At 39.2% G+C, this 56,203-nt stretch carries 68 protein-coding genes and 1 tRNA gene (2 of these 69 only partly in view); 61 read left to right on the top strand and 8 right to left on the bottom strand.

The window, feature by feature from the left end; all coding sequences use genetic code 11:
* The 49 genes from IPM62_06425 to IPM62_06185 all read left to right on the top strand — a co-directional run.
* A protein-coding gene (locus IPM62_06425) for a hypothetical protein (protein ID QQS38984.1) crosses the window boundary here: on the top strand, positions 1-1,886 show its 3' portion. The gene continues 337 nt to the left of window position 1, outside the view; only the last 1,886 of its 2,223 coding nucleotides appear in the window; its start codon lies beyond the left edge, outside the window; its stop codon occupies positions 1,884-1,886.
* A 12-nt stretch (positions 1,887-1,898) separates the two neighbouring features.
* Entirely contained in the window at positions 1,899-2,600 is a 702-nt protein-coding gene (locus tag IPM62_06420; protein ID QQS38983.1) for a sortase, read from the top strand.
* A 1-nt stretch (position 2,601) separates the two neighbouring features.
* Positions 2,602-3,000: a Holliday junction resolvase RuvX gene (gene ruvX, locus IPM62_06415; protein QQS38982.1), complete on the top strand. Its 399-nt coding sequence runs from the start codon at positions 2,602-2,604 to the stop codon at positions 2,998-3,000.
* Positions 3,001-3,089: 89 nt separating this feature from the next.
* On the top strand, positions 3,090-3,293 hold the full coding sequence (locus IPM62_06410) for a hypothetical protein (GenBank protein ID QQS38981.1): 204 nt from the start codon (positions 3,090-3,092) through the stop codon (positions 3,291-3,293).
* A gap of 52 nt (positions 3,294-3,345) precedes the next feature.
* Positions 3,346-4,374, top strand: a complete 1,029-nt coding sequence (gene mltG, locus IPM62_06405) for an endolytic transglycosylase MltG (GenBank protein QQS38980.1) — start codon at positions 3,346-3,348, stop codon at positions 4,372-4,374.
* 142 nt (positions 4,375-4,516) lie between these two features.
* Entirely contained in the window at positions 4,517-7,879 is a 3,363-nt protein-coding gene (gene rpoB, locus IPM62_06400) for a DNA-directed RNA polymerase subunit beta (GenBank protein ID QQS38979.1), read from the top strand.
* Positions 7,880-7,883: 4 nt separating this feature from the next.
* Positions 7,884-11,603 carry a DNA-directed RNA polymerase subunit beta' gene (rpoC, locus tag IPM62_06395; GenBank protein ID QQS38978.1) on the top strand — a complete coding sequence of 1,240 codons (3,720 nt, stop codon included), beginning with the start codon at positions 7,884-7,886 and terminating at the stop codon, positions 11,601-11,603.
* Between the two features lie 35 nt (positions 11,604-11,638).
* Positions 11,639-12,088, top strand: coding sequence for a 30S ribosomal protein S12 (rpsL, locus tag IPM62_06390; GenBank protein ID QQS38977.1), 450 nt, complete (start codon positions 11,639-11,641; stop codon positions 12,086-12,088).
* An 8-nt stretch (positions 12,089-12,096) separates the two neighbouring features.
* On the top strand, positions 12,097-12,573 hold the full coding sequence (rpsG, locus tag IPM62_06385; protein ID QQS38976.1) for a 30S ribosomal protein S7: 477 nt from the start codon (positions 12,097-12,099) through the stop codon (positions 12,571-12,573).
* Between the two features lie 26 nt (positions 12,574-12,599).
* Positions 12,600-12,809, top strand: a complete 210-nt coding sequence (locus IPM62_06380) for a hypothetical protein (protein QQS38975.1) — start codon at positions 12,600-12,602, stop codon at positions 12,807-12,809.
* Between the two features lie 116 nt (positions 12,810-12,925).
* Positions 12,926-15,055, top strand: coding sequence for an elongation factor G (fusA, locus tag IPM62_06375; GenBank protein QQS39596.1), 2,130 nt, complete (start codon positions 12,926-12,928; stop codon positions 15,053-15,055).
* A gap of 101 nt (positions 15,056-15,156) precedes the next feature.
* Positions 15,157-16,359 (top strand): elongation factor Tu, encoded by a 1,203-nt coding sequence (gene tuf, locus IPM62_06370; protein QQS38974.1) that lies wholly within the window; start codon positions 15,157-15,159, stop codon positions 16,357-16,359.
* 37 nt (positions 16,360-16,396) lie between these two features.
* Positions 16,397-16,705 carry a 30S ribosomal protein S10 gene (gene rpsJ / locus IPM62_06365; GenBank protein ID QQS38973.1) on the top strand — a complete coding sequence of 103 codons (309 nt, stop codon included), beginning with the start codon at positions 16,397-16,399 and terminating at the stop codon, positions 16,703-16,705.
* Between the two features lie 116 nt (positions 16,706-16,821).
* The gene (locus IPM62_06360; protein QQS38972.1) at positions 16,822-17,382 is read left to right on the top strand and encodes a TlyA family rRNA (cytidine-2'-O)-methyltransferase; all 561 of its coding nucleotides are present in this window, start codon (positions 16,822-16,824) and stop codon (positions 17,380-17,382) included.
* A 312-nt stretch (positions 17,383-17,694) separates the two neighbouring features.
* Complete coding sequence (gene rplC / locus IPM62_06355) at positions 17,695-18,399, top strand: 50S ribosomal protein L3 (protein ID QQS38971.1); 705 nt, start codon at positions 17,695-17,697, stop codon at positions 18,397-18,399.
* A 4-nt stretch (positions 18,400-18,403) separates the two neighbouring features.
* Positions 18,404-19,081: a 50S ribosomal protein L4 gene (gene rplD, locus IPM62_06350; protein ID QQS38970.1), complete on the top strand. Its 678-nt coding sequence runs from the start codon at positions 18,404-18,406 to the stop codon at positions 19,079-19,081.
* 2 nt (positions 19,082-19,083) lie between these two features.
* Entirely contained in the window at positions 19,084-19,362 is a 279-nt protein-coding gene (gene rplW / locus IPM62_06345; protein ID QQS38969.1) for a 50S ribosomal protein L23, read from the top strand.
* Positions 19,346-20,113, top strand: coding sequence for a 50S ribosomal protein L2 (rplB, locus tag IPM62_06340; GenBank protein QQS38968.1), 768 nt, complete (start codon positions 19,346-19,348; stop codon positions 20,111-20,113). Before rplW ends, rplB begins: the two co-directional genes overlap by 17 nt.
* 1 nt (position 20,114) lies before the next feature.
* Positions 20,115-20,399: a 30S ribosomal protein S19 gene (gene rpsS, locus IPM62_06335; GenBank protein QQS38967.1), complete on the top strand. Its 285-nt coding sequence runs from the start codon at positions 20,115-20,117 to the stop codon at positions 20,397-20,399.
* Positions 20,400-20,405: 6 nt separating this feature from the next.
* On the top strand, positions 20,406-20,861 hold the full coding sequence (gene rplV / locus IPM62_06330; protein QQS38966.1) for a 50S ribosomal protein L22: 456 nt from the start codon (positions 20,406-20,408) through the stop codon (positions 20,859-20,861).
* A gap of 1 nt (position 20,862) precedes the next feature.
* On the top strand, positions 20,863-21,516 hold the full coding sequence (rpsC, locus tag IPM62_06325) for a 30S ribosomal protein S3 (GenBank protein QQS38965.1): 654 nt from the start codon (positions 20,863-20,865) through the stop codon (positions 21,514-21,516).
* Position 21,517: 1 nt separating this feature from the next.
* On the top strand, positions 21,518-21,931 hold the full coding sequence (gene rplP / locus IPM62_06320) for a 50S ribosomal protein L16 (protein ID QQS38964.1): 414 nt from the start codon (positions 21,518-21,520) through the stop codon (positions 21,929-21,931).
* A 3-nt stretch (positions 21,932-21,934) separates the two neighbouring features.
* Positions 21,935-22,180, top strand: a complete 246-nt coding sequence (gene rpmC / locus IPM62_06315) for a 50S ribosomal protein L29 (GenBank protein ID QQS38963.1) — start codon at positions 21,935-21,937, stop codon at positions 22,178-22,180.
* A 1-nt stretch (position 22,181) separates the two neighbouring features.
* Entirely contained in the window at positions 22,182-22,445 is a 264-nt protein-coding gene (rpsQ, locus tag IPM62_06310; protein QQS38962.1) for a 30S ribosomal protein S17, read from the top strand.
* The gene (gene rplN, locus IPM62_06305) at positions 22,442-22,807 is read left to right on the top strand and encodes a 50S ribosomal protein L14 (protein ID QQS38961.1); all 366 of its coding nucleotides are present in this window, start codon (positions 22,442-22,444) and stop codon (positions 22,805-22,807) included. The genes rpsQ and rplN overlap by 4 nt, the downstream gene beginning before the upstream one ends.
* A 4-nt stretch (positions 22,808-22,811) precedes the next feature.
* On the top strand, positions 22,812-23,147 hold the full coding sequence (gene rplX, locus IPM62_06300) for a 50S ribosomal protein L24 (GenBank protein ID QQS38960.1): 336 nt from the start codon (positions 22,812-22,814) through the stop codon (positions 23,145-23,147).
* Positions 23,148-23,149: 2 nt separating this feature from the next.
* Complete coding sequence (gene rplE, locus IPM62_06295) at positions 23,150-23,692, top strand: 50S ribosomal protein L5 (GenBank protein ID QQS38959.1); 543 nt, start codon at positions 23,150-23,152, stop codon at positions 23,690-23,692.
* Between the two features lie 11 nt (positions 23,693-23,703).
* Entirely contained in the window at positions 23,704-23,889 is a 186-nt protein-coding gene (locus IPM62_06290; GenBank protein ID QQS38958.1) for a type Z 30S ribosomal protein S14, read from the top strand.
* Positions 23,890-23,898: 9 nt separating this feature from the next.
* Positions 23,899-24,321: a 30S ribosomal protein S8 gene (locus tag IPM62_06285; protein QQS38957.1), complete on the top strand. Its 423-nt coding sequence runs from the start codon at positions 23,899-23,901 to the stop codon at positions 24,319-24,321.
* 7 nt (positions 24,322-24,328) lie between these two features.
* On the top strand, positions 24,329-24,877 hold the full coding sequence (gene rplF, locus IPM62_06280) for a 50S ribosomal protein L6 (protein QQS38956.1): 549 nt from the start codon (positions 24,329-24,331) through the stop codon (positions 24,875-24,877).
* A gap of 7 nt (positions 24,878-24,884) precedes the next feature.
* Positions 24,885-25,238: a 50S ribosomal protein L18 gene (locus tag IPM62_06275; protein ID QQS38955.1), complete on the top strand. Its 354-nt coding sequence runs from the start codon at positions 24,885-24,887 to the stop codon at positions 25,236-25,238.
* A 6-nt stretch (positions 25,239-25,244) separates the two neighbouring features.
* Positions 25,245-25,727: a 30S ribosomal protein S5 gene (gene rpsE / locus IPM62_06270; GenBank protein QQS38954.1), complete on the top strand. Its 483-nt coding sequence runs from the start codon at positions 25,245-25,247 to the stop codon at positions 25,725-25,727.
* A gap of 1 nt (position 25,728) precedes the next feature.
* Positions 25,729-26,169 (top strand): 50S ribosomal protein L15, encoded by a 441-nt coding sequence (gene rplO, locus IPM62_06265; protein QQS38953.1) that lies wholly within the window; start codon positions 25,729-25,731, stop codon positions 26,167-26,169.
* Positions 26,170-26,205: 36 nt separating this feature from the next.
* A complete protein-coding gene (gene secY / locus IPM62_06260) occupies positions 26,206-27,486 on the top strand; it encodes a preprotein translocase subunit SecY (GenBank protein QQS38952.1) in 1,281 nt (426 codons plus the stop codon).
* Positions 27,486-28,118, top strand: a complete 633-nt coding sequence (locus IPM62_06255) for a nucleoside monophosphate kinase (protein ID QQS38951.1) — start codon at positions 27,486-27,488, stop codon at positions 28,116-28,118. The genes secY and IPM62_06255 overlap by 1 nt, the downstream gene beginning before the upstream one ends.
* Complete coding sequence (map, locus tag IPM62_06250) at positions 28,118-28,867, top strand: type I methionyl aminopeptidase (GenBank protein QQS38950.1); 750 nt, start codon at positions 28,118-28,120, stop codon at positions 28,865-28,867. The genes IPM62_06255 and map overlap by 1 nt, the downstream gene beginning before the upstream one ends.
* A gap of 52 nt (positions 28,868-28,919) precedes the next feature.
* Positions 28,920-29,138, top strand: a complete 219-nt coding sequence (gene infA / locus IPM62_06245; GenBank protein ID QQS38949.1) for a translation initiation factor IF-1 — start codon at positions 28,920-28,922, stop codon at positions 29,136-29,138.
* A gap of 6 nt (positions 29,139-29,144) precedes the next feature.
* Positions 29,145-29,261, top strand: coding sequence for a 50S ribosomal protein L36 (gene rpmJ / locus IPM62_06240; protein ID QQS38948.1), 117 nt, complete (start codon positions 29,145-29,147; stop codon positions 29,259-29,261).
* 8 nt (positions 29,262-29,269) lie between these two features.
* Entirely contained in the window at positions 29,270-29,671 is a 402-nt protein-coding gene (rpsM, locus tag IPM62_06235; GenBank protein ID QQS38947.1) for a 30S ribosomal protein S13, read from the top strand.
* 3 nt (positions 29,672-29,674) lie between these two features.
* Positions 29,675-30,043, top strand: coding sequence for a 30S ribosomal protein S11 (gene rpsK, locus IPM62_06230; protein ID QQS38946.1), 369 nt, complete (start codon positions 29,675-29,677; stop codon positions 30,041-30,043).
* 9 nt (positions 30,044-30,052) lie between these two features.
* Entirely contained in the window at positions 30,053-30,652 is a 600-nt protein-coding gene (gene rpsD, locus IPM62_06225; GenBank protein QQS38945.1) for a 30S ribosomal protein S4, read from the top strand.
* A gap of 54 nt (positions 30,653-30,706) precedes the next feature.
* Positions 30,707-31,618, top strand: coding sequence for a DNA-directed RNA polymerase subunit alpha (locus tag IPM62_06220; protein QQS38944.1), 912 nt, complete (start codon positions 30,707-30,709; stop codon positions 31,616-31,618).
* Between the two features lie 62 nt (positions 31,619-31,680).
* Entirely contained in the window at positions 31,681-32,166 is a 486-nt protein-coding gene (gene rplQ, locus IPM62_06215) for a 50S ribosomal protein L17 (protein QQS38943.1), read from the top strand.
* Positions 32,163-32,585, top strand: coding sequence for a 50S ribosomal protein L13 (gene rplM, locus IPM62_06210; GenBank protein QQS38942.1), 423 nt, complete (start codon positions 32,163-32,165; stop codon positions 32,583-32,585). Before rplQ ends, rplM begins: the two co-directional genes overlap by 4 nt.
* Positions 32,586-32,596: 11 nt before the next feature.
* Complete coding sequence (rpsI, locus tag IPM62_06205) at positions 32,597-33,001, top strand: 30S ribosomal protein S9 (GenBank protein QQS38941.1); 405 nt, start codon at positions 32,597-32,599, stop codon at positions 32,999-33,001.
* 93 nt (positions 33,002-33,094) lie between these two features.
* Complete coding sequence (gene mvaD / locus IPM62_06200; protein ID QQS38940.1) at positions 33,095-34,108, top strand: diphosphomevalonate decarboxylase; 1,014 nt, start codon at positions 33,095-33,097, stop codon at positions 34,106-34,108.
* A gap of 1 nt (position 34,109) precedes the next feature.
* The gene (locus IPM62_06195) at positions 34,110-34,910 is read left to right on the top strand and encodes an isopentenyl phosphate kinase family protein (GenBank protein QQS38939.1); all 801 of its coding nucleotides are present in this window, start codon (positions 34,110-34,112) and stop codon (positions 34,908-34,910) included.
* Positions 34,911-35,948 carry a type 2 isopentenyl-diphosphate Delta-isomerase gene (locus IPM62_06190; protein QQS38938.1) on the top strand — a complete coding sequence of 346 codons (1,038 nt, stop codon included), beginning with the start codon at positions 34,911-34,913 and terminating at the stop codon, positions 35,946-35,948.
* Positions 35,948-36,403 (top strand): NUDIX hydrolase, encoded by a 456-nt coding sequence (locus tag IPM62_06185; GenBank protein ID QQS38937.1) that lies wholly within the window; start codon positions 35,948-35,950, stop codon positions 36,401-36,403. The genes IPM62_06190 and IPM62_06185 overlap by 1 nt, the downstream gene beginning before the upstream one ends.
* 1 nt (position 36,404) lies before the next feature.
* On the opposite strand, the gene IPM62_06180 is transcribed toward IPM62_06185, so the two are convergent.
* Positions 36,405-37,541, bottom strand: coding sequence for a polyprenyl synthetase family protein (locus IPM62_06180; protein QQS38936.1), 1,137 nt, complete (start codon positions 37,539-37,541; stop codon positions 36,405-36,407).
* Positions 37,542-37,600: 59 nt separating this feature from the next.
* Here IPM62_06180 and uppS point away from each other — a divergent pair, with 59 nt between their 5' ends.
* Entirely contained in the window at positions 37,601-38,881 is a 1,281-nt protein-coding gene (gene uppS, locus IPM62_06175) for a di-trans,poly-cis-decaprenylcistransferase (GenBank protein ID QQS38935.1), read from the top strand.
* On the opposite strand, the gene IPM62_06170 is transcribed toward uppS, so the two are convergent.
* Positions 38,878-40,683: a M3 family oligoendopeptidase gene (locus IPM62_06170; protein QQS38934.1), complete on the bottom strand. Its 1,806-nt coding sequence runs from the start codon at positions 40,681-40,683 to the stop codon at positions 38,878-38,880. The two genes, uppS and IPM62_06170, sit on opposite strands and share 4 nt — an antisense overlap.
* A 233-nt stretch (positions 40,684-40,916) precedes the next feature.
* Here IPM62_06170 and IPM62_06165 point away from each other — a divergent pair, with 233 nt between their 5' ends.
* Positions 40,917-41,591 (top strand): hypothetical protein, encoded by a 675-nt coding sequence (locus IPM62_06165; protein ID QQS38933.1) that lies wholly within the window; start codon positions 40,917-40,919, stop codon positions 41,589-41,591.
* On the opposite strand, the gene IPM62_06160 is transcribed toward IPM62_06165, so the two are convergent.
* Complete coding sequence (locus tag IPM62_06160; GenBank protein QQS38932.1) at positions 41,588-42,064, bottom strand: tryptophan-rich sensory protein; 477 nt, start codon at positions 42,062-42,064, stop codon at positions 41,588-41,590. The two genes, IPM62_06165 and IPM62_06160, sit on opposite strands and share 4 nt — an antisense overlap.
* 120 nt (positions 42,065-42,184) lie before the next feature.
* Here IPM62_06160 and IPM62_06155 point away from each other — a divergent pair.
* Positions 42,185-42,258, top strand: a tRNA-Pro gene (locus IPM62_06155).
* Between the two features lie 11 nt (positions 42,259-42,269).
* On the opposite strand, the gene IPM62_06150 is transcribed toward IPM62_06155, so the two are convergent.
* Both IPM62_06150 and IPM62_06145 read right to left on the bottom strand, forming a co-directional pair.
* Positions 42,270-43,034 carry a slipin family protein gene (locus tag IPM62_06150; protein ID QQS38931.1) on the bottom strand — a complete coding sequence of 255 codons (765 nt, stop codon included), beginning with the start codon at positions 43,032-43,034 and terminating at the stop codon, positions 42,270-42,272.
* Between the two features lie 20 nt (positions 43,035-43,054).
* A complete protein-coding gene (locus tag IPM62_06145; protein ID QQS38930.1) occupies positions 43,055-43,558 on the bottom strand; it encodes an NUDIX hydrolase in 504 nt (167 codons plus the stop codon).
* A 104-nt stretch (positions 43,559-43,662) separates the two neighbouring features.
* Between IPM62_06145 and recA the strand changes: the two genes are divergently transcribed.
* The 4 genes from recA to IPM62_06125 all read left to right on the top strand — a co-directional run bounded on the left by recA (position 43,663) and on the right by IPM62_06125 (position 47,291).
* Positions 43,663-44,769: a recombinase RecA gene (gene recA, locus IPM62_06140; protein QQS38929.1), complete on the top strand. Its 1,107-nt coding sequence runs from the start codon at positions 43,663-43,665 to the stop codon at positions 44,767-44,769.
* Between the two features lie 178 nt (positions 44,770-44,947).
* Positions 44,948-45,550 carry a RecX family transcriptional regulator gene (locus IPM62_06135; GenBank protein QQS38928.1) on the top strand — a complete coding sequence of 201 codons (603 nt, stop codon included), beginning with the start codon at positions 44,948-44,950 and terminating at the stop codon, positions 45,548-45,550.
* A gap of 144 nt (positions 45,551-45,694) precedes the next feature.
* Positions 45,695-46,948, top strand: coding sequence for a ribonuclease Y (gene rny / locus IPM62_06130; GenBank protein QQS38927.1), 1,254 nt, complete (start codon positions 45,695-45,697; stop codon positions 46,946-46,948).
* 52 nt (positions 46,949-47,000) lie between these two features.
* Positions 47,001-47,291, top strand: a complete 291-nt coding sequence (locus IPM62_06125) for an HU family DNA-binding protein (GenBank protein QQS38926.1) — start codon at positions 47,001-47,003, stop codon at positions 47,289-47,291.
* Between the two features lie 19 nt (positions 47,292-47,310).
* On the opposite strand, the gene IPM62_06120 is transcribed toward IPM62_06125, so the two are convergent.
* Positions 47,311-48,021, bottom strand: a complete 711-nt coding sequence (locus IPM62_06120) for a hypothetical protein (protein QQS38925.1) — start codon at positions 48,019-48,021, stop codon at positions 47,311-47,313.
* Between the two features lie 178 nt (positions 48,022-48,199).
* Here IPM62_06120 and IPM62_06115 point away from each other — a divergent pair, with 178 nt between their 5' ends.
* From IPM62_06115 to IPM62_06095, 5 genes are all read left to right on the top strand, one after another.
* Entirely contained in the window at positions 48,200-49,180 is a 981-nt protein-coding gene (locus IPM62_06115) for a tRNA dimethylallyltransferase (protein QQS38924.1), read from the top strand.
* Positions 49,168-50,157 carry an AI-2E family transporter gene (locus IPM62_06110; GenBank protein ID QQS38923.1) on the top strand — a complete coding sequence of 330 codons (990 nt, stop codon included), beginning with the start codon at positions 49,168-49,170 and terminating at the stop codon, positions 50,155-50,157. Before IPM62_06115 ends, IPM62_06110 begins: the two co-directional genes overlap by 13 nt.
* A 563-nt stretch (positions 50,158-50,720) precedes the next feature.
* Positions 50,721-52,400, top strand: coding sequence for a type II/IV secretion system protein (locus IPM62_06105; protein QQS38922.1), 1,680 nt, complete (start codon positions 50,721-50,723; stop codon positions 52,398-52,400).
* A 13-nt stretch (positions 52,401-52,413) separates the two neighbouring features.
* Complete coding sequence (locus tag IPM62_06100) at positions 52,414-53,622, top strand: type II secretion system F family protein (protein QQS38921.1); 1,209 nt, start codon at positions 52,414-52,416, stop codon at positions 53,620-53,622.
* Positions 53,622-54,305 carry a hypothetical protein gene (locus tag IPM62_06095; protein ID QQS38920.1) on the top strand — a complete coding sequence of 228 codons (684 nt, stop codon included), beginning with the start codon at positions 53,622-53,624 and terminating at the stop codon, positions 54,303-54,305. Before IPM62_06100 ends, IPM62_06095 begins: the two co-directional genes overlap by 1 nt.
* A 306-nt stretch (positions 54,306-54,611) precedes the next feature.
* Here the strand turns inward: IPM62_06095 and IPM62_06090 are convergent, their stop codons facing one another.
* Positions 54,612-55,985, bottom strand: coding sequence for a hypothetical protein (locus IPM62_06090; GenBank protein ID QQS38919.1), 1,374 nt, complete (start codon positions 55,983-55,985; stop codon positions 54,612-54,614).
* 3 nt (positions 55,986-55,988) lie between these two features.
* On the bottom strand, positions 55,989-56,203 hold the end of the coding sequence (locus IPM62_06085; protein ID QQS38918.1) for a prepilin-type N-terminal cleavage/methylation domain-containing protein. Its footprint extends 403 nt past the window's final position; 215 of the gene's 618 nt are visible here — the last part of the coding sequence; the start codon falls outside the window, past its right edge; the stop codon is at positions 55,989-55,991.

The raw sequence follows: 56,203 nt of genomic DNA, 5'->3' as shown, positions 1-56,203 counted from the left end.
CGTTAAAGCCGGCAGGTTTTGTCGTTTTACCGGAAGCGGTTGCGCATTTATGTAAGTCCGAGGAGGGTGTGCCTTTAACCGGTATCGTGATTGGATTGGCAAAAGAAACGGTTGAAGTTTCAATATTCAACGAAGGTAATTTAAAGGGAAGCGTTGAAGTAGCCAGAAGCATCTCGGTTGTAGAAGATGTAGTGGAAGGCCTGACACGGTTTGCAGGTAGCGCTTTGCCGCCACGCTTTTTGCTTTATAATTGCAAAGGCGATGAATTGGAAGAGGTGCGCCAGTCACTCCTTGAAGCAAATTGGGAAGATTTTGAAAACATTAAATTTCTCCATACTCCCAAGGTGGAAATAATAAATCCCGAAAGAAAAATCGACGCCGTTTCTCTGGCTGGAGCGGTAGATATAGCTAACGTCACTGCGTTGGTGAAAGAAACAGTTTTTGAGGATAATTTGTCGGGTGACAACTTTGAAATTAACAATCAGGATTCCGATGAAAATTTAAGCGTTCAGGAATTGGGTTTTGCTCTCGAGCAAGATGTAAATGAAGATATTGGAAGCAAACCGCAAGCTCTAAAAGAAGAAGTTGAAGTTGAACCCAAGCTTAAAGATGCTATACTCCCAGACGATATGCAAAAAGAGTCTAAAAAGGGAAGGAGAATGAGAATTACAGTTCCCTCCTTTCTTGCAAAAATACTTAAACGCGAGCAGAAAAACTTCCCAAACAAAAATATTTCTACGGGAAAAAAGATAATTATAATCGGACTCGCCTTGTTTGTCGTTTTGGCCGTTAGCCTGTTTTGCTTATGGTGGTATTATCCGTCCGCTACTGTTTCTATTTATTTATCGACAACTCAGTTATCAGAAAAGATTGATGTTCGAATAGACCCAAATGCGACCAATGCTGATTTTAACTCGGCTCTTTTGCCCGGCAGGATATATAGCGTTGAAGTAAGTGGGGATAAAACTACACAGGCTACAGGTATAAAAACCGTTGGTGACAAAGCAAAGGGAGAAGTGATGCTGTACCGCGTGGGTACACAAATAAGTTTATCGGCAGGAGATCAAATAAAAGGATCTAACGACTTAGTGTTTACGATCGATTCACCCGTTAATGTAGCAAGTGGAAGTGCCAGTACTCCCGGCACGGCTAGTGTATCGGTTACCGCAGCTCAAATAGGATCAGAATACAACTTGGCTCAGGGGGCATCGTTTGTAGTTGAAAATTACTCACTTAGCGACATTGAAGCAAAAAATGACAAAGATTTCTCGGGTGGATCGAGTCGAGAAATAAATGCGGTTAGTGAAAACGATCTTAAGAAATTAGACGACGAATTGGAAGCAGAACTTAAAGAAAAGGCCCTTGGTGAATTAAGAAACAAAGTTTCCCGAGATACCGAATGTTCAGAATGTGTAATCGTTGAAGAATCATACATACCAAAAGTCCTTGATAGTGAGTATAGTGCCAAAGTGGGTGATGAAGCCGATACAATTCAATTAACACTGGAAAAAGAGGCGCAGGTTTTGGCGGTAAATGAAGCGGATCTACTCTCGTTTGCTGAGATACTACTAAAGGATCGCATCCCCGAAGGATTTGTTTTAAGGAAGGACCAACTGGATGTCGATTTTTCTTTTAAAGAAGAAGATGATGGAGTTTATGTGTTATCTGCCAATATTAAAGTTAACTTATTTCCTCAAGTAGACTCGGATGAAATAGCTCGTAAGATTGTGGGTAAATATCCTCAACTTGCCGAAAACTATTTTATTAACGAGATTCCGGGCTTTGTACGAGCCGAAATTGTATTGAAACCCAAACTTCGCGGTCGTCTTCGCACCCTGCCTCATGTCGAAGAAAGAATCGAAATAGATGTTGGTGCAGAAAAATAATTTCTTTATTACATGAATAGAAAACGGATACAAAAGACTATTTCGTTGTTGACGGGAATGACTGGTTTGGTGCTTATTGGGGCAATTGCGATACCTATCCTGCGAAACGAGGTACGAGCAAGACAAGAGTATCCGCATTTAATCAGCCCAATTCCCGGCGGCGGAAGGTATGGGCACTCAGAAATCCAACAAGAGGGGCAAGTATTAGGTGAGGGTTCGGCTGTTGACTACACACTGGCTGCCAATTGGTTTCCTGAAAGCTTGACCGGAAGGCAGTTTGCTCAAAAAGGAGAAATCTCATTTTATACAATTTCGATACCCAAACTAAAAATAGAAAGTGCGGCAGTTGCGGTTGGTGGTGAGGATCTAACAAGTAACCTGATTCAATATCCGGGGACCGCATTACCGGGCAACAATGGAAATTCCGTAATTTTTGGTCATTCTGTTTTACCCGTGTTTTTTAATCCATCCGACTATATGTCGATATTTTCAACGATTGATTTACTAAAAAGAGGTGACGAAATAATTGTTAATTTTGATGGTATTACTTACAGGTACGAGGTTAAAGAAACATTTAAGGTTAAGCCGACTGACGTCTACATTTTAGATCAGAACATGAACGACTCATATTTAAGTTTAGTTACGTGTTTTCCCATGGGACATCCCGCTAAACCGGAGAGGTTGGTCATTCGTGCAAAAATTGTTTCCAGCTGATATGAATTATCTTGGTATAGATTATGGAAGAAGAAAAATCGGTGTATCTGTCGGTGACGACGTTTCCCGGTTAGCCGAGCCGTTTATGGTAATTTTTTACAAAGATGTAGATGAAGCGCTAATAAAGATATGTGACCTTGTTAGTAAGGAAGACATTGAAAAAGTAGTCATCGGTTTGTCTAAAGAAGAAATTGGAGAGGAATCAAAAATATTCGGTAAAAAATTAGAACAGCTAACACATGTGAGCACTATATTTGTTGAAGAATTTCTTTCAACGAAAATGGCGCAGAAACTTTCAATCGAAGCAAACATCAAACGAGAAAAACGAAAAAGATTGGAAGATGCCTACTCGGCAACGTTGATCCTGCAATCATACTTGGATGAGAATGAATTTACCTAACTGCCGTTAATTACTTTGCTCGACACACTATTTTGTTTCAGCAATAAAATGTGGTTTACAAAATCGATAATGTGTTATACTTTCTTATTATGTTTAAAAACGTAATCGCACCAATGCAAGCTTGGTTAATAAGTCAAGGGAGATGTGTCGGTTGTGGAACCCCGATTGATCTTGGAACAAAAAAGAAGCATGAAAAGGGAACTCAGGTTGCATGTAAAAAATGTGGCAGGATATTTATCCAGGACTCAAAAAGCAAAAAGTATCGAAGGGCACTTATCAAGGAAGTAAAATAATTACCCGGATGCTCCATAAATCCTGCTATAAGCCAAATTAGCCAAGGAGAAAATGAAGAAAAAATCCATTTTTAACACTAAAGCACCCCTTTTTTTGTCGGCGTCATTGTTGCTAGTTGCGACTGTCTCAATATCGCTTCATATGTGGTGGTCAACCAATACTGCGAGAGTGTCAACTCAAGGTGAAGTCCAAAGATTTGTTGTTCCCAGAGGATCAAGTGCTATCGAAGTCGGTAATTCGCTTTACAAGGATGGTTTAATAAAAAGTCCACTGGCATTTAAAATATGGGTGCAACTTTTCGGTAAACAAAGTTCCATTAACGCAGGTGAATTTAATCTTTCACCTACCATGACAATGGAAGAAATAATCAAGGCGCTCGGAAAAGGTCCACTTGAGGTTTGGGTTACTATCCCCGAGGGTTTGCGAAAAGAAGAAGTAGCTTTACGTATTACAGATGAGCTAAATTTGAATGCCAAAGACGCGACAGCCTTCCGAGAGGAGTTTCTTACTTTAGCTAAAGACCAGGAAGGATACCTGTTCCCCGATACGTATTTATTTGCCCCCAGTCATAGCGCTGGTCAAATTTATAAAGTCTTAAGAGATACTTTTGACAAAAAAGTGACTTCAACTATGCTCCAAGACATTTCGGATACGGGTTTGTCTTTACACGAGGTTGTTATACTTTCCTCCATTATTGAAAAGGAAACAAAAACAGACGCAGAACGACCAGTGGTTGCCGGAATTTTTTTCAATCGACTTGAGATCGGGATGGCTTTGCAAGCCGATGCAACTGTACAGTATCCACTGGGAACAAAGAGGTGTTCGGGCGTAACAAGTGATTGCACCTGGTGGAGACCGCCAACGAAGGATGACTTACAAATAGATTCGCCCTATAACACATACAAATACCCCGGTTTACCTTCCGGTCCAATCGCGAATCCCGGTTTGTCTTCACTTAAGGCAGTAATATATAGTGAAGATAATCCGTATTTTTATTATATTCACGACACGAACGGAAATATTCATTATGCAGAAAATCTTGCGGAACATAATCTAAATGTGCAAAAATACCTACGGTAGTTCATGGCTATCCTAGGTTTAACTGTTGACATGGGTAATAAAATATGATAAAAACCCATGTTAGGCGTACGTAAATGTATGCTTTTATTCAGTCCCAAGAAACCTTGGGATTTTCAGTGTTTACTTTTTAATTAGAAAACAAATGGTTACAACTGGCAAAAGACGCAACTTAGGAAAAGATGAAAGAAATCTTCCGGAATTGAATTTAAGTTATGTGCAACTTGAGTCTTGGAAACGTTTTTTGGAATTAGGTATCAAAGATGAGTTGGCTGAAATTTCTCCAATTGACGACTTTACCGGCAAAAACTGGCAGATTGTTCTCGAGAATCCAATTCTTTCTGAACCAAAAATTTCTCCAAGAGAATGTAGCAGCAAAGGTCTCACTTATTCTTCACCACTAAAAGTATCAGTAACCCTCACAAACAAAAGAACCGGCAAAATGGTAACCCAAGAAGTATTTTTGGGCGATTTACCTCAAATGACAACCAGGGGAACATTTATCGTTAACGGTGTAGAGCGTGCAGTTATTAATCAGTTTGTGCGTAGCCCTGGTGTGTATTTCTCCGGTGAATTGGAAACCTCAACGGGTCGTATGGTGTTTGGAAGTGAAGTTAGACCATTAAGAGGTAGCTGGTTAGAATTTGAAATTTCCAAAAATGACGTTATTGCGGCGAGAATTGACAGACGAAGAAAAGTCGTGGGAACGGTCTTGCTTCGTGCAATGGGAATTGAATCCGATAAAGAAATTAAAGATTTATTCACCGAAGTTGATACCAACAGTCATCATAAATATATAATTTCTACACTTGAAAAAGATTCCACACATACGAGAGAAGAAGCATTACTGGAAATTTATCGTAAAATGCGACCGGGTGAACCCGCAGTTCTAGATAACGCAGAAAATCTTTTTAAGGGTATGTTTTTTGATCCAAGAAGATACGACCTTGGAACCGTAGGAAGATTCAAAATTAACAAAAGATTAAATCTTGATATTCCCAACGAAAAAACGAATTGGATTTTAAACCGTCAAGATGTCGTTGGTGCACTGAAATATTTAATTGGTTTACAAAACGGTGTTGGCAGAATTGATGATATTGATCACTTGTCAAATCGAAGACTACGTCGAGTCGGAGAGCTTGTATCGACCAATGCTTTTAGAATTGGATTATTAAGACTTGAAAGATCAGTCAAAGAAAAAATGAGCTTGATCTCTCCGGACGATAAGCCGCTTCCGGTTAATCTTATTAACGCCAGACCGCTCATTGCATCTTTAAATGAATTTTTCAGATCGAATCAGTTATCGACTATTCTGGATGATACTAATCCCCTTAGTGAAATTGACAATTTAAGACGCGTCTCAGTGCTTGGCCCGGGTGGTATTAATCGTGAGAGAGCTTCATTTTCTATTCGTGACGTAAATTCTTCACAATATGGAAGAATTGATCCTGTTAGGACTCCTGAGGGACCAAATATTGGTTTGGTTACTTATCTTGCTTTGTATGCAAAAGTCAATCAATATGGGTTTATTGAATCACCATATCGACGAATTGAAAAAGTGGTTAAAGACGGGGTTACGAAAGCAAAAATTTCTGATGAGATCGTGTATCTAACTGCCGATGACGAAGAAGAGAAATATATCACCCACGCCGGAGTAAATATAGATAGCAAGGGATTTATTGTGGATGAGCGTGTACCCTTTAGACACAAAGGAAGTGTTTTGGAAGGAGTATCCGGCTTGGCCGATTATATCGATATAAGCCCAAGACAAGTAATTGGTGCATCATCGTCTTTGATTCCATTTCTTGCAAACGACGAAGGAAATAGAGCTTTGATGGGAAGTAACATGCAATGTCAGGCAGTTCCACTGGTTTCCCCTGAAGCCCCAGTTGTTGGTACCGGAATGGAAGCAAATATTGCCGAAGGCATGAGCCGCTTGGTCAAAGCAAGGCATAAGGGTGTTGTGGAATACGTTGATGCGGATAAGGTCGTAGTTAAATTGGAAACTAAAATTGATGTAACTAGTGACTTAGACAGCGAAGACGTAGAAATTCACGACTCCGGCACAAAAGAAGTGTACTTGTTAACTAAGTTTAAAAGAACTTCTCACTCTACTTGCTACAATCAACGTGCCGTTGTTGTTCCGGGAATGAAGGTTGAAAAGGGTGATCTTTTGGCAGATGGACCGGCGATTGACGGTGGAGAACTGGCTTTGGGTAAAAACTTAGTTATTGGTTATACATCATTTAAAGGATTCGGATTCGAAGATTCGATTCTCATTTCCGATAGATTGGTAAAAGAGGATTTACTGACAAGTATTCATATCGAGGAATATGAAGCCGATTTAGTGGATACCAAGCTTGGACCAGAGGAATTAACTCGCGATATTCCCAATGTTGCCGAAAGCGATTTGGCGAATTTGGCTGAGGATGGAATAATTGTCATTGGAGCAGAGGTGGGTCCTAATGATATCCTGGTTGGAAAAATTGCTCCCAAGGGGGAGACAGAGTTAACTTCCGAAGAGCGGTTACTTAGAGCAATTTTCGGAGAAAAGGCGCGCGAAGTTCGCGATACCTCTCTTCGTGTTCCGCACGGTGAGCGTGGAATTGTCGTCGATATTGCAGTACTTGATAAAGATAAAGGTGACGAACTTGGGCCGGGTGTGATCAAAAGAATTATTGTACGGGTAGCGCAAATAAGAAAAATTACAGTTGGCGACAAGATTGCCGGCCGACATGGTAATAAGGGTGTAGTTGCAAAAATACTACCCGCCAGTGACATGCCTTATATGGAAGGCGGTACACCGATTGATATAATCATTTCTCCCCTTTCCGTACTATCAAGGATGAATTTGGGTCAACTTATGGAAACCCATGTGGGTTGGGCTCTTTCGAAAATGGGAGAAAAGGGAGCATTTCCTGTTTTTGATCAGATAGAAGAAAATGCAATTTCAGATGAACTCAAAAAAGCGGGACTACCGGTAAACGGAAAAACTCGTTTGGTTGATGCTCGAACAGGTGAAAAATTCAAAGAAGATACTGTTGTGGGAATAACATATATCATGAAGCTTACTCACATGGTGGAAGACAAAACCCATGCGAGATCAACCGGACCATACTCACTTGTTACTCAACAACCTCTTGGAGGAAAAGCACAGATGGGAGGACAAAGACTTGGAGAAATGGAAGTCTGGGGTCTTGAAGCTCACAGGGCAGCCCATACTTTACAAGAAATGTTGACGATAAAAAGCGATGATATTCTCGGGAGGGCAAGAGCCTTTGAGGCAATTGTTAAAGGAACTGATATTCCAGATGCCACTGTACCTGAAAGCTTCAAAGTGTTAGTATGCGAGCTTAATTCATTGTGTCTTTCGATATCGGCAAAAGGTGATATGGGTCAGGATGACGAAGACGAAGAGATACTTGATGTAAAACAACCGATTAGCGATTTTAAAGAGGAGTTGGTTTTGGAAAGTGTTACCAAAGAGTCTGACGATACTGTTATTTAATAATATGGAACCATTAGCAGGATTTAAAAAATTAGCCGGATTAAAAAGCTTGATTGTTAAATTGGCATCACCTGATGAGATCAGGAAATGGTCGCGTGGCGAGGTCACCAAGCCGGAAACCATTAATTATCGAACTCTCAAACCCGAAAAAGATGGCCTTTTTGACGAAAGAATATTTGGCCCTACAAAAGATTGGGAGTGTTACTGTGGAAAATATAAAAGGATTAGATATAAGGGCGTTGTTTGCGATAAATGCGGAGTGGAAGTAACACAAAGCAGAGTCAGAAGAGAAAGGATGGGTCATATTAGTCTTGCTTCTCCGGTTGCACATGTGTGGTATTTCAAAGGAGCGCCGTCTAAAATTTCACTTCTTTTGGATGTTGCCCCAAGAGCCATTGAGCAAGTAATTTATTTTGCCAGATATTTGGTATTGAGTGTTGACGAGAAAGGAAAAACTCAGTCACTTAAGCACTTGGAAAATTCGTTATCCGAAAGACTAAAAGACTTGCAGTCTTCTTTCCAAGTAAGACATCAAGAATTGGAAGCCAAAGCTCAAGAAGCAAAAGACAAGATAAAAAATAAAATCAAAGATCAAGAACAGTTGTCGCTTGCGATAAGTGAAGTCGATCTCGATTTGAGAAAGAAAAAGACCGCTTTGTCCGAGGAAGAGAAAATGACAACCGAAAAAACGGAACAGTTGTTTGGTAATTTGACCAGTTTGGTAAAAGAACTAAAACCGCTTTCGATTCTTTCGGAAGAAGAATACGATCAGCTTGGAAACCATGAATCGACTGGATTCTTCGAAGCCAGGATGGGTGCAGAAGCAGTGTTGGAAGCAATCAAACTTGTGAAGTTGGAAGAAGAAGCGGCAAAACTGAGAGTCGAAGTAGAAGAACTCAAGGGCTCTAGCCCAAGATATGTCAAAGTTGCCAAGAGATTGAAAGTCGTCGACGGTCTAAGAAGAGCCAAAATTGACCCAACTTGGGTTGTTCTTAGAGTACTTCCTGTATTACCCCCTGATCTTAGGCCGATGGTCCAATTATCAGGTGGAAGATTTGCAACAAGCGATTTGAATGATCTTTATCGAAGAGTGATCAATAGAAACAATAGGTTGAAACATTTGATTGACTTGGGAGCGCCAGAAATTATTCTTCGTAACGAAAAAAGAATGTTGCAAGAAAGTGTCGACTCATTAATTGACGCTTCCCAAAGAAAAGCTACCAGGCGTGGTAGAGGTCACCAACCTCTTCGATCACTTTCCGACATGCTCAAAGGAAAACAGGGAAGATTTAGACAAAACTTACTGGGTAAGCGTGTAGATTATTCGGGAAGAAGTGTAATCGTTGTGGGCCCAGAACTCAATTTGAATCAGTGCGGTTTGCCGAAAGAAATGGCTTTGGAGATGTTTAAGCCGTTTGTTCTTAAAGAAATGATAACCCGAGGAATTGCTCCGAATGTTAAATCGGCTAAAAACATGTTGGAGAGAAGGCCGCCGGAGGTGTTTGATATCTTGGAAGAAATCACCAAAGACCATCCGGTTTTGCTAAATCGTGCGCCAACGCTGCACAAACTAAGCATTCAGGCTTTTTATCCGATACTAATTGAAGGATCGGCTATTAGATTGCATCCTGCTGTATGTTCCGGTTTCAATGCCGATTTTGATGGTGACCAAATGGCTGTTCATGTACCGTTGTCTAAAAAAGCAATAAACGAAGCCAAAACTTTAATGCTTCCTGAAAACAATATGCTGCGTCCGTCCGATGGGTCACCGATCTCGACACCGGCATCAAAGGAAATGGCGCTCGGGGTGTATTATTTCACCAGTGTTGATTCAAGACTGAAACCGATCGAGACAATATTTTCAGAAACAAAAGAAGTAATTCTTGCTTATCAGCTTGGGAAAATTGACTTAAGACAAAGAATCACAGTGCGGATCAAGGGTAAAATATACGAAACCACAGCCGGTCAGGTAATGTTTAATGAGGTGTTGCCTGAAGAATTCGACTATGTAAGTGAAGCGGCAAATTCGAGTCTGGTCAAAAGTCTTTTCAACAAAGCTTATTTTGCAGTTGATAGAGGAAGAGTTGTAAGAATGATTGACGATGTTAAGAATATTGGATTTTTGGGCGGCACAATTTCCGGATTATCCTTTGGTATTTTTGATGCCAAAGTTCATCCCGACAAAAACAAGATTTTAGCGGAAGCCAATTTGAAAGTAGCGGAGATCGATAATAATTTCGAGCAAGGTTTAATAACTGTAGAAGAAAAGAAAAGATTAAGCCAAGAGATTTGGATTGAAACAACCGAAGATCTGGCGGATAAAACATGGGATCTTTTGGATGAAAACAGCCCGATAAAAGTTGTCATCGACGCCAAAGTTGGTCGTGCATCACGTGACCAGGTAAAACAGCTTGCTGCTATCCGCGGACTCGTTGTTGACCCGCTTGGAAAAATCGTTGAATTGCCAATCAAATCAAACTTTAGAGAGGGACTGCTTGCTTTTGAATATGTCATTTCAAGCCGAGGTTCGAGAAAGGGATTGACCGATACAGCTCTAAAGACCGCCGATGCAGGATATTTGACAAGACGTTTGGTTGATGTAGCACATGATGTTATCGTAAGAGCTGATGATTGCGGAACAAATGAACATTTAGTAATTAGTTCGAAAGTTCGCCCCGATTCGTTTACCAGAAGGATCTTTGGAAGAGTTGTGGCCGAAGATGTTGTTGATAAAGCGGGTAAGGTAATTATTGCACAAGGCGACGTAATTGATGTTGAGATTGCAAAAGACATTGAAAAAGCAGGCGTCGAAGAAGTGGCTATCCGATCACCGTTAACATGCGGCGCCAGATATGGGGTGTGTGCCAAATGTTACGGATGGGATATTTCAACCAAAAAGATCGTAGAATCGGGTACACCGGTTGGTGTAGTTGCGGCACAGTCGATCGGAGAACCGGGAACTCAACTTACACTTAGAACCAAACACTCAGCCGGTATGATCGGTGTTGATGTGACACAGGGACTTCCGCGTGTCGAAGAATTGGTTGAGTCCAGAATGCCGAAAGTTATGGCACCGCTTGCAGAGATTTCCGGAAAAGCAAGAGTAACCGAGACCGAAGATGGTTGGAAAGTTACAATCACATCTACTCAAACTAAACCAAAAGAAGAAAGAGAATATCTGATTCCTAAAACTATCGAACTTTCGGTTGCCGATAAGCAATTGGTTGAAGCCGGTGCACCCCTTGCCCATGCTTCACTTGATATTAAACAAGTGCTGATGATTAAGGGATTAAGAGCAGCTCAAAAATATCTGATAAATGAAATTCAAGCCGTGTATGAAGGCCAAGGAATTCCCATTGACGATAGACATTTTGAGGTGATTGCAAGAAAAATGAGCGACGAAGTTAGAATTCTAACTTCCGGAGATACACCTTTATTGCCGGGTGAATTAGTCGATAAGGCTAAATTTGAAGAAGAAAACGAAAAAGTTTTGGCAGCAGGTGGAGAACCCGCATCGGCTCAACAAGTAATTCTCGGTATTTCACGACGTGCTTTGTTTACAGAAAGCTGGCTTTCCGCTGCGAGCTTCCAGCAAACAACGGATGTTCTTACAACTGCAAGTTTACAAGCTAAAGAAGATAAGCTTGTTGGTTTGAAAGAAAACGTAATCATTGGAAGACTTATTCCCGTAACTCCTGAACAGGCTGCCTTGCCCAAAGACTAGGATTATTGTAAAATTACGTCGTTTCTAAAAATATTATGCCTACAACATCGCAATTAGTTAGAAAAGGGAGAAAAACGCCTGTTAAGAAGGTTAAAAAGGCGGCGTTGAGACGGTGGTTTAATGCAAAGGATTTGAAGTATGGAGAATACGCATCTCCTTTTAAACGTGGTGTGGTCGTTCAAGTGAGAACAATGACACCGAGAAAACCAAACTCTGCTTTAAGGAAAGTAGCGCGTGTACGATTGTCCAACAAACAGGAAGTAACAGCTTACATTCCGGGTGAAGGACACGAACTTGCTGAACATTCGATTGTTATGGTTCGAGGAGGTAGGGTTAAGGATTTGCCGGGTGTACAGTATACGATTGTCAGAGGTAGATATGATACCGCCGGAGTTGTGGGTAGAAAAACTTCAAGAAGCAGGTATGGAACTAAACGCAGTAGTATAGATTCGGCTGGTGGTGCAAGTGCAGCTGAGGCTAAATAACAACTAATATGTCAAGAAGAGGAAAAATAAGATTAAATAAAATTTTACCTGATTCTGTTTACAACAATAGACTGGTAACAAAATTAATAAACCGGACTATGAAAGACGGTAAAAAATCTGTGGCGCAAAAACAAGTTTACCGAGCAATGGATTTATTGAAGGAGAAAGAGGGCGATCCGATCAAAACTTTTTCCAAAGCGATGGAGAATATTAAGCCCGTAATGGAAGTTAGAGCAAGAAGAGTTGGAGGAGCAGCATATCAAGTGCCAATGCCGGTTCGCGGATCACGGAAAGAAACTTTGGCGGTTAGATGGCTAGTGGCAGCAGCACGCGCGAGAAGTAATTCCGATTACCATACTTTTACCGAGAAATTGGCAGCAGAAATATTGGATGCAAGTAATGGTGAGGGTGGAGCTGTCAAGAAAAACCAAGACACGCAAAGAATGGCTGATGCAAATAGAGCATTCGCTCATTTTAGGTGGTAAATTATTAAATAAATATTATTAAACATATGGTGGAAGTTGGTGGACCACAAACTCCCGAAGGAAAAAGACTGGCAGAAGAGTATGCAAGACAAATAGAGAAGGAAGAGAAAGCTGCGAGGAAGGCAGAGGAAGCGGCGAGGAAGGCAGAGGAAGCGGCTAAAAGACTGGAGAGAGAACAATTGGAGAAAAGGGGTGATGAGTGGGCAGAAGAACAACGGGGAAAAAGGACGAAATAAATATTAAGTTGTTATTTAGATTGGTATTAAGAATGTAAACTCACAATATTTCACTTTGACAAATTACATCATTAAATATTTTTATGGCAGCACAACAAACAAAGAAAAAATCAGCAATGACATCGGCGGTCACCAAAGACCGCAATGTCCCGATGGAAAAAATTAGAAACATCGGAATTATTGCTCACATTGATGCCGGTAAAACGACAACTACCGAGCGGATACTTTTTGAAACAGGGAAAACCTACAAACACGGATCCGTAGATGATGGAACTACCGTAACCGACTGGATGGAGCAAGAAAGGGAACGTGGAATAACTATTGTCTCAGCGGCTATCACGACATTCTGGGATTTGCAAACCGGATCTTCTGTGGAAAACGGACATTACAGGATTAATATCATAGATACTCCAGGGCACATTGACTTTACTGCGGAAGTTGAACGATCCCTTCGGGTACTGGATGGTGCGGTTATGGTTTTTGATGGCAGAACCGGTGTAGAAAGCCAATCGGAAACTGTCTGGCGACAAGCCGATAGCTATCATGTGCCAAGAATTTGTATATTAAATAAACTAAATCTTATTGGTGCTGACTTTGAAGGAAGCATTAAGTCAATTCATGATCGTCTAGGTGCAAATGCATATCCTGTACAAATTCCCATCGGATCCGAACACCAGTTGCGTGGTGTGGTCGACCTTATCAAAATGAAGGCGTATACCTACAAAGGCATCGAAGACAACAAACTAACCGAAGAAGAAATACCTGCTGATCTGGTTGAAACGGCAAAGATACACAGAGCAAACTTAATCGACAAAGTATCAGAGTTTGATGACGAAGCTTTAGAAATGTACCTGGAAGGTAAAGAACCAAATGAGATTATTCTAAAAAGAGCCATAAGAAAAGGTGTAATTTCAGTTAGATTTTTCCCGATATTAGGTGGCGACAACAGAACTGCAACAACAAGACTGCTTCTTGATGCGGTGGTGGAATATCTTCCTTCACCTTACGATGTTCCTCCGGTGGAAGGAAAAAATCCTAGAACCGATACTCTGGAAAAAAGATTGCCCGATAAAAACGACCCCATGTCGGCACTTGCTTTTAAAGTCGTTACCGATCCGCACGTTGGGAGACTAGTTTATTTGAGGGTATATTCGGGAACACTCAAGGCAGGTCAGCCGATTTATAACACAACAAATCAAAAACAGGAAAGAATTGGCAAACTGGTTCTCATGCATGCGGATCAGCGTGAACTTATTGACGAAGCTTATGCAGGAGAAATTGTAGCAGTTGTTGGTATAAGGGACACAACAACCGGTAATACGGTTTGCGATCCTTCTAAGCCGATAATTCTTGAATCAATTGATTTTCCGGAACCGGTTATTTCCCTTGCAATTGAACCGGCAACAAAGTCCGATCAAGAGAAAATGGGCATGGCACTAAATAAACTTTCAGACGAAGATCCGACATTTAGAATTCGTACAAATCACGAAACGGGTCAGACAATAATTTCCGGTATGGGCGAGTTGCAGCTTGAAATATTGGTAGACAGGATGAAGAGAGAATTCAATGTAATAGCGTCAACTGGTGCTCCGCAAGTTGCTTACAAAGAAACGATAAAAGGTAATGCAAAAGCAGAAGGAAAATACATCAAACAAACAGGAGGTCGTGGACAATACGGGCACTGTTTTGTGGAAATTGAACCAAAAGGCAGAGGGGAAGGTTATGAATTTGTAAATAAAATCAAAGGTGGTGCCATTCCTTCCGAATATATACCTGCGGTTGAAAAAGGTATCGTTGAAAAGTTGGAAAAAGGAATACTTGCCGGTTATCCCGTTACCGATATAAAAATTACCCTTTATGACGGTACATATCACGATGTTGATTCCTCAGAGTTAGCATTCAAGATAGCGGGATCACTTGCTGTCGAGCAAGCCGCCAGAAAAGCATCCCTTGTGCTTCTTGAACCCATAATGAAGATCGAGGTGTCGACCCCTGAGGAATATATGGGAGACATCATTGGTGATTTGTCATCCAGACGAGCGCAAATTCAAGGAACCGAAGACAAAGGAATAGTTACTATTATAAATGCAGTTGGACCATTGTCTGAACTTAGAGGTTATGCAACAACTTTGAGATCTATATCAAAAGGTCGTGCAACCCCTTACATTGAACCAAGCCACTACGACGAAGTTCCGGCAAATATTGCAGAAAATATTGTTAACACAAGTCAAAACGCGTTGAGGTAAAAAAATACTACTTGACAGCATGGAGTGTGCCTGTAATAATACCATCGTTGCCGCACAAAGTGTGGTTTGATTTAGGCAACAAAAACATATAGAATAATAACATGGCAGCAGACGTAGCAAGAAAAAAATTTGAAAGATCGAAACCTCATTTGAATATCGGTACCATAGGTCATGTGGATCACGGAAAAACTACTCTAACCGCAGCAATAACTGCAGTTTTGGCAAAGCAACCGGGAAATAATACTCAAACTCTTAAATTTGATCAAATCGACAATGCTCCAGAAGAGAAAGAAAGAGGCGTAACTATTAACATAACTCACGTCGAATACGAGACTGACAAGAGGCATTATGCACATATTGATGCTCCTGGACATGCCGACTACATAAAGAACATGATTACCGGTGCCGCTCAAATGGATGGAGCAATTCTTGTAATATCCGCGGCTGATGGTCCTATGCCACAAACTAGAGAACACGTTATTCTTGCTCGTCAAGTTAATGTTCCTTCACTTGTTGTCTTTCTTAATAAAATCGATATGGTTGATGATCCTGAGATTATTGATCTCGTCGAAGCTGATGTGCGTGAGCTTTTGACTAAATATGAATATGATGGTGAAAAGACTCCTATCATTCGCGGAAGTGCACTAAAAGCTATGGAAGGTGACGCTGATGCCGAAAAGTCGATTCTTGAACTTATGAAATCGGTTGATGAGTATTTTGAAGAACCAAAAAGAGATACTGAAAGACCATTTTTGATGCCGGTCGAAGATGTCTTTTCAAAGACAGGACGCGGAACAGTTGTTACCGGTAGGGTTGAAAGAGGAAAACTTGGAGTAAACGAAGAAATTGAAATTTTAGGAATTAGAGCAACTGTAAAAACAGTTGTAACCGGTCTGGAAATGTTTAGAAAGACTTTGGATGAAACGGTTGCCGGGGACAATGTCGGTGTTCTTTTGAGAGGGATAAAGAAAGATGATGTTGAAAGAGGACAAGTACTTGTTAAACCGGGTAGTGTAACCGCTCACACAGAGTTTGAAGCCGAAGTTTATATATTATCTAAAGAAGAAGGTGGAAGACATACACCCTTCTTTACAGGCTATAAACCCCAGTTTTTCATAAGGACAGCTGATGTTACAGGTGAAGTAACTTTACCTGAAGGTGTAGAAATGGTTATGCCGGGAGATAACGCAAAAATGGTTGGAAAACTAATTGTCCCCGTAGCAATGGAAGAAGGATTAAGATTTGCTATTAGAGAAGGCGGCAGCACCGTAGGTGCTGGTGTTATTACCAAGATTCTCAAATAAAGCGTAAAATTTCTATTCGCACATTTACTATTTGCATATGACAGCTGGAAGACTTCGTGTCAAACTAAAAGCTTACGACCACCGCGTCATTGACGAGGCGGCGGTAAAGATATTGGATAGTGCCATTTCCACTGGTGCAAAAGTAATTGGTCCTGTACCACTTCCGACAAAAAGAACTCTCATTCCTATTCTTAAGTCACCATTTGTTAACAAGGATGCCCAAGAACATTTCGAAACACTTGTGCACAAAAGGTTAATTGATATTCTCGATCCTTCTCCACGTACAATCGACTCGCTTTCTAATTTAGATCTTCCTGCAGGTGTGAGTATTGAGATTAAAATGTAACCCGCAAAACCTTTGCGCTCCCCACTTGGAAATTATTGACTAAGGAATTGATTTCTATTTTTCTACAGTCATCGACTTAATAACTGTAATAAAGCGCGTAATTTTGTTACACTTCCATGATGAATAGCCAATTCGTTTCTCGTGCAGGGGAAAAATTATACCATGCAATTACGAACTTTGAGGTTGATGTTACCGAACTTATGTGTGCGGATTTCGGATCATCAACCGGTGGTTTTGTGGATTGTTTACTGCAACAAGGCGCCTCGAAAGTGTATTCTGTCGATACTTCTTATGGTGAATTGGCATGGAAGTTAAGAAATGACGGACGTGTTGTGGTCATGGAGCGTAAAAACGCCATGCATATTAAGTTACCGGAAAAAGTCGATTTAATTACGATTGATGTTGGATGGACCAAACAGGAATTGATCATTCCAAATGCGTCTTGGAATTTGAAAGATGATGGAAAGATAATAACGCTTATCAAACCACATTATGAAGCATCCCAATTGGTTCGGGGTGGTAAACTGGATGAAAAATTTGAAGATGAAATTCTTGACAAAGTAACTAAAAAAATCGAAAGTTTAGGATTAAAAGTAATTGCAACCACGGTTTCGCCTATTGTAGGTAAACGGGGAGGTAACACCGAGTATCTATCTCTTGTGGAAAAACAGCATTAACTTCTGCCGAAATAATTTTAGAGATTAATCAGTTCAATATAAGATAATAAGGCTCTACAGGTGCATGTGACGTAATTTCTTCCAGTCTTAGTTAAGTTCGCTTGTTCCTACTCTTCTTATTCGGAAAATCTTCATCCACGAGCCAATGCTTAAGCTTTTGTGATTTATTGTTATAAACTGCGGCGCTTGCCTAGTGCAATGCGATTTGATATACTTACGAGCGTGGAAGTGGTTCGTCACATATAGCCACGTTGAAAGCCGGGTTGTACCAATTTTTACAGGTGCCTCTGGCACCTTTTTTTATGACAAAAAATGATTAATTCTTTATTAGGACAAAAGCACAAGATGAGTCAAAAATTCGTTGGAGATAAACGAGTGCCTGTTACGTGGGTCAAAGTAGGACCGTGTGTCATTACGCAAATAAAAACAAAGGACAAAGATGGATATAATGCAGTTCAATTCGGATTTGGAACTAAAAATCTCAAAAATATTAAAAAACCCGTTTCAGGACACTTAAAAGGCGCTATCAAAGACAAGAAAGCGCCTCGTTTTTTGTCGGAAGTAAAAGTTGACGATCCGGAAAAATACAAAGTCGGTGACGAGATAAATGTTACTGACATATTTATGGAAGGTGATAAAGTGTCGGTTGTTGGAACATCCAGAGGTAAGGGGTTTGCAGGAGTAGTCAAAAGGTGGAGTTTCTCAGGTTATCCCCGTTCTCATGGTCATAGTGGTCATGAGAGAAGACCCGGATCAATAGGCCAAGGAACGACTCCTGGTCGCGTTAGAAAAGGTAAAAAAATGCCAGGAAGAATGGGTAACAACACTGTTGACGTCAAAAATTTGAAAGTACTTGAAATCAACAAAGATCTTGGTGAGATAGCGATATCGGGTACGATTCCGGGAAATACACTTGGTTTTTTGGTTATTACAAAGATTTCAGGCGGTGTCGACACATCGGACAAAGAAAATCAAGTAGCACCTGGTGACGATCAAAATGCCAATAACGAACAATAATCATATGACAAAAATTGAAACATATTCATTAAATGGGACAAAAGGCACACCGGTGGAATTGCCAAAAAGTCTTGGTGGCAAAGTGAATAAGAATCTGTTAGCTCAAGCCATTTATGTATTTGAAAACCGTTTGCACTCCAACAAACCGGTAGCCAAAACCCGTGCCGAAGTTGATATTACGAAGAAAAAAATCTATCGCCAAAAAGGTACGGGAAGAGCCCGTCATGGTGCCGCCTCGGCGCCGATTTTTGTAGGTGGAGGCAAAGCTCATGGTCCGACGGGTGAAAAGCGAAAACTATCGTTGTCCAAAAATATGAGACTTACCGCATTATCAAGTGCTATAAATTTAAAACTTTCGGATAAAAAACTTGCAGTCATCGATGGAGTGTCAAAAATCGAAAAGACAAAGATTGCCTCAAAACTTATGAACAAAATCTGTAAAGAAGGTGTGAAAATAACCGTCTTTTTGGCCAACTCAAACAAAGAAAAGGCTAAGATGTTTAGAAACATTAGCAACGTAAGAGTTTATCCTTACGATACAATGAATGCGCATAAGGTATTTCTGGGAGGATTTATTATCTTTGATAAGGATGCCTTGGTGACCAAAAAAGATCCGATTAAAAAATCCACGAGCAAGAAAACAGCAAGCACCTTGAAGCCCAAAAAAACAGTTAAAAAATAAATATGAAGTTAATTCCAATACTTACAGAAAAAAGCCTGGCAGATGCCAAGGAAGGTAAATATTCTTTTTGGGTTGATGTTAATGCGACTAAATTCAAAATTAAACAGCTGGTAAAAGAAGTTTTTGCCGTTGAAGTGGTAAAAATAAGAACCGCCAATTTCAAAGGTGAATCAAAAAAGACATATACAGGTAGAAAAAAAAGTATTAAACCCAGAAAAAAAGCGATAGTTACTTTAAGGGGTAAGGGGAAGATTGATGTTTTTGATGAAAGTAAAAAATAATATGAGCAAGTTACAAAGAATATTACCCAAAAAATCAGGCAGATCGTTTGGTACAATAACGACCAGACATCAGGGTGGCAGACAGAAGAGATTTTTGAGAGTTATTGATTTTAAAAGAGATAAAATTGATATTTGGGGCAAAGTAGAAGAAATACAGTACGATCCCAACAGAACTGCCAATGTCGCACAAGTGTGTTACGAAGACGGTGAAAGAAGATATATTCTTGCTCCGTTGGGCTTGACTGTAGGGCAAAAAGTAATATCATCAGCTAATGCCCCATTTAAACCGGGAAACTGCTTGCCTTTGTCAAAAATTATTGTTGGTACTCAGGTGCATAATTTAGAGATACGACCGGGAAAGGGAGGACAAATCGTCAGAGGTGCCGGTTCAGCAGCTATTGTACACGGAAAAGAAGAGTTGTATGTACTAGTGAAACTTCCATCGGGTGAAATAAGAAGGTTTGTTCCGGATGCCAAGGCAACAGTTGGCCAAGTAGGGATAGTAAAACCAAGATCAGCGCGTATCGGGAAAGCAGGAACCAAACGCAAAATGGGCATAAGACCTACCGTCAGAGGAGTAGCGCAAAATCCTCATTCACATCCTCACGGAGGAGGAGAAGGAAGAAGCGGAATCGGTATGAAATTCCCTAAAACCTATAAAGGTCGTAAAGCGGTCGGTAAAACACGTCAAAAGAGAAAATATTCCAATAGATTAATAATAAAACCAAGAAAGAAAGGAAGTCACAGTTAATATGTCAAGAAGTTCAAAAAAAGGTCCGTTTGTAGACCTAAACTTAATAAAAAAGATAGGTAATGGTGAAGGTTCTGACAAAAAGAGCCCGGTGAAAACATGGGCACGAAGGAGTCAAATTCCACCTGAATTTGTTGGAAAATATTTCAAAGTTCACAACGGAAGGACATTTCTAGATGTGTTTGTTACCGAAGATATGGTTGGGCACAGAATCGGCGAGTTTGCACCAACACGCACTTTCAGGGGACACGGTCAAGTTGTTAAAAGAATTATTGAAAAGACGTAATATTTTATGCAAGTTTTTCATACACAGAAGTTTGTTAGAACATCGCCTCGTAAATTGAGGTTGGTTGCCGATGTTGTCAGAAACTTAGAACCCAATAGAGCTGTTGAATTACTGCCGTTTGTCGGTAAAAGAGCTTCTATTATTTTGCAAAAAAGTATCAAAACTGCGATTGCAAACGCCAAAGATCAGGGTGTAACTGGTGAATTGGTCATCAAAGAATTGCAGATAAATGAGGCAACGAGATTAAAAAGAGGAAGAGCGGTATCAAGGGGTCGATGGCATCCTTATCAAAGAAAAATGAGTCACATAAGGATTGTATTAGAACAAGTAGAAAAGAAAACTATCGACAAGGTCAAAGCGGTTGACAATAAAATAGCCGAGAAAATTGATAAAAAAAGTAGCAAACAGGTGGTTCAAAAAGTGAAACCAGAAGAAGCTCAAAAGAAATCAAAAAATAAATAATATGGGACAAAAAGTTAATCCAACAGGTTTTAGAATCGGAAAGTTTTTTCCTTGGCAATCGCGGTGGTTTGCTTCGGACTCTAAATATAAAACTTATTTGATTGAAGATATTAAAATAAGGAGAGCTTTGATGGAGAAGTTGCAACTTGCGGGCATAACCAGGGTTGAAATTGAAAGACTTCCCAAAAGCATGGTGGTTACGGCGATGGTTTCTCGACCCGGAGTGGTAATTGGCCGAGGTGGAACCGGAATAACGGACACAAAGAAATTTATATTAAGCATTATCACAAAGCACAGAGGGGCACTTGCAAAGGATTTGAAGATTGACCTTCGGGTTCAGGAGATCAAAGATCCCGAATTGTCCGCGCAATTAGTTGCGATGCGTATTGCCGGTGAACTGGAACGAAGGATTCCGCACCGCCGAGTGGTTACCAAAGCGATGGAAAGAGTTATGCAATCCAGGGCAAAAGGTGTAAAAGTGGTTTTGTCCGGAAGAATTGGGGGAGCTGATATTTCGAGAACGGAAAAGTTTCATCTAGGATCAATTCCCGCCCAGACTTTAAGAGAAAATATAGAATACGCTCAAGTACCGGCTTCACTGAAAAGAGGATATGTTGGAGTAAAGGTGTATATACACAAAGAAAGGGAAAATTAAAATGTTGGAACCAAAAAGAAGAAAATATAGAAAGGATTTTAGAGGTAAAATGAGAGGTAACGCAAACCGTGGCAATACCTTGGCATTTGGTGAATATGGTATAAAAGCACTGGATCGTGGATGGATGTCAGCCAGACAGTTGGAAGCGGCAAGACGTGCAATAACACATAATTTGAAAAGAGGCGGACGAGTTTGGATTCGTGTATTTCCGGATAAACCAGTAAGTTCACGTCCCGCCGGACAAAGAATGGGAAGTGGAAAAGGAGACATTGATAGATATGTCGCGGTTATAAAACCGGGCAGAGTTATTTTTGAAGTAGCAGGTGTAGAAATTGGACTAGTAACCACGGCTTTGAAAAGAGCTGCTGCTAAGTTACCGTTCAAAACTAAGATTGTAAAAAGAGATGCGAATTAACATATGAATAAAGCAGAGAAAAAATCATTTCGTAGCAAAAGTCTTTCGGAGATGAAGGCTGAGCTTGTGAAATTAAAAATAAATATCTCGAAAGAAATTGTCGAGTTGAAATCCGGAAAAAATACCAATCCGAAGAAAAAAAGAGAACTAAGGCGTGACATTTCCCAGATTTCGACTATAATTCGCGAGAAAGAGTTGGTTGAAAGTTTAAAACATGTTAAAGAGGAACTATCTGTAAAAAGTAAGTAAGATGAAAATATTTAAAGGAAAAGTAATATCGACAAAAATGGCTAAAACAGCGACGGTTGCTGTTGATCGTATAGTGGTCCATCCCATTTACAAGAAAAGAATCAAAAGAACGAAAAAATATCATGTTCATGATGAAATGGGAGCTATCGTTGGACAAAATGTACTTTTTGTAGCAAGTAAACCTTTCAGTAAACTTAAAAAATGGAAGCTTATAGAAATCGTTAATAATAACAAGTCAAAAAATACCAAGGAGGATAAAAAATGATACAACTGAGGTCGGTTCTAAATGTTGCCGATAATTCTGGAGCAAAAAAATTATCGGTTATCGGTTTTTCAACAAAAATAGGTAAAAGCGCAACTGTAGCGGATGTTATAAATTGTGTCGTTCATGGAGCCGATCCGAATGGAAGTGTCGCAAATAGAGAAAAAGTAAAAGTTCTTGTCGTAAGGACAAGAAAAGAAATAAAAAGAAGTGACGGAACTTACGTCCGATTTGATGATAATGCCGGTGTTATTGTTGACAAACAGAACATGCCCAAGGGAACACGAATTTTGGGTCCTGTCGCACGCGAAGTCAAAGATGCCGGTTTTACAAAAATTGCATCACTTGCCCGCGAAGTAGTATAAAAATATGTTTAAATTTAAAGTTGGTGACAAAGTAAAAATATTATCGGGAAAAGATAAAGGTAAAGAAGGGAAAATAGAAAAAGTATTCCCTAAAAAATTCAGTGTTTTAATTGCCGGAGTGAATATTTATAAAAAACACGTAAAAGGACAAAGTGCGTCTTCGGGGCAAAAAGCCGGAATATACGAGATTCCAAGACCGCTTCCGGTTTCGAAGATCATGCTTATTTGTCCGAAAACTAAAAAATTGACAAAAATCGGGTTCAAAACAATAAACGGGAAAAAAGTACGCTACTCTAAAAAAGGTGGACAAGCGTTGGTTGCAGGATCAGATAAAAAATAACTATGAAATTACAAGAAAAATATATCAAAGAAATTGTTCCAATTTTGCAGAAGGAATTTGGAATTAAAAACTGTATGGCAACACCCAAACTTGAGAAGATAGTTGTCAATATGGGTGTAGGCGATGCATCGAAAAACAAGGAATTATTGGCTCAAGTTCAAAAAGATATAGCGGAAATAACCGGACAAGCGCCGTCTGTGAGACTTGCGAAACTGTCGGTTGCCAGTTTCAGTTTGCGGGAAGGTTCACCTGTGGGATTGAAAGTGACTTTGCGAAAAGAAAGAATGTATGATTTTTTCCAGAAATTGGTAGCAGTTGTTTTGCCGAGACTTCGAGATTTTCGTGGTGTATCGGTAACCAGTTTTGATCAACACGGTAATTACAATTTGGGGATAAGAGATTATTCGGTTTTTCCCGAGATTGATATTGCTAAATCCGGCGGAAGAGGTCTTGAGATTACTGTTGTTACAAACGGCAAAGACGAAGCTCAGTCGAAAAGGCTCCTTGATCTTTTGGGAATGCCCTTTGAAAAAGTGAGTGAGTGAGATAATATACTATGGCTAAAACATCGAAAATAATTAGAGAAACCAAAAACCTTAAATTTAAGGTGCGGTATCGGAATAGGTGTCAGCTTTGCGGGAGGCCAAGGTCGTACATGAGGAGATATGGACTTTGTAGAATTTGTTTTAGGGAACATGCCCATAAAGGTGAGCTTCCTGGAGTTAAAAAGGCAAGTTGGTAGAAAAGTAACATGAAAAAAAGTTTAAATCAAACATCAGTTAAAAGAATATTTAGAAATGTAAATTATCCGATTGGAGATTTCTTGATTCAAATAAAAAATGCTTCACTTGCCGGTAATGAAAAAGTAAGTGTTGCAAAGACAAAATACATTAAGTCAGTTGCCGAAGCCTTGAAGAAGGAAAGGTATTTAACTGAAGTCGTTGACGACGATGGTGTAATAACGGTAACGTTGGCATTTCACAAAAAAGAACCACTGCTTTTTGGATTGAAACTAGTTTCAAGACCGGGCTTAAGGAGATACATGAGTGTTGATGATTTGGAGAAACATCGTGGACCCGAGACGTTGATACTCTCAACGGCACACGGTGTTTTATCATCTAAAGATGCAATCAAATTAAGAGTTGGTGGCGAAGTGATCGCTAAAATTTGGTAATAAATATATGAGTAAAATTGGAAAATTGCCGATAGACATACCCGAAGGTGTTACGGTAGAAATTAACAACAGAAAAATAACCGTCAAGGGTATTAGGGGTACTATGGAACGTATTATTCCCGATAAAATGGATGTCAAATTGGAGAATAATCAAATTATAGTAAGCATTCAAAGCGAAGCGAAAGCAATAAGGGCTATGTACGGGACATTGAGAGCTTTGATTTTTAATATGGTGCACGGTGTTTCGCAAGGTTGGGAAAAAAGACTTGAATTAGTCGGCACGGGTTACAGGGCGGAGTTGTCTGGAAAAAACTTGGTACTCAACGTCGGATTTTCTCATCCCGTTATAATTGAACCGCCGGAAGGAATATCTTTCAAAGTAGAGAAAACCGAGATAAATGTAGAAGGTGTAGATAAGGAAATAGTAGGACTAATAAGTGCAAATATTAGAATGGTTAGACCGCCCGAACCGTACAAAGGCAAGGGGATCAGATATAAGGGTGAGCAAGTAAGAAGAAAAGCAGGTAAAACCGCAAAAGCGGCAGGATCAGCGTAAAAAATATATGAAACACGATAAAAAACTAAAACTGATAAATAGGCGTAAGCAGAGTCACAAAGGTATGATTAGTAAACTACCTAGAGTTGTGGTGCATAGAACGAATAAACATATTTATGTTCAGGTTGTTGATAGTGTGAACGGAAAGACCTTGCTGTCCTCTGGTGATGTTGAAATTGCCAACACCTTAAAAGTTAAGAAAACAAAAACGCAAATCTCAACTCTCGTTGGTGAGGATTTAGCCAAAAAAGCTAAAACGAAAAAAATAGTTGCTGTAACATTTGACCGAGGGAGATTCAGATATCATGGACGAGTAAAAGCGCTTGCGGAAGCACTTAGAGAAGGCGGAATGAAGCTTTAATTTAATATGTCAAACTATAATTACAATGAAAACAAAGAATTCGAGGAGACTGTTGTGCAGATTAAACGTGTTTCCAAAAAGACCAAAGGTGGTAATACTATGCGGTTTACGGCTTTGGTTGTGGTTGGTGATAAAAAGGGTCGAGTGGGTGTTGCATTGTCGAAATCCGGTGATGTAAGAAGTGTCATTAAGAAATCGGTTGAATTGGCAAAACGCAATATGTTTGACGTGCCGATTCTTGGAACGACACTCCCCTGTTCTGTAGAAGAAAAATATTCGGCGGCAAGGGTTTTACTTAAACCGGCACCTGCGGGAAGCGGAATAATTGCCGGAGGTCCGATGCGAGTTGTACTTGAAGCTGCGGGTGTAAGAGATGCGGTAGGAAAAATATTGGGTACGAATAACCAAGCAAGCAATGTTTATGCTACTGTTGCTGCACTGAAAAAGATCAGAAAAATAAACGATAGAAAAATGTTGAATAAAAAATAATATGCAATTACCTAAAGTAAAAGTAAAAGTCGGAAAAAGATTGGGTCGTGGATATGGGAGCGGACGCGGTGGTCATACATCGGGTAGAGGGACCAAGGGACAAAAAGCCAGACGCAAGATTCACATTCTTTTTGAAGGAACGAAGATGAAAAAGTCGTTTATCAAAAGGTTGCCATTAAGAAGAGGTAAGGGTAAATTTAAATCTAAAAATAATCCAATAATTATTAATGTTGCATATCTTGAAATGTTGCCGACGGGGACGATTGTCGATATTGCTACACTCGTTAAAAATAGTATTGTGTCCGAAAAAGATGCTGTAAAATACGGTGTCAAGATTTTGGGAAATGCCGGATTAACGAAAAAACTCTCGGTGAAACTTCCGATTTCCAAAAAAGCAGCTAAGCTAATAGAGAAAAACGGTGGCAAAGTTGAATTGGAGTAAGATTAACGTAAAGAAGAATTCTTCTTATATATAGCAATGAGGAACATATCTCAATTTTTTATAAAGGCGGTCAAATCGCCCGACATTAAACGGAAATTAACGATTACGGCTGTTATTCTCGCGGTTTATAGATTAATTGCCCACATACCGGCGGCGGGAATAGACAGAACTTCTCTGCAATCATTGTTTCAAGGAAGCCCTCTCCTTTCATTGCTCGATGTTTTTTCGGGTGGTACGCTTGCAAATTTTTCAATTCTTGCTCTTGGACTTACCCCTTATATAAACGCATCGATTATTCTTCAATTAATGACATATGTCATTCCAAGCTTGGAAGTGCTTTCCAAAGAAGGTGAATTTGGTCGAGAAAAAATAGGTCAATATACTAGATTTTTAACCGTGCCACTGGCTGCATTGCAGGCATTTGGGATGTATACACTCTTGAGAAGTCAAGGCATTATTACGACATTGTCAGTATTGTCGGTTCTTGCATTGGTAGCAACGATGATGGCTGGAGCTATGCTTGCAGTTTGGTTGGGAGAATTGATTACCGAGTATGGTATAAGTAACGGTATATCACTTTTGATTTTTGCTGGTATTGTGGCTCGACTACCGGTTTCGGTTGCTCAGCAATTTAGCTTAATTGATACAAAGGATATGCTTGCGACATCTATTTTTGTCGTTATGGCGGCACTTATTATTGCATTAATTGTATTTATGAGTGAGGCGGTTCGCCAAATTCCGATAAATTACGCAAGGCAAATCGGAAGGCGTGCAATTAACGCTTCCTACTTGCCACTTAGGCTAAACCAAGCTGGTGTTATTCCAATAATCTTTGCTGTTTCTTTGGTTCTTTTACCGTCGCTTCTTAGTCAGTTTTTGGCAGGTGTACCGAATGTAAAAGTAGCCTTGATGGCTGCAAAAGTTGGTGAAGTATTTAATCCACAATCATTTTCTTATAATGCCATCTATTTTCTTTTGGTTTTTGGATTTACGTATTTTTACACATCGATTGTTTTCAATCCGGAACAAATAGCCGAGAATTTACAAAAAAACGGAGGATTTATACCGGGAATTAGGCCGGGAAAACAGACCGAAAATTACTTAAGAAGTGTACTAAATAGGACGACTTTAATTGGCGCTAGTTTTCTTGGTTTTATTGCAATCCTTCCGTCGTTTTTTCAAAACAGCCTTGGGGGAGCAAATAATTTAGCGATTGGTGGTACTGGCATATTAATTGTGGTTTCGGTTGTTCTTGAATTGACTCGCGAAATTGAAGCGCAGCTGGTAATGAAAAAATACGATAGTTTTATCCGTTAATGAATATTTTAATTCTCGGACCGCAGGGTTCCGGCAAGGGTACGCAAGCAAGGAGAGTGGCAAGTGCATTTGAGATGTTTTATTTTGACATGGGTAAGTATTTACGTAAACTTGCGGAGGAAGATCCCGAGATAGATAAAATTGTAAATGAAAGAGGTGCATTTCTTCCCGAAAACATAAGTATTCCGCTTGCTTTGAATTACCTAAGTCAAAAAGCAAAAAATAGGGACGGAATCTTTTTTGACGGTTTTCCTAGAACCATCGGTCAACTTAATGCATTAGATGTATGGCTGGCTGAAAAAAACAAGAAACTTGATAAGGTAATATTTCTAAAGGTGTCGGAAGACGAATCAATAAGACGCTTATCGGCAAGAAGAATTTGCAAATCCTGCGGCAGAATTTACAATTTGGTGACAAATCCACCGTTAGAGAATAATTGCGCATGTGGTGGCGAACTAGACCAGAGAGAAGACGATACTCCTGAGGCGATTAGAGAGCGTCTGGCGTGGTCAAATACCTTAAACAAAGAAATACTGGATGAATTTAAAAAACGTCAAATTCTAAGTGAAGTTGATGGTGAAAGACCGATAAAACAAATTACGATCGAGATAATGGATTTATTTAAAGAATAATGCACATAAAATCAGATCAAGAAATAAAGTTAATGCAGGAAGGAGGGAAACTTCTTGCTGGAGTTAAAAACACACTTGCCGAATGTGTCAGCGTCGGTGTTTCTGCGTGGGAAATTGAAGAAAAAGCTCGAGAATTGATAAAGAAAACCGGAGGAGAACCGTCTTTTATGAGAGTCCCCGGATATCATTGGGCTACTTGCATTAATGTTAACGAAGGAATCGTACACGGAATTCCCAAAAAAGAAGTAATTTTCAAAAAAGGTGACGTGGTGAGTGTCGATGTCGGACTATACTATAAAGGTTTTCATACAGATACGTCTGTAAGTAAAGGGCTTGGTGTTGACAATACAACAAAAGAATTCTTACTTGCCGGCGAAAAAGCTTTGGATAAAGCAATCGGAATGGCTATTCCAGGTAATCACGTTTCCGATATTTCGAGGGCGCTGCAAAGTACCATTGAAGGTGCCGGCTATAGTCCCGTAAGATCGCTTGTGGGTCATGGTGTGGGTCGGGAATTACATGAGGATCCACAGATACCTTGTTATGTAGTTGGAAGAAGCTATCGGGACGAAGAATTGCTGGAGGGATTGGTAATTGCAATAGAAATCATGTATGCTTTTGGATCTTATGAGATTAAGCTTATGCCTGACAAGTGGACAATTTCAACTCAGGATGGTACAATATCAGCGCTTTATGAAGAGACTGTTGCGGTAACCAAAAACGGTCCTCTGGTTTTAACTAGAGTATAAAAGTAAGGCTAATTTAAGTCTAAATTAGCCTTTTTCTTGTATAAAACGCCCAATGAATGAGTCAACTGAAATTGAAGGAGATGTGCTCGAAGCACTTCCTAACACGATGTTCAAAGTCGAACTAAAAGACGGCAGGATAATTTTGGCGACATTGAAGGGGAAAATGCGAAGAAGGTATGTAAGGATTTTCCCAGGTGATAAAGTAATTGTCGAAATGACAAAGTATGACAAAGAAAGAGGAAGAATTGTTTATAAATTAGGAAAAAGATAATACAAAATGAAAGTTCAAGCATCAGTAAAAAAACAAAACAAAGACGATATTTTAGTGAGACGTCGTGGTAGACTGTATCGGATTAACAAAAAAAGCCCCCGCCGCAAAAGACGACAGGGGTAAATAAATTTATGACAAGAATTACGGGTATAGAATTAAAAGATAATTGGAAGGTTGATTATGCGTTAACCAAAATTAAAGGTATTGGTTGGGCTATGTCCAGAAAGATACTTGAAGCGGTGAAGGTTGATGGTTCAAAAAGAGTTTCCGAAATTTCGGCCGATGTGGTGGCAAAAATTGCATCGGAGATAGAAAAATATCCCAACGAAGGTGAACTGGCACGACAGGTAAGAAGCAATATAAATAGGCTTCAAGTTATTGGTAGTTATCGGGGAATGAGGCATTCAAGGGGTTTACCGGTTCGAGGACAACGAACAAAAAGCAATGCTCGTACAAAAAGAGGAAAAAGAAAGACTGTTGGAGCATTCAGGAAAGAAGCTTTGGCAAAGATTCAGCAAACACAGAATAAATAAAATATGGCAAAACAGAAAAAACAAGTTGAAACAGGGAGAATTTATATATCGGCGTCTTTTAATAACACGCTTATTTCGATAACCGACGAAAAAGGGGAAGTTTTTGTCTGGGGATCTTCGGGGGCATCGGGATTTAAAGGAACCAGAAAGTCCACACCTTTTGCCGCTACGTCTGCTGTTGAAAAAGCGGTAAAAAGCGCGATGGAAGAATATAATTTAAGACAAGTGGAGGTTTTTATTAAAGGGCCTGGTCCCGGACGAGATGCCGCATTGAGAGCGATTCGAGCTGCAGGTTTGAAAATATCATCAATTTCCGATGTAACACCGATTCCGCACAATGGTCCAAGACCACGCAAACGGAGGAGAGTGTAATAAAAATATATGGCAAAATATAACGGACCAAAAGATAGATTATCAAGAAGAGAAGTGTATGACATTTTTGCTAAGGGTGCAAAACTAACGCGACTTGCGGTTTTGCCTGGAGTTCATGGACCAAAAGGAGCTAGAAAGTCATCTCAATATGGTAAACAATTGAGAGAAAAACAAAAGGTAAAAAGAATTTATGGAGTATTGGAAAAACAATTTAAGGGTTATTATCAAACAGCAATTAAATCAAAAGGAAATACTGGGGAAAGGTTACTTTCCATACTGGAAAAAAGACTCGACAATGTGGTTTACAGGCTTGGTTTCGCGCCAACTCGTCCTGCAGCCAGACAATTAGTTTCTCACCGGCACGTGTTGGTGAATGGGAAAAAAGTAAACATTCCATCATACCAAGTAAGGATTGGTGAAACCGTCAGCATAACAACTAAAGCGGCTGCAATCCCATCTATAAAAATCTATTTGGACAAAAAAGATGTTACGATACCTAATTGGTTAAAAAGAAAAGCGATTGTCGGGAAAATTGAAAAAGAGCCGGTTCGTGAAGATGTGATTGAGCCAATTTCTGAACAAGATATAATTGAGTTTTATTCTAGGTAAACTAGTGTTTACCAATACCTTAAACGGATTGGTAAACGAAGGGAGGTGAATTATATGAACGATCCATTTTTTGAAATTAAAGAAGAAGAGACAAAAGTTGATTACTCGAAGTTTGTCATTTCTCCTTTGGCGCAAGGTTTTGGAACTACTCTTGGTAATTCGTTAAGAAGAGTCCTTCTTAGCAGTATGGCAGGAGCAGTCGTTACTTCCGTAAGAATTTCCGGAGTTAAACATCAGTTTTCAACACTTAAAGGAATGAAAGAGGATGTTGTCGAGTTTGTTTTGAATTTGAAGAAAGTAAGATTTCAGTATGAAGGTGACAAACCTGCGAAGGCAAAAATTTCAGTATCAGGACCTGGTGAAGTGAAAGCAAAAGACATTCAATGTGATTCATCTGTAAAGATTGCTAATCCGGACTTGGTACTTGCAGTTTTGAATAAAGATGCAAAGCTTGAGGCTGATCTAATAATTGAAAAAGGAGTTGGTTATTCTCCTGCTGAAGAAAGAAAGACGGGAGAAATCGGACTTATTCCTATGGACGCTTCTTTTTCACCAGTAAACAGAGTTGACTATAGAGTCGAGGAAACTCGTGTCGGAAGATTGACAGACTATGATAAATTAATAATCGAAGTCTGGACTGACGGTACGGTATCTCCGAAAGACGCTGTAGTATCGGCATCAAAAATTTTGATTGATTATTTCAATCAAATTGTATTGCCTAAAAAGGTTGAGAAGAAAGAAGAGAAAAAGGAATCCGGTCTTGGACCGATTGGAAATCTTTCGGTTGAGGAAGTAGGTCTTCCCACACGCGTAGCAAATGCTTTAATCAAAGCGGGCTATGACACAATTGAAGATTTGGTTAACGCAAAGAGAGCCGATCTTGTAAAAGTGAGGAATCTTGGCGAGAAATCCGTAAAGATTGTTGAAGTAGCGTTGGGAGAAAGAGATCTCGAGATATTAAACTAACCAAATTCCTTTAATCGGAATTTGGTTAGTTTTTCATCGAACCTGCCTTTAGTTTAAATAACATGAAAAAAAGAAAACTTGGATATAAACTGTCAAGAAATCGCGGTTCACGAACAGCGTTGTTTAGGTCGTTGATTAAATCATTGATTATTCACGGTACAATAACAACAACTGTCGTTAAAGCGAAAGCAGTAACCGGTGATATTGACAAATTGGTTAATTTAGCCAAAAAAGACGATTTGGCATCACGCAGACGCTTGTATGCGTACTTGGGTAATGACAGAAAAACGACAGACGCGTTGGTAAAAAACATTGCCCTGTCACTAAAGGACAGAATCGGTGGTTATACCAAAGTTGTGGGAGCAGGTATTAGAAGAGGAGATGCGGCTAAATTGGTTAAGCTCTCATGGAGTAATGACATAATAATAGCCCCAAAAGCATCGCTCAAAAAAACAAAAAAGTCAAAAGAAAAAGCATCTCTGAAAAAAGAAAAGAAAGTTGGCAATAAAGGTAAGTTAAAGAAAATACTTGAGAGAAAGAAAAAATGAAAAAAACATATCAACCTAAAGAAAAAGAAATTGTCAGGAATTGGCACGTAGTTGACGCCAAAGGAGAAGTTCTTGGAAGAATGTCAACAAAAATTGCCAAATTTTTGATGGGTAAACACAAGGTTAAGTATGCTCCGCATTTGGATATGGGTGATTATGTTGTTGTAATAAATGCGGCGGAATTGGTCGTTACCGGAGGAAAAACCGACAAAAAGGTGTATTATAAACATTCGGGGTTCCCCGGTGGTTTCAAGGAAATTGCTTTCAAGAAATTATTTTCCGATAGCCCAGCCAAAGTTGTCGAACATGCAGTTTCAGGAATGTTACCCAAAAATCGTTTGCACAAAGCGCGCTTAAGGCGCATGAAAGTGTATTCGGGTGAAAAACATCCATATGAAGATAAAATAAAAGCATCATAAATACAAACACTATGCAATTAAAACAAAAATATACATTTGCCGTCGGAAGAAGAAAAACAGCTTCTGCTAGAGTACGGTTATTTAAAGGGAAAGACCAAAGTATGGTTAACGATCAACCGATAGGTAAGTACTTTCCCGGCAAGGTAATGTCTGAGAAATGGAACAAACCGTTCGAGTTGACCCAAACTGCTGGAAAATATTATGTGACGGTTAGAGTAATTGGCGGAGGCAAAAATGGTCAATTAGATGCAGTTGTCAATGGGATTGCTAAAGCTTTTTCAAAAGAAGATGAAGAAAAATTCCGAACTCCTTTAAAATTAGCAGGACTTCTGACAAGAGATGCCCGCCAAAGAGAGAGAAGAAAACCGGGTACGGGTGGTAGAGCAAGAAAGCAAAAACAGTCTCCAAAGAGGTAAGTTTGTTTTGCTAACTTAACAAATCTTTATTAGCCATGGATGAATTGAGGTGATTTTTAGTATTAAATTGTCTATAATGCTAATCCTATTCTTATGAAAATAAGCGTTGTTTCTCCTGCAAATATTGCCTTCATTAAATATTGGGGAAGGAAAAACGAAAAACTTTTTATTCCAAGAAATAACAATATTTCTATGACAATGGATGGCTGTCTCACGACAGCGACTGTGCAAACAAACCCTGATTTAAAAGAAGATGTTATTGAAGTTAAATACTATGGCGAAGAATATAAAAAACTTGAAAGTAATTCGATCAAGCAGAAAAATCTTTTTGATCAGGTAGCAAGAATACGCAAAGATGCCGGAAAAAAGGAAAAAGTATTTATCAGATCGGAGAACAATTTTCCATCTGATGCCGGAATTGCAGCATCAGCATCCAGTTTTTCTGCACTAACGGCAGCTTTATTAATTGCATATGGTTTAGAGGAAAAGTTTCTTGACAAAAAAGAATTATCTCGACAAATTAGGTTCTGCGGTTCGGGTTCTGCGGTTCGGTCGGCATATGGAGGATTTGTCGAATTTAAAACCGGAAAGTCACACAAGGAAAGTTACGCCGAACAAATTGCCGACGAAAACCACTGGAAGCTTGTCGATATAGTGGCAGTTGTAGATCCTGAGAAAAAACACACTTCTTCGTCAAGAGGACATTTGCTGACAAAAACTTGTCCTTACTATGAAACAAGAATCAAAGAAATGCAGAGACGCATAAAGTGGACGAAAGATGCGATTATAAAAAAAGATTTTGAAAAATTGGGTTATTGCATCGAACAAGATAGTACTTCAATGCATGCTGTCATGATGACATCCGATCCGCCAATTTACTATTGGAATGGCGGGACAATGAAAATAATGCAGGAGATCCTTTTTGCAAGACAAAATGGTTTACAGTGTTATTTTACAATTGACGCAGGGCCTAATGTTCATGTTATTTGTGAAGAAAAAAATATTAAAAGAGTGCAAAAACTATTACATGATATTTCCGAAGTGCAATTTACAATTGTTAATAGACCGTGTCTGGGAGTAAGAACATCAAATAAACATTTATTCTAGGATGGAAAAGTTAACTTTAATTAAACTTGGTGGAAGTCTTATAACCGACAAGACACAACCTTTTACCGAGCGCAAGGGTACCATTGCGCGACTTGCAAGAGAACTCTCAAATATTCAAAACGACAAAAGCCGCAAGTTTATAATCGGCCATGGTGGGGGATCCTATCCTCATTTTCCGGCAAAAAAATATCAGACTAATCTGGGGGTAATTAATGACAACAGTTATATGGGAATTGCCAAGGTTCAAGATGCGGCATCGAAATTAAACCGTATTTTGACAGAGCAGCTTATCAAAGCCAACATTCAAGCCGTTTCCTTTTCACCCTCAAGTTTTATGATTTCAAACAAAGGCAAAATTGTTAGCAGTTATATCAAACCGATAATTGTTGCTCTTAACAATAAAATTGTTCCTGTTGTTTATGGTGACGTAATATTTGACCAAACCGTTGGTTGTACAATCGCTTCGACTGAAATGGTGTTGAATCACTTAGCCAGGTCGTTTAGACATACTTACGAAATAGAAAAAATCATATATTGCGGTATAACACATGGTGTGTACGATCGACATGGAAAGACGATTGAAAAAATTGATGCAAAAATATATTCCAAAATTCAAAACGAAATCGGTTCTTCGGCTGGAATTGATGTTACTGGTGGAATGAATACAAAAGTCAAAGAAGCACTTGAATTGTCTAAACGGGAAAACATCTCGTCATATATCATAAATGGAAATTTGAAAAATAATCTAATTAACGCTTATCACAACAAACCGTTTGTTGGTACGATAATAGCGTATAAGTAAATGAGAAATAAAAAAGGTGATGTTGCAAAAAGAAAAATTGACCATTTGAAAATTGCCCTGTCAGAAGGCGCACAAATAGGTAATAGTGGCTTTGATAATTATCGATTTATCCACAACGCACTCCCTGAAATCGATTTTGACAAAATTGACACATCAACTTCGTTTCTGGGTAAAAAAGTTAATTATCCATTCTTCATTTCCTGTATGACAGGTGGCGTTAAGGAAGGACTTAGAATCAATAGAAACCTAGCCAAAGCCGCTCAAAAGAAAGGAATTGCTATGGGGGTGGGAAGTCAAAGAGTTGCGATAGAACATAAAGAACTGGAATCGTTGTTTAAGGCGCGTAGTGTGGCACCTAGTGTCCCTTTGATGGCCAATGTGGGGATAGTTCAATTAAATTATGGTTTTACTCACAAGGAGTATTTGAGGTGTGTGGATATGATTGAAGCAGATGCATTGGTTATCCACATAAATCCGATTCAGGAAATTATCCAACCGGAGGGAGACAGAAATTGGGAAAATTTACTTCCCAAACTGGAAAAAGTTGTTAAGGTTGTTAAGGTCCCGGTTATTGCAAAAGAAGTCGGATTTGGTTTGTCCGATGGTGTAATTCGCAGGTTATATAACATTGGTATACGAATATTTGATACTGCAGGTTGGGGCGGGACAAATTGGTCATATGTCGAAGCAATGCGAGGAAAGGCGGATAGGAATCTAGGAACACTATTTAGTAACTGGGGAATACCAACAACCGAGTCAATTAATATGGCTAAAAAAGTGAAAGTTGAGAAAAGAGGAAAGATGACCATTTTAGGAAGTGGCGGAGTAAGAAATGGGATTGATATTGCAAAAGCAATTTCACTTGGTAGTGACATGGTTGGATTAGCTACGCCATTTGCACAAGCGGCACTTCAATCGACTAAAGAGGTGGAAGATATGATTGATCGATTGGGATTGGAGTTGAAAACAACGATGTTTGGATTGGGAGTAAATAGTTTGTCGCACCTCAGCAAAGCACAACTTATAAAATATAATTAATGAACAATGTAATAACTGGTGTCGGGGTAGTTTTATACAATAAATCGGATATGTCACGAATTGTAATTGTAGAAGAAAAGCGTGCACGAGCAAATCTTGGCAAAGAAAGTGGGATGTATGGATTGCCCTCCGGTCATGTTGAGGAGAATGAATCTCTAATAGAGGCTATAAAGCGGGAAGTGGCAGAAGAAACGGGAATTAAGGAAATTGTTGTTAAGAATGTAATCGGACTCTACTTAATAAAAGGTGCACTTGGAGTAGCGTTTTCGGCTGAAACGAATGATGAAATTGATTTACAACATATCGATGGAAGTGATATTGGAAATGCCAAGTTTGAAACAGTAGACAATTTAATTAAAGGAAGTTGTAAATTACGACCAGGGATTTTACAAGTTGTAAACGATTTTAATAATGGAATTAACTTTCCGCTGGAATTGATTAAAGACTGTAGATAATTCAAAGATCTCTTTCAATCATGTACTGTGCTATTCCGTCTAAATAATTAATCGCCTGATAATTCCATCCCTTTTTTTTCATTTTTGGAATGACACGTTGCGCTTTTTTGGCGTATTTTATTGAAATTTGTTTCGAGTGTTCCAAGGCACCTGTGTCAATTATTATCTTTCTTGCTATTTCGGCATCCGATTCGGTGATGTCCTTATTTCCCCATATTTTTTTGAGCATTTTTATTTGTTTTGCCGTACCGTTGTTGAAAGAGTAAATAGTCAGAAGTGTTACCTTTCCTTCTTTGAGATCTGCATGTGCTGATTTTCCTGTTTTATTTGAATCACCAAACAACCCTAAAACATCGTCTTGTATTTGAAATGCAATTCCTCCAAATGTTGCATATTCATTAATAATCGAAAGATCATCTTCATTGGCACCTGCTAAAATTGCACCCGTTTGCAGAGGATTGATATATGTATATATGGCTGTTTTTGCATGGTGCAGGTCTAAGACGTCTTGTTCATCCATACTACCTCGCGCTTCCAGTGTAATATCGTATGCCTGACCAAGAGCTGTATTTCCTATTCCTCTTAAATAGCTAGACATTGCTTTTGTTTTTAGACTCGAGTCAAATTTACTGTTACTTAATATTTCGAAACCAAGCATGAGAGCCACGTCTCCAGCGTCTACTGCCATGCTATCGCCATAATGAATTGGATCTCCGTATTTGTAGTTATTATTATGGATACTTTGATAATATTTGTGGGTGGTTGGTTTGTAACGTCTTACGTCGTCCTGATCCATAAAATCATCATGAATGAGGAGTGCAGTTTGAATAAGTTCTGCACACATTGAAGTTTTCAATATTTCTTTAGTATTTTTGCCTCCCAGAAGTTTATATCCGTAGTAAACAAAAGACCCCCTGAGTCTTTTACAGGGGCGCATATTGTGTTCTTTTATATGTTCCAAAATGTGTTTCGAAAGTTTCCTTTGCTTGTTGCTGACACCGAATACATTGGATATTTCTTTGTCAAAATATGCCTCTAATTGCAAATTGATTTTGTCTACAAATTCAATCAAAGTAATCTTGGCATCTTTAGCAATTTTGCTTTCAGTTTTCGTGACGATGTCCTGGATTGAACTCATTTTTATGGATTATACAATATAAATATATCAATGTATTTATTCGTGTTATAATTTCTGACATGGAAACAAAAGAAACGATTCGTTTACCAAAGGGGACAATTATTCCCAATCATATTGCCGTTGTGCTAGATGGAAATGGTAGATGGGCAAGGTCGCGCGGGTTACCGGAAAACAAGGGACACGAAGCGGGCGGGAGGGCAATTCGCGAAGTGATTGATAGTGCCAGAAAAATTGGTGTGCACACAATCACATTGTGGGGTTTTTCAACTGAGAATTGGAAACGACCACCTCAGGAAGTAAGAAAGATTATGGCGATTGTTAAAAAAAATATCCAAGTCGAATTGAAGAATGCGCACGAGGAGGAAGTAAGGTTTGTTCATATTGGTAGAAAAGACCGCCTCCCCAGAGATTTAGTGAAATGGATTAAAAAAGCCGAAAGCGAAACCAGACATTACAATAAACATGTATTGAATTTAGCTTTTGATTATGGCGGAAGAGACGAAATAATTCGTGCAGTTCAAAAGATGCTTAAAGATGGCGTCGACCCCGCAAGCCTTGACGAAGATCTTTTTAGTTCATATTTGGATACTTCCGGACAACCATATCCTTACCCCGATCTTTTTATTAGAACTTCAGGTGAGCAGCGAACAAGTGGTCTAATGCCTTGGCAAATGACTTATGCTGAGTTTTACTTCGAACCGGACCATCTTCCCGACATGAATACTGAAAAACTAAAGAATGCAATAATTGATTACAGCAGAAGGAGAAGAAGATTTGGCGGTAAAGACAAGGTTGCTCATTTTAAATTTAAACCTGAGGTGATTGCGGATTTGGAACTTAAATGGTGGCGTTTACAAAATATTCCCGAAGGAACTAAATTAAGAGAATATGCAATTCAACACCTCAAAGAACAGTTTGGTATGTCTTATGCCTTGTCAACCAAAGCTGCAAAATACATGATGCAAGCTGTCTTGATGGGGAGAAAAAGCAAATGGGTAGAAGCAAGAAAAAATATTTTAGAATTTTACATATTGATCAAAGACGAAGTAAAGCTTGCTTTTGAACCTAAGCTTGCTGCTAGTTTACAGGTAAAATTTTGGAAAGAAATTAGTGAAACCAAAGACGCCCATGCCGCTGGCAATGTAGAAGATACGGGTAGAAAACTGTATTCCGAAGTTTACAGAATGAGTAACTATCAAGCAACGAAAGTGGCACACCTTAGGGTATTGGCAAATCTTGAAATGAACATGGCCGAAAGTGGATTAGGGGAAAAGCACTGGCAGAAAGCAGGAGATTATCTGGAACTTTATTATCAAGCTCTCAAAGAAAGAGTCGCCTAGATCCTTCCTATTTTTTTGGCAAGTATGTTACTTTCATTCAATGAATTTTGAATCTCATCCATTCCTTGATCCCAGAACTTTTTACTAGTTATATCAAGTCCAATATTATTAAATATTTCCACCGGGGATTGTTCCATTCCTGCCGACAAAAAGTATTTAACTTTCTCCAAATTGTTTTTGTCTTCTTTCACAATTTTTAGTAAGTACTTCGCGATCAACAAGCCAAAGGCATATTGATAATTGTAAAATGGGCTTCGGATATGGTGCCAATAGATCCACCAGTTTTCACTTCCTGGCGATTGTTCAACAAATTGCCCCATATATGAAGCCATATGTTTTTGGAATATTTTGCCGATTTCGTCCTTTGACAAATAACCCTTTTTTCTAAACGAAGCATGTAATTCACGTTGGAAAAGATCTGCGGCGATTTGTCTAATAATTGTGTTTATACTATCTGAAAGTGTTTTAATTTTGAGAGCCAATTTTGTTTCGTCGTCGACATCGTTCACGACTTTTTCCAGAACATAATTTTCAAAAAAGGTACTTGCAATCTCAGCTGTTGCGTGCGGAGTTCCAAAATTTAGCGAGTTTTGCTTTTCTCTCATTAATTCGCCGTTTATTCCATGACCCGTTTCGTGAGTCATAGTTAATACATCTTCCAATTTGCCTGAGAAATTTAAAAGAATATATGTCGGCTGGGTTGGTAGATTATATAGACAAAAAGCTCCACCCGTTTTACCTTTTTTAGGAAAAGCGTCAATCTGCCCGTTTTGTAAGTAGTGTGAGAAAATTTGTGAAAATTTCGGATCAAGTGAGCTAAATGCATCAGTAATCAAAGACGTTGCCTTATTGAAGGAATAGATTGTGTTTGTTTTTCCATAGTCGATGTTGCGTTCGTGATAGGCAAGTCTATTCACTCCATGGAGTTTGGACTTTAGTTTGTAAAAGTCTTTAGATATAGAAAACCTTTTTTTGACCGAATCGACAAGATTGTCTACTATTTCACTTGTAAGATCATCTGCTAAGTGTTTCTGGAGGTCCGGCCTAATCCTGCCCCGTAATTCATCTTCGATTTTAACATCCTGCAAAAACGAATTAATTTCATGTTCTGCTACATCGATATATTTGGAAAATATTTCGTTAATTGCCAGAGCGCTTTCATCTCGCACCTTTTTGCTGGTACTCTGCAGCAAGGGCAGTAATTCGGTAAGAGTAAGTTTTGTACGTTTACCGTCTTCACCCGCAACAACTTTTTCTTCTTTTGACAAAAGACTGGAAGTCATTTTTGTCCAGTTTTCTCGCGCTACCGAAGATTTGAGATTAATTATTCTCTCTTCTTTTTCGGATAGCTGATATTTAGCGTCTCTAAATATTTTTTCTAAAAAATGTTTGTAGGGTCGTAATATTTCCGCTTCCAAAAATTCAATCTGCTTTTTATTGTTGATTTTTGCCAAATTCAATTCGAAAAATTGAAGTTTATTTTGATTACATCTGGCAAACTCGATTGCTTTATTCAAGCGCGCTTTTGTTTTTACATCAAGTTGATTTTGTGAATATTTCAAATTCCAGTAATACCATTCCTTACCGCCTAAACCATAATGTCTGAAAATATTTTCGTAATCATCCAATGCTTGTTTAAGTGACTTGGGACTTGATAAATATTTATTGCTGGCACTCCATTTGCTTGCAAAACTAGTGACAACTTTGTCGATTAGTTGATGATCACTAACAATTTTTGGATCGTTATCGTTTCGATACAACACTTGTAAATTCCATCGAGTTTTTGGAGATGATTTTTGCATATTGAAGTATAACATGTGTTTTGCCGTGTTTTAAAAAGTCAAATGGCATTTATAGAAAGTCAATAAACGTTTCTACTATCTATTAAAAAAGTAGCGGAGCAATATATCTGACACACTATGCAATAATGATTAGGGTCAGTAACACAAAGATTGTCATGACGCGGTTTAGTGCAAGTTCAACAATAGTTTTATACATAATTGAATATTTTCAATAGTTCGATATAATAAAGACAATGAATAAGAATTTGATCATCGGTATATTCTTGGCTGTTATGATCTTGGGTGCTGGCGGATACTTTTTGTTGAAAGAAGCTCCAGGTAACAAAGATTCTGAAACTAATATAAGTACAACAACAAATGAAGCCGGATCGCAAGGAAATAAGTTAAACGGAAAACTTTCTGATTTATTAAGTCTCGGTAAAGATTATACTTGTTCATTCAATCAAATCGATGAATCGGGTAATAAAAACAGCGGAAAAGTGTATATAAACAATTCGGGAACAAAACTGCGGGGGGATTTTACTTATCAACTAGCTGACGGCACTTCGCAATCCGGCGGAGTAATTCGTGACGATGAATATAGTTACATTTGGACCGACGGTCAAGGTGGTTTCAAGACAAAAGTCGATCCGGACGTGAAGGATATCTTTGGAGAAAATATGTCGACAGGAGAAAAAAGCGTATTGACCGATGATACCAATATGAACTTTGATTGCGACAATTGGAAAGTGGATAATTCAGTTTTTGTTCCTCCTGTTAATATTGTCTTTACTGATTTGTCGGAAGGAATGTTGCAATTGAACGAGTCAGGGGTTGGGAATAACCAAGAAGTTGATTGTTCGTTATGTGATCAAATTCCCGAGGGAGACGAAAAAAACCAATGTTTAACCGCGTTTGGATGTAATTAATTAAGTACTACGATAGCTAGATTTAGTAGACTTGCAAAAGAAACCCACACCAAATAAGGAACTAGAAGCTTCGCTGACAAAATACTAATTTTTCTAAATTGAATTAGCGTAAGAATTATTGCCAAGAGCATTATATATATTACGATTAGTGCCAAGAAAGGATTTCTTAAGCCAAAAAAAATAATTGACCAGATAGTATTCAGAATAAGTTGTGCAGTAAATACCGTATACGCTTTATCGGTTGCATTAGAACCTTTTTTTGACGTCCATACAAGGTATAGTGAAATCCCCATCAAGGTATAAAGAATTGTCCACACTGGACCAAAGATCCAGTTTGGTGGGCTAAAGAAAGGTTTGTTTAATAAGATATACCAATTTTCAATCGAACTAATCGTAAAGACCGAACCGATTATTCCAGCCAACTGACAGACTAAAATTGAAAAAACTAGTTTATTAAACGATTTTATTTTCATCGTTAATTCATACTAGCAGAAATTCTATGATGTTTCCTTAATGTAGGAAAACCAGCCAAAAAACATTTTATTTTACGATTGTAATTTTTATACTGCTATAATAAGCGTTACGAAGTATTGCGGGGTATAGTTTAGTGGTAGAATGGGCGGCTGGGGGCCGTCCGATCTGAGTTCGATTCTCAGTACCCCGACCAAGTAAAATCACCTACTTTTTAGAAGTTTTAGGAAGAATGTTGCCCAATCCCTCGATTGCCCGTAGGATCTCAAGTGGTACCGCAAAAACTACGGTATTTGACTCATCAGACGAAATATCGTTTATTGAATTTAACGTCCTAAGATGTAGTGCTCCGGGGGAACTCGCCATAATCTTTGCGGCATGAGCTAAATTATCCGCCGCTTGCACTTCCGCATGGCTACTAATTATTGTTGCCCTTTTTTCTCTTTCGGCTTCGGCTTGCTTTGCCATGGTTCTAACCATGTTGTCGGGAAGTTCCATATCTTTTAACTCAACGCTTTCGACGTCAATCCCCCAAGGGTCAGTCATGGTATCAATAATTTTGAGTATCGCGCTTGCTACCTTCTCACGGTTTTGTAATAACTCATCAAGCTCAACTTCACCGACAATCCTGCGCATGGTGGTCTGAGCAAGTTGACTTACTGCCCAATACACATTTTCGACCTCATTGATAGTTTTTGCAGCATCCGCAACTTTGTAATAAATGACAGCATTCATTTTACAACTTACATTGTCTTTGGTAATTGTTTCCTGTTTGGGTACATCAACTGCCTTGGTACGCATGTCCACTTTTAAAAAAGTTTGGAAAATGGGGATAACTATTCTCCAGCCTGGGTTTACTATTCCGGAATATTTCCCCATTGTGTATACGACCCCTCTTTCATATTCATTAATTTGTTTGAGAGAGGCAATGAGAATCAAAAAAACAACGAAAAGAATTACAAGCAGTTCCATAACGTAAAGTATAGACTATTTCAGACTTTTTTTGAAGATATATTTTGGTGCCAAATTTTGAAATCATCGACTGCTTGATTAACGCTATTAAAACCCATTTTTGGAATTTGATCAATTCGAACCCACGCCAAATCTTTCACGTCGTCCGCGGCGGTTAGTTTGCCGCTTAGTATTTCACCTGCATAAAATATATTAATAAGATCGTAGCCGTCATAAACTTCTTTGTAGATGCCAACAATGGCAAGCAATTTGATAGTAAGACCGGTTTCCTCTTTGATTTCGCGTATGGCTGCTTCCGATGGACTTTCCCCTGGCTCCAAAAATCCCCCTGGAATATCGTAGGTATTTGCTTTAGGAGGAACTGCGCGTTTATTTATAAGCACTTTACCTTTATTTACTATAAACACACACGCAGTCGGTTTGGGATTTGTATAAATCGTTACTTCACATTCTTTGCACAGAAAGTGGGGGCCTTTCTTATCTAGCTTGTTTTTACACTGAGGGCAATAGCGATACTTAATCATAGTTTAATGTGTAAGAGTAATTTCTGGTACATACATTTTATGTATAACTATAAGGTAATTTACCTGTTGTTTTTATTTTCTCGGTATGTTACAAGAATACCAGTATGGCAAGAAAGAAGAAAGAAACAGGTTCGGTAACTAAACAAAACGACTCTGCATCAAAGCTTCAGGCGATAAAAATCGCGATGGATCAAATAGAAAATCAGTATGGAAAAGGATCTATTATGCGTCTTGGAGAACGTGCAGACTCGCATTTAAAGATAGATGTAATTCCAACCGGATCAATTGCTTTGGATTTGGCTATGGGTGTCGGTGGTATTCCCCGGGGTCGTATCGTAGAAATTTATGGACCTGAAGCATCAGGAAAAACAACAATTGCTCTTCATGTTATTGCCGAGGCACAAAAAAAAGGCGGACAGTGTGCTTTTGTGGATGCGGAACATGCAATCGATCCGACGTGGGCTGAGGCAATTGGGGTTGATCTTGATAATTTATTGTTATCGCAACCGGACACGGGTGAACAAGCTTTGGAAATCACAGAAACGCTTATTCGGTCAGGTGCACTTGATGTAATTGTTGTCGATAGCGTAGCCGCTTTGGTTCCGCGCGCTGAATTGGAGGGTGAAATGGGAGATGCCGTAATTGGGCTCCAAGCGAGACTCATGAGTCAGGCGTTGAGAAAGTTGACAGGTGCTATTTCGAAATCAAAAACGATTCTAATTTTTACCAACCAACTTCGACAGAAAATAGGTGTAATGTTTGGAAACCCTGAAACAACACCAGGTGGATTGGCGTTGAAGTTTTATTCATCCGTTAGACTGGACATCAGAAGAATTGAGATTCTAAAAGATGCAGATGAAGTAATTGGTTCACGGCACAGAGTGAGAGTTGTCAAAAATAAGGTCGCCCCGCCACTTAGGGTAGCGGAACTTGATATTATGTCGGGTGAAGGCATCTCTAGATCTGGAGGGCTTTTGGATGTGGGTTGTGATTTGAATATTTTACAAAAGAAAGGGGCATTTTATTATCTGGATGGAAAAGTTTTGGCACAAGGCAGGGAGGGTGCAAAGGCTTTGTTGAAAAACGATGCTAAAATTGCGAAAGAAATTGAAAATAAAATTTTAGCAAGAGCAAGTTCCGGCAAAGAAATACCAAAGGAGTTAGGGGAAGCCGATAATGGAAACGCTACTTCTCTTGATAGTGAAATCTGATCTAATTTTACTTCCCCACTAAGATTATCAGTACCGATCTTCGAATTTTGAAGATACGTGGACACTAATTTTTAATAACACGGCAGTTTTTGGTAGATGAAGTGTCAAGAAACTTAGTTTGCTATGAGATAATTATTACATTTTCCGAAATCTTTACTATTACTGTAAAATTGTATTTATGCCGTCGATCACTGCCATAAAACCCCAGAAAACCAAAAACAGAGTTAATGTTTACCTGGACAACAAATTTGGGTTTGGTTTGGATTTGGAAACTTTTGTTATAAGTCAGATAAAAGTTGGAAATGTTTATTCCAATGACGAAATCAATAATCTTATCAATGAAGGACAATACCGTAATACGATCAATCGCTTGATAGCTTTTTGTACAATGCGGCCACGGAGTGAGAAGGAAATCTATGATTGGCTTCAACGAAAGAAAGTACCATCCGAGAGCCATGAAAAGGTGTTTGATAAACTAAAGAGTTTGGAATTGCTTAACGACCTAAATTTTGCTAATTGGTGGATTGATCAAAGAGAAAGTTTTCGCCCCAGATCAAAAAGGCAACTGGAGTTTGAACTTCACAATAAGGGAATAAGCAAGCAAGTAATTGATGAAATATTTAGTAAAAAAATGCCGGACGACGTATCACATGCTTCACGATTGATCGCACAACGCGATTACAAATGGCGGAATTTAGGAAAACTCGAAGCAAAAAAGAAAAAAACTGAATATTTAGCCAGAAAAGGGTTTAGTTGGGAAACAATAAAAAAAGTCGTTTGACTAAAAAGGGTACAAAAAGTACAATATGAATGTGAAGAAGAGGATTATCTTTAACAGATATTACTTTGTTAAAACTAATTTTCCCTTGAAAAGTCTTTCTTAAGGGTTGTGTTTCCTTGCTTCACTTGTTTTATAAATTAACCTATGGATAAATCCGATGACAAAGAATTGAAGGAATTACTTTCCGAAATAAAATCGGAAAGAAAAGAGCTTGCAAAAAAAGAAGAAGCGTTGGCTTTGCGTGAAGCGGAAGTAAAACAGTTACTGGCCGGAATTTCCAAAATGACTCCGGGTGAAGCAGAAAAAACGTTACTTGCCGAAATTGAACGGGAATTAAAGGGCGAGATCGCCAAAAGAATAAGAGCCGCGGAAGAAAAAATACGAGCCGAAAGTAAAAAAGAAGCGGAAGAAATCTTGGTAATGGCTATGAAAAATGGAGCAACGACTTATTCAGCAGACTATACGGTTTCTACGGTTCCTGTTGCCGATGAAGACGTAAAGGGTCGAATAATTGGTCGTGAAGGCAGAAACATTAGAGCATTTGAAAAAGCAACCGGAGTTGAGTTGGAGCTGGATGAGGGTAATTCTATCCGAATTTCTTCCTTTGATTCAATTCGACGTGAAATAGCAAGACGTTCGCTTGTTGAATTACTAAAAGATACCAGGATTCAACCGTCACGCATTGAAGATGTTGTCAAAAAGACCAAAACACAAATGGATGATATCCTCATGGAAGAAGGTCAAAAAATTGCCGAAGAATGCGGAGTATTTAATTTACCCAACGAAATAATTATGCTCCTTGGAAGGTTTAGGTTTAGAACTTCATATGGTCAAAATCTTGCCGTACATACGATTGAAGAAGTAAAGATTGGCGTGGCGATAGCAAATGAAATCGGTGCAGACGTCGAAGTAACCAGATTGGGATGTATGCTCGCTGATATTGGAAAAGTGATCACCGAAGACGAAGGAACCCATATTGAATTAGGCGTTAAATTGTTAAAAAAGCACGGGTTTCCCAAGGGAGTAATTAATGCCGTTGCCGAACACCATGAAGATAAACCATTTTCAGCAGTTGAGTCGGTAATCGTTTGGATTGCAGATGCGGTGTCCGGCTCAAGGCCCGGAGCCAGATACGAACCTCACGAAGACTATTTGAAAAGAATGGACAAAATTGAGGATATTGCGACAAGCTTTAAGGGAGTTGATAAAGCATATGCCTTTCAAGCCGGAAGAGATGTGCGCATAATTGTTAAACCAGAAGAAGTAGATGACGATGCGATCACCATATTGGCAAGAGAAGTTGCTCGAAGACTTGAAAAGGAAGCGGAATACGTCGGAAGAATTAAAGTTACCGTTGTCAGAGAAGTTAGAGCTATGGAAACTACTGCAGCTCGATAATTGCATAGCACTTGACAAAATTATTCTTTTCTAATATCCTCTCAAGCTAGATATGGCAAAGATGAAAAAAGGCGAATTGATAGAGATTGTTGCTCGCAAGGCTCATATGCCCAAAAGAGCAGCCACCGAAGCCGTTGAGGTAATTTTTGATGAAATCGGTAGGTTTTTATCAAAAGGTGTAGACAGTAAAGTTTTGATATCCGGATTTGGAACCTTCAAGACAATTAGAATGGAAGGAAAAACAGTAAAAATTCCTAACACTGAGAAACTGGTAAATATTAAACCACATCCGTATCCCAGTTTTACTCCCGGGAAGAAATTAAAACGCCAGGTGAAGAAATAGACTGTTGGTATAAGGTTCTTTAGACTCCAAGTTTACTTTTCAACTTCTTTAGTTGGCTCGACCGAAGCGTAAGATCGGAATTTGAGTTGATGATTGCCTCAGCTTGATCAAGACTGGTTTTAGCCTTGTTTTTATCGGTGTACCATAGCATAGTCGCAAGGCGCATGTAAGCACCTGAAAGCCAAACATCCCTGTTATACTTTTCCTCGGTTAAATCATTAAGTAAGTTTTTTATTGCATCATTTATAATCTTAAGTCCAATTTTCTTTTGTCTAAACATAAATGTCGCATATCCCAGATGAGCCTTCATGTCATACAAGACCGCCGGGCGCGCGTTTTCTTTGGGGGGATTTTGTGCGAATGCTTTAACAGCCATCTGGAAATACTTCTGGGCATTTTCCCAATCTAAAAGTTGTTCAAACACCTTTGCTGCTCCGCGATAAGACATTGCTAGTGCCGATTTGTCGGTTAAACTTTCTGCAATTTCAACTCCTGCGAGGGAATCGTGTTTTGCGACAACCAAAAAAGCGGCGTCGCCGGTTTGCTGATAAAGATGCTTAAAAACGGATGACCTTGATTGGAGCGCTTCCGAGAAACCTTGTAGGTCGCCATCTTTTTCGTATACTAAAATTGCTTCATCAAGAATTTGCAGCGACTTTATAAAATCCTGCTTTTTTTCTCTGGCGATTTCCGCTTCATTGTGTAATTTTCTACCTCGAAAAGATGTCATGTTTGGATTATAACAAATTATAATTTAATTAATGATACTCCGTGAACCAAGGTCCGTGGCGCCTTTATTCCGCCTTCGGAGGTAAGACAACTTTATCCACGCGATAAATAACGTTGAATTGCCAATTAAGAGAAATTAAATTACTTATAAAGACGCGAATAATTGGTATAATATCACCATGAACAAACTGTTGGTGATATGTGGGCCAACTGCGACCGGCAAAACACACCTCGCGTTATATTTGGCTAAGAAATTTAACGGGGAGCTAATTTCAGCCGATTCACGGCAGGTGTACAAATATATGAATGTCATAACCGGCAAAGATATCCCCGACAAAGCAGTTTGGTTATCATCAGCTATTCAGTTTAATGGAAGTAATGTTGGATATTGGGAGACCGATAATATTCGGATTTGGGGTTACGATCTAGTGGATCCAAGTTACAATTTTAACGTTTCTTCCTTTATGGAAGTAACGGAAAAAATAATTGAGAATATTATCAGTAGAAATAAATTACCGATACTGGTTGGTGGTACGGGATTTTACATATCGGGGGTGGTAGACGGAATTCAGACAGCGCGCGTACCGGTAAATAACGAATTGCGAGATCAGCTTACTGATACGTCGGCTGCCGACCTGTATCGAATGCTGTTGTTGATTAACCCTCGTAAAGCTATGTCGCTTAACTCTTCGGATCAAAAAAATCCTCGACGGTTAATTAGAGCCATAGAGGTCACCAAACATTTAGGAGAATTGGAGAACCGGAAACCACAACCCAAATACGATGCCTTTTGGATAGGGTTGACTATGTCTGACAGGCAAAATTTGAACAATAGAATTGACCAACGAGTTATGATGCGCATTAGTCCTGAATTAGACGCGGAAATGGCGTTGTTGGCACAGGAAGGATATATCAATCAGGCTCCGGCAAGGACAATCGGTTACAAAGAGTGGCTTTTGGCACTAAACAATACTGTGACCAGACAAGTAGCCGCAACGATGTGGAAACGTGCTGAACATGTTTATGCTAAAAGACAAATGACATGGTTTAGAAAACAAAAACACATAGCCTGGTATGACATAGAAGACAAGAAGTATTATCACAAGGTAGAAGAAAACGTAAAAAAATGGCATAATCAGGAATACACATGCGAAAATTAACAATCGAAATATCACATAAAACAATAATTTTTACGACAATTTTTGTATTAGGTTTGTGGCTCGTTTTTTTGATACGGGACATAATTCTGATGCTTTTTGTAGCCTCGCTCATAACAATTATTATGAATCCGCTTGTTACGAGACTTCAGAAGATTAAAATTCCCAGAGCATTGTCAATTCTTGTTGCATATATTCTTGTGATCACCGTTTTTGGACTGTCTCTTGCCGGTGTAGTTCCCGCCTTGGTTGATCAATCGACCAGACTTGCCTTGCTTGCACCTGGTCTGTATGAGTCGATCGGTCAATCAAGCATACTGGGTGAGAAAATACTCGTTGAAACTTTGTCGCAAATTGGCAGGTTACCTAGTTATGTTGCCAAAAGTGCGATTGCGATATTTTCTAATATTCTAAACATTGTTGCGGTTTTGATATTTGCCTTTTATATGCTTTTAGCCCGGGATAGATTTCCGGAGCAGTTGAAAAATGTGTTTGGCGGTAAGTCGGTAGAAGAATTCGAAAAAATAATCAATATATTAGAAAAAAGATTGGGAGGTTGGATGTTAGGTCAGGCTTCGTTAATGCTTATCATTTTTATTATTATTTACGTCGGTCTAATGTTTTTGCAAGTACCACTTGCCTTACCGCTTGCTATTATTGCTGGTATGTTTGAGATTGTTCCGTATTTAGGTCCATTCATAGCTGCTGCGCCTGCTGTCGTAATTGGATTTGGTGTTTCTCCGGTGATGGCGCTTGCAGTTATTGCATTGTATTTTTTGGTGCAACAACTTGAAAATTATCTTATTGTCCCTAAAGTGATGGAAAGGTCGGCAAAAGTAAACCCTATCGTTACCCTGCTTGCATTAACGGTTGGATTTAGATTGGCGGGGATTGTGGGTATTTTCATATCCGTTCCCGTTGTAATAATTATCGAACTTCTTGTTAGAGAATATATGCAGGCAAAGAGAATTTCTTCATAACGCGTACTCATTTCGCTATAAAAAGTAAGCTCAGTGTGGTAAAATACGGCTACTCTGGAGGAAGAACAATCGCTCCTTCTTGAAATATTTTAATAGATCAAAGATGGAGAGGAAAGTCCAGGCAGCAGAAGGCAGGGTGCGCGGTGTAAGCCGTGACCTGAGAGGGCTAGTGGTATATTTTTATACATGAATTCTGAATTGACAGAATTTAAGAGCAACAGAGACGATTCCCAAAGAAGTTAATTACTTTACTGGGGGTGAAACGGGCAATCCTCCCCGCTGCAACCTCCGAATTAAACGTTTGAGGTAGCCTTCCCGACCGTACGGGACGTTTAGAAGATGAGGGCTTAGATAGATGATTGTTTTTCTAATAGTTTTATTAGAAGTGAAACAGAACCTGGCTTACTACCCTCCAGAGTATTTTTTTTTATCGCAATTTCGCTAACAAAAAAGAGTATCATCCTCCACAAATGACTATCCTAGTCTATACCGTGTGCTTTTAATCGTTGTATACTTTATTATGATATAAAGGCTCTTGTGCCAATCGTTAATAATTAACACATATGAAACTGTCCGAAAAAACGCTCCGTGATGTACTTATTGATTCAGGTTATATTTCTGAGGCTGACTATGATGAAATTGCAAGTGACGCAAGAGAGTTAGGTAAAGACGTCGCAGACACAATAATTTTCAAAGGCTTTTTAAGCGAAGACGCGCTTGGGTCGTTGATTGCAGATCACTTTGGAGTAGATAGCGTTAACTTGTCGAGAGTGCACATAGCGCAGGAAGTAATCAACCTGATTCCGGAAAAGTTAGCATTAAATTATCGCATTATTCCATTTAAAAAAGAGGGCAACACCCTAAGTCTTGCCATGGCAGATCCGAAAGATTTTGAAGCATTGGAATTTGCGAAACGGCATACCGGGCTAAACATAGTCCCTTTTTATGCAAGCGCAAAGGATGTAACTAAAGCACTTGGTGGTTATAAGCATGACATTAAAAAAGATTTCGATGAAGTAATTAGTGAAAATCTAAAAAAAGCAAAAAAAAGTGACGAGAGCTTGGAAAAGGCGGCGGAGAAACTTCCTGTTATCAAGATATTGGACACAATTTTAGCTTATTCGATAGCCGAAGGAGCATCAGATATTCACATAGAAACACAAGAAGATCAGGTGGTTGTACGTTTTCGTATTGACGGAATGTTGAGAGATATAATTAAACATCCCCGTGGTATTGAAGAAGCACTTGTCGCGAGAATAAAAATTTTGTCGTTTTTGAAAATTGATGAACACAGAATTCCCCAGGATGGACGCTACAAATTTACAATAAATGAGGAGGTTATTGCTTTGCGTATTTCCGTCATCCCCGGTTTTTATGGAGAAAACGTCGTTATGAGGGTATTGCATGAATCTCAGCGGCCATATAGTTTGGAGGAGCTTGGGTTAACCGGCTCCAGTTTGGAGATTGTGAAGTCAAATATTACAAAACCGCATGGCATGATACTTGTAACAGGGCCAACAGGATCGGGTAAAACAACAACCCTGTATTCAATCTTAAATATGTTAAATACGGTTGATGTCAAAGTATGTACGATCGAAGATCCTGTCGAATACGGTGTCGGACGTGTAAGTCAAATCCAAGTAAATGACAAGACGGGATTAACTTTCGCCGCAGGCCTTCGAGCCTTACTTCGTCATGATCCGGACATTATCATGGTTGGTGAAATCCGCGACAAAGAAACAGCCGAAATTGCTGTCCACGCTGCTCTAACGGGGCATTTGGTTTTATCAACTTTGCACACCAATACAGCTGCCGGCGCAATCCCACGATTACTTGATATGGGTATCGAAGATTTTCTTTTGGCGTCGACCCTTAATTGTGTTATTTCACAACGCTTGGTGAGAAAAATTAACCCTGAGGCGGTTACGAAATATACTCCTGAACCTGATCTGATTAAAAAATTTGAAAAAGTATTTAACGTTAATCTAAAGGGACAAAAGTTTTATCGAGGAAATTCCGAAAACGAGAATATTAAACCCTACAAAGGAAGAGTCGGCTTATACGAAGTGATCAGCGTAGCGGAAAATATCCGTTCGTTGATAGTACAAAAAGCGACCGGAGATGCGATCCAGGATGCTGCAGTAGAAGCGGGCATGACAACGATGCTGCAAGACGGAATAAACAAAGTCTCTGCCGGTTTAACAACAATAGAGGAAGTACTAAGAGTAGTTCAGGAAAACTAATAATAATTGTTACATGCCACTTTATTCTTACAAAGCAAAAGACAGTAAAGGAAAAGTAGTTGAGGATGTTGTACAAGCGAGTTCGAGGAAAGAAGCCGCTTCGATAATCGGCTCCAATGGTTTTAAGATATTAACAATAAAAAATATTCAACAGAGATTCAACGCTTCAATTGGGGGAAGTATTAAGATATCGGAAAAAGCCGCCTTCTGTAGATTTATGGCGACAATGTTAAGAGCCGGTCTTCCGATGACGGAAGCGGTTGATAATATCCGCGAGGAAACCAAAAATCCCAAACTCAAAAAAATACTTTTTGATGTTTCCTTTCAAATAAGAAAGGGGGCAAGTTTGTCTAGTGTTCTATCGAAATACAAAAAAGACTTTGATAATTTCTTTCTAACCATGGTAAAAGCAGGTGAGAAGACGGGGACAATTGATCAGTCTTTTGACTATTTGTCAAAGCAATTACTTGCATCACACGAACTGGATCAAAAAATTAAAGGAGCGATGATGTATCCAATAATTATCGTAATAGCAATGCTTGGAAATGCTGTTATTATGATTACGTTTGTCCTTCCTAAAATTTCAGGTGTTTTTACCGAACTAAATGTTGATTTACCGGCCGCAACAAAGATTATGCTTTCTGTGGGTAACTTCATTGGAAATAATACACTACTAACACTTCTTATTATGGTTGGTGTGTTGATAGCAACCATTTCCCTTTTTCTAATTAGAGCCACCAGATCGTTAATATTTCGTGCCTTTTTGAAATTACCTCTCGTGAAAGCATTGGTAATAAATATTGATGTTGCACGGTATTCCAGAACAATTTCAACCCTTTTGCAAAGCGGAGTACCAATAACCGTTGCGCTAGAGACATCTGCGGGAGTTCTTAGGACGCCAAAATTAGCGGCAAAAGCTGCTGAGTTTTGTGAAGGAGTGTCGCGTGGAGAACAGTTATCGGACATGTTGCTTACAGGAAAAAGAGTATTTCCAACGGCGGTGATTCAAACAATTAGGGCGGGGGAGAAATCCGGAAATTTGGGTGAAGTTTTGGCTGAAATGTCAAATTTCTACGAGAGTGAAGTGGATTACAGCTTAAAAAGAGTTACAGCTTTAATTGAACCGATTCTTATGCTCGTGATTGGTGTGGCCGTTGGGGGATTGGTGTTGATGATGATCACTCCGATATACAGTTTAATCGGTGGTTTTGACAATCTTTAATGTCTAAAAAAATCAAAAAAATACTCAAACAACCCAAGACGGGAATTTTAATTTCCTTAGGGTTATTTTTTGTTGCAGTGATAATTTTTGTTGTAATGAGTTTATTGGGAAAAGAAAAAGATGTGATTGAGAAAGGGCAAATACAAATTACGAGAGGTGACAGGGTTGTAACTGTCAATGAAAATGGACTGATTGAATATCGTTCGGAGGAAGGAGTTTTTTATGAAACCTGGGATCCCAGTCGGACAAATGCTTTTTTTGCCAGTATGGAAGCGGCGGCAAGACAGTATCTGGAAAAAACTCCAGGAAAGAAATTTGAGAATGGGTATGAAATCAAACTGTGGTTGGATGGAGAAATCGTAACCATTTATGTGTCCGAAGACGACGAAGTGGTCGGTGAAATTATTGAGGAAATATTTCAAGAATATGACGACGGAGATGACGACGATGGTATCGGTGACTACTTTGATCAGGACGAGGACGAGGACGATGAAGATGATGGTGATTACACCGGCAATCCTACACCGACTTTACCTTTTGGGACGACCGCAACTCCAAACCCTACAATTACGGGTACGCAAGGAGGAAGTAAAACAGTTCAAACTCCACCCGATTGTGATTTGTATGGTACTTTAGTGACCGGCAGAACTGTTATCTCCAACACGATATGTAATATCGAATAAATTTCTCTTTGATCTAAAGTTGTTTATAAAAACCCGTAAGTGTTAAGCCGTGGGATAAATTGAAAAATTTCAAACCCGTCAAAGGATAAATGTTGGTGGCAATCCCGAGTGCAAGGAAAGTCGGTCAATTATGTTGCAAAGTCATTATCGACTATTTTTCTTTTTACCAAATAATTTGTTAGTTAAAAATTGGTTGGAAAAGTTGCAAAGTATCTTAGCTAAGTCAGTTTTCTAAATAACCGATAATTCACTCGACTAAACACGTCTTGAAAAGAAAAGTGTAATAGTAGTTAGCGTGAGACTTGATTACTTTTCAATCCAGGAAATAAATTCAAAATTTCCCGTTGACGGGAAATATGGTGGAGGATTGTAGAAAAGATTGGCGTCATAATTGACTTCGCGCGTTTCAAATCCTGACGACGGGGGAGTTCCGAAATTCCAATAAGACTTTTCAAACGAAATCAAAGATCCGTTTAGAGTAAGACTGTCTTTTACGGCTTGTGTAGTATTGCCACAAGTGGAGAGATAACCGTGTCTAATTACTTTTCCGGTTTGAGCCATCAAAACAGCGTCCACTCTGAAGTTTTCGGGGATGTTTCTGGTGAAGTAGATGTCGTTTTGAGCTATTAAACCAAGTGCGTTAGACCCATCATAGCCGTTGTAAGTAATATTGTTTGGTATCCAAATATTCATGTTGTTTGATTCAATGGGAAATTTTGCAGCAACAACTGTAGTACGACCCCTGACGACTCCTTCTATCCACAAATGGTCTTCAGCAAAAATTATCGGTGTATCACCAAGTGAATAAGTTCCCTTGAAGCTTTCGTTCGTGATTCTTTCATATCTTCTTTGACAACCATCGTCGGGCGTATATGCATTGTAGTAATTTGTACCCGTGACCGTGTTTACACGTACTGTTCCGTTGCTAAAAAAGAGTAGATGATAACCTTGTCTGCCGGAAGGCGCTAGATACAATCCATCACTATTTGCAGCATCTTTCATGCTGGAATAATTAAAGGATATTGAATCGAAATCGATTGCCGGTGCGGGAAACTGCCACAATCCCTGATCTCCCCCAACACCCCAGACCCCCGGTCTGGTGCGGGACGGATTACAACCGGTTTCGGAGCCACACGTATATGTTTCCTTAGCGCTCGTTACTAGGGCAGTATTAGTTCCATCCATTCTTACCCCGTTGTTGGAATGAACTCTTCCGTTGACGGTAATATTTGTTCCATACCAAGTTGATGCATTAGACGAAAAGGAATACTGAGTGAAAGAAGGTTGTCCATATTGTGCTTCAATAGTTCTTGTCACATGAGGATATTCATTAAGCCACCCCGTTGCCTTGATGGTGACCATGGACGATCCGTCGTCGGGTGATTCTATTTCCAAACTATATTTCCCGATTTCATCCCCTTGAGGATCAACGTAGGTGTGGACATATGGTCCGGGTTGACCGGTGCCGTCGGTTAGATCGTCAGGGTCGTGAGCCAAATGCCACCGATAATAGTTTACACCGGCTTCGGCAATATTAAGAGCGGATTCGGACGCTGTTTGTCGTCTGGAAAAATCAAATTGAAGCGTGAGGATGAAAAGTATGCCATACATCACAACCAGAAATGAAGTAGCAATTACCAGGATTGCTGGTGTGATTGAACCTTGTATCGACTTAGTCATGTTTTACAAATTATCTTTCAACATTCTGAATGTTGTGTATGAATCAAGTATAAAGTCTTCGCTTGTAGGATCGCTACTCTGGTTTACTTTAAGATAAATTCTAACCAATTTGATATCCGACAATACCGGCGGGCTGGAGAGTGGATTATTGATGATATCGATGGGCCAATCGCCATTAAAATATGTAAAGATCGGAAGGTCATCATTTCTAATATCTT

This window comes from Candidatus Woesebacteria bacterium (assembly GCA_016700095.1).
GTDB lineage: Bacteria > Patescibacteriota > Microgenomatia > UBA8517 > UBA8517.
Note: the sequence above shows the minus strand (reverse complement) of the source record. Positions and strands in the feature narration are given on the sequence as shown.

Excerpts from the sequence above, each read along its gene's own strand:
- IPM62_06420 (QQS38983.1), top strand. The coding sequence starts at position 1,899 with ATGAATAGAAAACGGATACAAAAGACTATTTCGTTGTTGACGGGAATG.
- ruvX (QQS38982.1), top strand. The coding sequence starts at position 2,602 with ATGAATTATCTTGGTATAGATTATGGAAGAAGAAAAATCGGTGTATCT.
- IPM62_06410 (QQS38981.1), top strand. The coding sequence starts at position 3,090 with ATGTTTAAAAACGTAATCGCACCAATGCAAGCTTGGTTAATAAGTCAA.
- mltG (QQS38980.1), top strand. The coding sequence starts at position 3,346 with ATGAAGAAAAAATCCATTTTTAACACTAAAGCACCCCTTTTTTTGTCG.
- rpoB (QQS38979.1), top strand. The coding sequence starts at position 4,517 with ATGGTTACAACTGGCAAAAGACGCAACTTAGGAAAAGATGAAAGAAAT.
- rpoC (QQS38978.1), top strand. The coding sequence starts at position 7,884 with ATGGAACCATTAGCAGGATTTAAAAAATTAGCCGGATTAAAAAGCTTG.
- rpsL (QQS38977.1), top strand. The coding sequence starts at position 11,639 with ATGCCTACAACATCGCAATTAGTTAGAAAAGGGAGAAAAACGCCTGTT.
- rpsG (QQS38976.1), top strand. The coding sequence starts at position 12,097 with ATGTCAAGAAGAGGAAAAATAAGATTAAATAAAATTTTACCTGATTCT.
- IPM62_06380 (QQS38975.1), top strand. The coding sequence starts at position 12,600 with ATGGTGGAAGTTGGTGGACCACAAACTCCCGAAGGAAAAAGACTGGCA.
- fusA (QQS39596.1), top strand. The coding sequence starts at position 12,926 with ATGACATCGGCGGTCACCAAAGACCGCAATGTCCCGATGGAAAAAATT.
- tuf (QQS38974.1), top strand. The coding sequence starts at position 15,157 with ATGGCAGCAGACGTAGCAAGAAAAAAATTTGAAAGATCGAAACCTCAT.
- rpsJ (QQS38973.1), top strand. The coding sequence starts at position 16,397 with ATGACAGCTGGAAGACTTCGTGTCAAACTAAAAGCTTACGACCACCGC.
- IPM62_06360 (QQS38972.1), top strand. The coding sequence starts at position 16,822 with ATGATGAATAGCCAATTCGTTTCTCGTGCAGGGGAAAAATTATACCAT.
- rplC (QQS38971.1), top strand. The coding sequence starts at position 17,695 with ATGATTAATTCTTTATTAGGACAAAAGCACAAGATGAGTCAAAAATTC.
- rplD (QQS38970.1), top strand. The coding sequence starts at position 18,404 with ATGACAAAAATTGAAACATATTCATTAAATGGGACAAAAGGCACACCG.
- rplW (QQS38969.1), top strand. The coding sequence starts at position 19,084 with ATGAAGTTAATTCCAATACTTACAGAAAAAAGCCTGGCAGATGCCAAG.
- rplB (QQS38968.1), top strand. The coding sequence starts at position 19,346 with ATGAAAGTAAAAAATAATATGAGCAAGTTACAAAGAATATTACCCAAA.
- rpsS (QQS38967.1), top strand. The coding sequence starts at position 20,115 with ATGTCAAGAAGTTCAAAAAAAGGTCCGTTTGTAGACCTAAACTTAATA.
- rplV (QQS38966.1), top strand. The coding sequence starts at position 20,406 with ATGCAAGTTTTTCATACACAGAAGTTTGTTAGAACATCGCCTCGTAAA.
- rpsC (QQS38965.1), top strand. The coding sequence starts at position 20,863 with ATGGGACAAAAAGTTAATCCAACAGGTTTTAGAATCGGAAAGTTTTTT.
- rplP (QQS38964.1), top strand. The coding sequence starts at position 21,518 with ATGTTGGAACCAAAAAGAAGAAAATATAGAAAGGATTTTAGAGGTAAA.
- rpmC (QQS38963.1), top strand. The coding sequence starts at position 21,935 with ATGAATAAAGCAGAGAAAAAATCATTTCGTAGCAAAAGTCTTTCGGAG.
- rpsQ (QQS38962.1), top strand. The coding sequence starts at position 22,182 with ATGAAAATATTTAAAGGAAAAGTAATATCGACAAAAATGGCTAAAACA.
- rplN (QQS38961.1), top strand. The coding sequence starts at position 22,442 with ATGATACAACTGAGGTCGGTTCTAAATGTTGCCGATAATTCTGGAGCA.
- rplX (QQS38960.1), top strand. The coding sequence starts at position 22,812 with ATGTTTAAATTTAAAGTTGGTGACAAAGTAAAAATATTATCGGGAAAA.
- rplE (QQS38959.1), top strand. The coding sequence starts at position 23,150 with ATGAAATTACAAGAAAAATATATCAAAGAAATTGTTCCAATTTTGCAG.
- IPM62_06290 (QQS38958.1), top strand. The coding sequence starts at position 23,704 with ATGGCTAAAACATCGAAAATAATTAGAGAAACCAAAAACCTTAAATTT.
- IPM62_06285 (QQS38957.1), top strand. The coding sequence starts at position 23,899 with ATGAAAAAAAGTTTAAATCAAACATCAGTTAAAAGAATATTTAGAAAT.
- rplF (QQS38956.1), top strand. The coding sequence starts at position 24,329 with ATGAGTAAAATTGGAAAATTGCCGATAGACATACCCGAAGGTGTTACG.
- IPM62_06275 (QQS38955.1), top strand. The coding sequence starts at position 24,885 with ATGAAACACGATAAAAAACTAAAACTGATAAATAGGCGTAAGCAGAGT.
- rpsE (QQS38954.1), top strand. The coding sequence starts at position 25,245 with ATGTCAAACTATAATTACAATGAAAACAAAGAATTCGAGGAGACTGTT.
- rplO (QQS38953.1), top strand. The coding sequence starts at position 25,729 with ATGCAATTACCTAAAGTAAAAGTAAAAGTCGGAAAAAGATTGGGTCGT.
- secY (QQS38952.1), top strand. The coding sequence starts at position 26,206 with ATGAGGAACATATCTCAATTTTTTATAAAGGCGGTCAAATCGCCCGAC.
- IPM62_06255 (QQS38951.1), top strand. The coding sequence starts at position 27,486 with ATGAATATTTTAATTCTCGGACCGCAGGGTTCCGGCAAGGGTACGCAA.
- map (QQS38950.1), top strand. The coding sequence starts at position 28,118 with ATGCACATAAAATCAGATCAAGAAATAAAGTTAATGCAGGAAGGAGGG.
- infA (QQS38949.1), top strand. The coding sequence starts at position 28,920 with ATGAATGAGTCAACTGAAATTGAAGGAGATGTGCTCGAAGCACTTCCT.
- rpmJ (QQS38948.1), top strand. The coding sequence starts at position 29,145 with ATGAAAGTTCAAGCATCAGTAAAAAAACAAAACAAAGACGATATTTTA.
- rpsM (QQS38947.1), top strand. The coding sequence starts at position 29,270 with ATGACAAGAATTACGGGTATAGAATTAAAAGATAATTGGAAGGTTGAT.
- rpsK (QQS38946.1), top strand. The coding sequence starts at position 29,675 with ATGGCAAAACAGAAAAAACAAGTTGAAACAGGGAGAATTTATATATCG.
- rpsD (QQS38945.1), top strand. The coding sequence starts at position 30,053 with ATGGCAAAATATAACGGACCAAAAGATAGATTATCAAGAAGAGAAGTG.
- IPM62_06220 (QQS38944.1), top strand. The coding sequence starts at position 30,707 with ATGAACGATCCATTTTTTGAAATTAAAGAAGAAGAGACAAAAGTTGAT.
- rplQ (QQS38943.1), top strand. The coding sequence starts at position 31,681 with ATGAAAAAAAGAAAACTTGGATATAAACTGTCAAGAAATCGCGGTTCA.
- rplM (QQS38942.1), top strand. The coding sequence starts at position 32,163 with ATGAAAAAAACATATCAACCTAAAGAAAAAGAAATTGTCAGGAATTGG.
- rpsI (QQS38941.1), top strand. The coding sequence starts at position 32,597 with ATGCAATTAAAACAAAAATATACATTTGCCGTCGGAAGAAGAAAAACA.
- mvaD (QQS38940.1), top strand. The coding sequence starts at position 33,095 with ATGAAAATAAGCGTTGTTTCTCCTGCAAATATTGCCTTCATTAAATAT.
- IPM62_06195 (QQS38939.1), top strand. The coding sequence starts at position 34,110 with ATGGAAAAGTTAACTTTAATTAAACTTGGTGGAAGTCTTATAACCGAC.
- IPM62_06190 (QQS38938.1), top strand. The coding sequence starts at position 34,911 with ATGAGAAATAAAAAAGGTGATGTTGCAAAAAGAAAAATTGACCATTTG.
- IPM62_06185 (QQS38937.1), top strand. The coding sequence starts at position 35,948 with ATGAACAATGTAATAACTGGTGTCGGGGTAGTTTTATACAATAAATCG.
- IPM62_06180 (QQS38936.1), bottom strand. The coding sequence starts at position 37,541 with ATGAGTTCAATCCAGGACATCGTCACGAAAACTGAAAGCAAAATTGCT.
- uppS (QQS38935.1), top strand. The coding sequence starts at position 37,601 with ATGGAAACAAAAGAAACGATTCGTTTACCAAAGGGGACAATTATTCCC.
- IPM62_06170 (QQS38934.1), bottom strand. The coding sequence starts at position 40,683 with ATGCAAAAATCATCTCCAAAAACTCGATGGAATTTACAAGTGTTGTAT.
- IPM62_06165 (QQS38933.1), top strand. The coding sequence starts at position 40,917 with ATGAATAAGAATTTGATCATCGGTATATTCTTGGCTGTTATGATCTTG.
- IPM62_06160 (QQS38932.1), bottom strand. The coding sequence starts at position 42,064 with ATGAAAATAAAATCGTTTAATAAACTAGTTTTTTCAATTTTAGTCTGT.
- IPM62_06150 (QQS38931.1), bottom strand. The coding sequence starts at position 43,034 with ATGGAACTGCTTGTAATTCTTTTCGTTGTTTTTTTGATTCTCATTGCC.
- IPM62_06145 (QQS38930.1), bottom strand. The coding sequence starts at position 43,558 with ATGATTAAGTATCGCTATTGCCCTCAGTGTAAAAACAAGCTAGATAAG.
- recA (QQS38929.1), top strand. The coding sequence starts at position 43,663 with ATGGCAAGAAAGAAGAAAGAAACAGGTTCGGTAACTAAACAAAACGAC.
- IPM62_06135 (QQS38928.1), top strand. The coding sequence starts at position 44,948 with ATGCCGTCGATCACTGCCATAAAACCCCAGAAAACCAAAAACAGAGTT.
- rny (QQS38927.1), top strand. The coding sequence starts at position 45,695 with ATGGATAAATCCGATGACAAAGAATTGAAGGAATTACTTTCCGAAATA.
- IPM62_06125 (QQS38926.1), top strand. The coding sequence starts at position 47,001 with ATGGCAAAGATGAAAAAAGGCGAATTGATAGAGATTGTTGCTCGCAAG.
- IPM62_06120 (QQS38925.1), bottom strand. The coding sequence starts at position 48,021 with ATGACATCTTTTCGAGGTAGAAAATTACACAATGAAGCGGAAATCGCC.
- IPM62_06115 (QQS38924.1), top strand. The coding sequence starts at position 48,200 with ATGAACAAACTGTTGGTGATATGTGGGCCAACTGCGACCGGCAAAACA.
- IPM62_06110 (QQS38923.1), top strand. The coding sequence starts at position 49,168 with ATGCGAAAATTAACAATCGAAATATCACATAAAACAATAATTTTTACG.
- IPM62_06105 (QQS38922.1), top strand. The coding sequence starts at position 50,721 with ATGAAACTGTCCGAAAAAACGCTCCGTGATGTACTTATTGATTCAGGT.
- IPM62_06100 (QQS38921.1), top strand. The coding sequence starts at position 52,414 with ATGCCACTTTATTCTTACAAAGCAAAAGACAGTAAAGGAAAAGTAGTT.
- IPM62_06095 (QQS38920.1), top strand. The coding sequence starts at position 53,622 with ATGTCTAAAAAAATCAAAAAAATACTCAAACAACCCAAGACGGGAATT.
- IPM62_06090 (QQS38919.1), bottom strand. The coding sequence starts at position 55,985 with ATGACTAAGTCGATACAAGGTTCAATCACACCAGCAATCCTGGTAATT.